This is a genomic window from Chryseobacterium nepalense, assembly GCF_023195755.1.
Taxonomy (GTDB): domain Bacteria; phylum Bacteroidota; class Bacteroidia; order Flavobacteriales; family Weeksellaceae; genus Chryseobacterium; species Chryseobacterium nepalense.
The window spans coordinates 1,845,489-1,903,159 of the sequence record NZ_CP096203.1 but is presented as its reverse complement, the minus strand read 5'-3'; the positions used below and the strand labels follow the sequence as shown (position 1 = coordinate 1,903,159).

General features: G+C 36.1%; 50 protein-coding genes and 1 tRNA gene (1 of these 51 only partly in view). 21 read left to right on the top strand and 30 right to left on the bottom strand.

Annotation, left to right across the window (positions count from 1 at the left end):
• Positions 1 to 117 precede the first annotated feature (117 nt).
• Both M0D58_RS08180 and M0D58_RS08175 read right to left on the bottom strand, forming a co-directional pair.
• Entirely contained in the window at positions 118 to 633 is a 516-nt protein-coding gene (locus tag M0D58_RS08180) for a hypothetical protein (protein WP_248394869.1), read from the bottom strand.
• An 85-nt stretch (positions 634 to 718) separates the two neighbouring features.
• Positions 719 to 2,992: a TonB-dependent siderophore receptor gene (locus M0D58_RS08175; protein WP_248394868.1), complete on the bottom strand. Its 2,274-nt coding sequence runs from the start codon at positions 2,990 to 2,992 to the stop codon at positions 719 to 721.
• 164 nt (positions 2,993 to 3,156) lie between these two features.
• Here M0D58_RS08175 and M0D58_RS08170 point away from each other — a divergent pair, with 164 nt between their 5' ends.
• Entirely contained in the window at positions 3,157 to 4,212 is a 1,056-nt protein-coding gene (locus tag M0D58_RS08170; RefSeq protein ID WP_248394866.1) for a Gfo/Idh/MocA family oxidoreductase, read from the top strand.
• Positions 4,213 to 4,290: 78 nt separating this feature from the next.
• Here the strand turns inward: M0D58_RS08170 and M0D58_RS08165 are convergent, their stop codons facing one another.
• Positions 4,291 to 6,189 (bottom strand): ABC-F family ATP-binding cassette domain-containing protein, encoded by a 1,899-nt coding sequence (locus M0D58_RS08165; RefSeq protein WP_248394864.1) that lies wholly within the window; start codon positions 6,187 to 6,189, stop codon positions 4,291 to 4,293.
• Positions 6,190 to 6,455: 266 nt separating this feature from the next.
• On the opposite strand from M0D58_RS08165, the gene M0D58_RS08160 reads away from it, so the two are divergent.
• The gene (locus M0D58_RS08160; RefSeq protein WP_345892715.1) at positions 6,456 to 6,971 is read left to right on the top strand and encodes a DUF1761 domain-containing protein; all 516 of its coding nucleotides are present in this window, start codon (positions 6,456 to 6,458) and stop codon (positions 6,969 to 6,971) included.
• Positions 6,972 to 7,096: 125 nt separating this feature from the next.
• Positions 7,097 to 8,146, top strand: a complete 1,050-nt coding sequence (locus tag M0D58_RS08155; RefSeq protein WP_248394863.1) for a peptidogalycan biosysnthesis protein — start codon at positions 7,097 to 7,099, stop codon at positions 8,144 to 8,146.
• Between the two features lie 101 nt (positions 8,147 to 8,247).
• On the opposite strand, the gene M0D58_RS08150 is transcribed toward M0D58_RS08155, so the two are convergent.
• Entirely contained in the window at positions 8,248 to 9,111 is an 864-nt protein-coding gene (locus M0D58_RS08150) for a glycoside hydrolase family 25 protein (RefSeq protein WP_248394861.1), read from the bottom strand.
• 66 nt (positions 9,112 to 9,177) lie between these two features.
• Between M0D58_RS08150 and M0D58_RS08145 the strand changes: the two genes are divergently transcribed.
• The 5 genes from M0D58_RS08145 to deoC all read left to right on the top strand — a co-directional run bounded on the left by M0D58_RS08145 (position 9,178) and on the right by deoC (position 13,670).
• Positions 9,178 to 10,440 carry an NAD(P)/FAD-dependent oxidoreductase gene (locus M0D58_RS08145; protein WP_248394860.1) on the top strand — a complete coding sequence of 421 codons (1,263 nt, stop codon included), beginning with the start codon at positions 9,178 to 9,180 and terminating at the stop codon, positions 10,438 to 10,440.
• The gene (gene trmD / locus M0D58_RS08140; RefSeq protein WP_248394858.1) at positions 10,437 to 11,108 is read left to right on the top strand and encodes a tRNA (guanosine(37)-N1)-methyltransferase TrmD; all 672 of its coding nucleotides are present in this window, start codon (positions 10,437 to 10,439) and stop codon (positions 11,106 to 11,108) included. Before M0D58_RS08145 ends, trmD begins: the two co-directional genes overlap by 4 nt.
• A 377-nt stretch (positions 11,109 to 11,485) precedes the next feature.
• Positions 11,486 to 12,418 (top strand): endonuclease/exonuclease/phosphatase family protein, encoded by a 933-nt coding sequence (locus tag M0D58_RS08135; protein ID WP_248394856.1) that lies wholly within the window; start codon positions 11,486 to 11,488, stop codon positions 12,416 to 12,418.
• Positions 12,419 to 12,450: 32 nt separating this feature from the next.
• Positions 12,451 to 12,921, top strand: a complete 471-nt coding sequence (locus tag M0D58_RS08130; protein WP_029295841.1) for an Lrp/AsnC ligand binding domain-containing protein — start codon at positions 12,451 to 12,453, stop codon at positions 12,919 to 12,921.
• A 2-nt stretch (positions 12,922 to 12,923) separates the two neighbouring features.
• Entirely contained in the window at positions 12,924 to 13,670 is a 747-nt protein-coding gene (gene deoC / locus M0D58_RS08125) for a deoxyribose-phosphate aldolase (protein ID WP_248394966.1), read from the top strand.
• Positions 13,671 to 13,727: 57 nt separating this feature from the next.
• On the opposite strand, the gene dusB is transcribed toward deoC, so the two are convergent.
• Both dusB and M0D58_RS08115 read right to left on the bottom strand, forming a co-directional pair.
• Positions 13,728 to 14,726: a tRNA dihydrouridine synthase DusB gene (dusB, locus tag M0D58_RS08120; protein ID WP_248394854.1), complete on the bottom strand. Its 999-nt coding sequence runs from the start codon at positions 14,724 to 14,726 to the stop codon at positions 13,728 to 13,730.
• A 108-nt stretch (positions 14,727 to 14,834) separates the two neighbouring features.
• Positions 14,835 to 18,047: a hypothetical protein gene (locus M0D58_RS08115; protein ID WP_248394852.1), complete on the bottom strand. Its 3,213-nt coding sequence runs from the start codon at positions 18,045 to 18,047 to the stop codon at positions 14,835 to 14,837.
• 186 nt (positions 18,048 to 18,233) lie between these two features.
• On the opposite strand from M0D58_RS08115, the gene M0D58_RS08110 reads away from it, so the two are divergent.
• Positions 18,234 to 19,067, top strand: coding sequence for a lamin tail domain-containing protein (locus M0D58_RS08110; RefSeq protein WP_248394839.1), 834 nt, complete (start codon positions 18,234 to 18,236; stop codon positions 19,065 to 19,067).
• 158 nt (positions 19,068 to 19,225) lie between these two features.
• Positions 19,226 to 20,083: a lamin tail domain-containing protein gene (locus tag M0D58_RS08105; RefSeq protein WP_248394837.1), complete on the top strand. Its 858-nt coding sequence runs from the start codon at positions 19,226 to 19,228 to the stop codon at positions 20,081 to 20,083.
• Positions 20,084 to 20,150: 67 nt separating this feature from the next.
• Here M0D58_RS08105 and M0D58_RS08100 read toward each other — a convergent pair whose 3' ends face one another.
• The 9 genes from M0D58_RS08100 to M0D58_RS08060 all read right to left on the bottom strand — a co-directional run bounded on the left by M0D58_RS08100 (position 20,151) and on the right by M0D58_RS08060 (position 30,222).
• Positions 20,151 to 22,967, bottom strand: a complete 2,817-nt coding sequence (locus M0D58_RS08100; protein WP_248394836.1) for a gluzincin family metallopeptidase — start codon at positions 22,965 to 22,967, stop codon at positions 20,151 to 20,153.
• 58 nt (positions 22,968 to 23,025) lie between these two features.
• On the bottom strand, positions 23,026 to 24,405 hold the full coding sequence (pyrF, locus tag M0D58_RS08095) for an orotidine-5'-phosphate decarboxylase (protein WP_248394835.1): 1,380 nt from the start codon (positions 24,403 to 24,405) through the stop codon (positions 23,026 to 23,028).
• A gap of 152 nt (positions 24,406 to 24,557) precedes the next feature.
• A complete protein-coding gene (locus M0D58_RS08090; protein WP_248394834.1) occupies positions 24,558 to 24,905 on the bottom strand; it encodes a YkvA family protein in 348 nt (115 codons plus the stop codon).
• 81 nt (positions 24,906 to 24,986) lie between these two features.
• Positions 24,987 to 25,526 carry a TlpA family protein disulfide reductase gene (locus M0D58_RS08085; RefSeq protein ID WP_248394832.1) on the bottom strand — a complete coding sequence of 180 codons (540 nt, stop codon included), beginning with the start codon at positions 25,524 to 25,526 and terminating at the stop codon, positions 24,987 to 24,989.
• A gap of 18 nt (positions 25,527 to 25,544) precedes the next feature.
• Entirely contained in the window at positions 25,545 to 26,297 is a 753-nt protein-coding gene (locus M0D58_RS08080) for a hypothetical protein (RefSeq protein WP_248394831.1), read from the bottom strand.
• Position 26,298: 1 nt separating this feature from the next.
• Complete coding sequence (locus M0D58_RS08075) at positions 26,299 to 26,862, bottom strand: thioredoxin family protein (RefSeq protein ID WP_248394829.1); 564 nt, start codon at positions 26,860 to 26,862, stop codon at positions 26,299 to 26,301.
• A gap of 14 nt (positions 26,863 to 26,876) precedes the next feature.
• A complete protein-coding gene (gene aroC, locus M0D58_RS08070; RefSeq protein WP_248394828.1) occupies positions 26,877 to 27,947 on the bottom strand; it encodes a chorismate synthase in 1,071 nt (356 codons plus the stop codon).
• 41 nt (positions 27,948 to 27,988) lie between these two features.
• Positions 27,989 to 29,623, bottom strand: a complete 1,635-nt coding sequence (locus M0D58_RS08065) for an LIC_10190 family membrane protein (RefSeq protein ID WP_248394827.1) — start codon at positions 29,621 to 29,623, stop codon at positions 27,989 to 27,991.
• A 59-nt stretch (positions 29,624 to 29,682) separates the two neighbouring features.
• Positions 29,683 to 30,222, bottom strand: a complete 540-nt coding sequence (locus M0D58_RS08060; protein WP_248394826.1) for a YMGG-like glycine zipper-containing protein — start codon at positions 30,220 to 30,222, stop codon at positions 29,683 to 29,685.
• Between the two features lie 233 nt (positions 30,223 to 30,455).
• Here M0D58_RS08060 and M0D58_RS08055 point away from each other — a divergent pair, with 233 nt between their 5' ends.
• The 3 genes from M0D58_RS08055 (at position 30,456) to M0D58_RS08045 (ending at position 35,555) form a co-directional block, all read left to right on the top strand.
• On the top strand, positions 30,456 to 30,899 hold the full coding sequence (locus tag M0D58_RS08055) for a hypothetical protein (RefSeq protein ID WP_248394825.1): 444 nt from the start codon (positions 30,456 to 30,458) through the stop codon (positions 30,897 to 30,899).
• 135 nt (positions 30,900 to 31,034) lie between these two features.
• Positions 31,035 to 31,325: a hypothetical protein gene (locus M0D58_RS08050; protein ID WP_248394823.1), complete on the top strand. Its 291-nt coding sequence runs from the start codon at positions 31,035 to 31,037 to the stop codon at positions 31,323 to 31,325.
• Between the two features lie 453 nt (positions 31,326 to 31,778).
• Positions 31,779 to 35,555, top strand: a complete 3,777-nt coding sequence (locus tag M0D58_RS08045; protein ID WP_248394821.1) for a fibronectin type III domain-containing protein — start codon at positions 31,779 to 31,781, stop codon at positions 35,553 to 35,555.
• A 336-nt stretch (positions 35,556 to 35,891) separates the two neighbouring features.
• Here M0D58_RS08045 and M0D58_RS08040 read toward each other — a convergent pair whose 3' ends face one another.
• Positions 35,892 to 36,068, bottom strand: coding sequence for a hypothetical protein (locus M0D58_RS08040; RefSeq protein ID WP_248394819.1), 177 nt, complete (start codon positions 36,066 to 36,068; stop codon positions 35,892 to 35,894).
• A 510-nt stretch (positions 36,069 to 36,578) separates the two neighbouring features.
• Between M0D58_RS08040 and M0D58_RS08035 the strand changes: the two genes are divergently transcribed.
• On the top strand, positions 36,579 to 36,857 hold the full coding sequence (locus M0D58_RS08035) for a hypothetical protein (protein ID WP_248394817.1): 279 nt from the start codon (positions 36,579 to 36,581) through the stop codon (positions 36,855 to 36,857).
• Between the two features lie 513 nt (positions 36,858 to 37,370).
• On the opposite strand, the gene M0D58_RS08030 is transcribed toward M0D58_RS08035, so the two are convergent.
• Positions 37,371 to 38,318 (bottom strand): hypothetical protein, encoded by a 948-nt coding sequence (locus tag M0D58_RS08030; protein WP_248394815.1) that lies wholly within the window; start codon positions 38,316 to 38,318, stop codon positions 37,371 to 37,373.
• 376 nt (positions 38,319 to 38,694) lie between these two features.
• Here M0D58_RS08030 and M0D58_RS08025 point away from each other — a divergent pair, with 376 nt between their 5' ends.
• Positions 38,695 to 39,099 (top strand): hypothetical protein, encoded by a 405-nt coding sequence (locus M0D58_RS08025; protein WP_248394813.1) that lies wholly within the window; start codon positions 38,695 to 38,697, stop codon positions 39,097 to 39,099.
• Positions 39,100 to 39,159: 60 nt separating this feature from the next.
• Positions 39,160 to 39,621 (top strand): hypothetical protein, encoded by a 462-nt coding sequence (locus M0D58_RS08020; protein WP_248394811.1) that lies wholly within the window; start codon positions 39,160 to 39,162, stop codon positions 39,619 to 39,621.
• A 163-nt stretch (positions 39,622 to 39,784) separates the two neighbouring features.
• Here the strand turns inward: M0D58_RS08020 and M0D58_RS08015 are convergent.
• From M0D58_RS08015 to folB, 4 genes are all read right to left on the bottom strand, one after another.
• Positions 39,785 to 39,855: transfer RNA gene (locus M0D58_RS08015), tRNA-Cys, on the bottom strand.
• 60 nt (positions 39,856 to 39,915) lie between these two features.
• Entirely contained in the window at positions 39,916 to 40,422 is a 507-nt protein-coding gene (locus M0D58_RS08010) for an RDD family protein (protein WP_248394809.1), read from the bottom strand.
• A gap of 13 nt (positions 40,423 to 40,435) precedes the next feature.
• Entirely contained in the window at positions 40,436 to 41,800 is a 1,365-nt protein-coding gene (locus M0D58_RS08005; RefSeq protein ID WP_248394807.1) for a DUF4403 family protein, read from the bottom strand.
• 35 nt (positions 41,801 to 41,835) lie between these two features.
• Positions 41,836 to 42,204 (bottom strand): dihydroneopterin aldolase, encoded by a 369-nt coding sequence (gene folB / locus M0D58_RS08000; protein WP_248394806.1) that lies wholly within the window; start codon positions 42,202 to 42,204, stop codon positions 41,836 to 41,838.
• A 221-nt stretch (positions 42,205 to 42,425) separates the two neighbouring features.
• Here folB and M0D58_RS07995 point away from each other — a divergent pair, with 221 nt between their 5' ends.
• Positions 42,426 to 42,617: a bacteriocin-like protein gene (locus M0D58_RS07995; protein WP_248394804.1), complete on the top strand. Its 192-nt coding sequence runs from the start codon at positions 42,426 to 42,428 to the stop codon at positions 42,615 to 42,617.
• A gap of 62 nt (positions 42,618 to 42,679) precedes the next feature.
• On the opposite strand, the gene nadA is transcribed toward M0D58_RS07995, so the two are convergent.
• The 4 genes from nadA to M0D58_RS07975 all read right to left on the bottom strand — a co-directional run bounded on the left by nadA (position 42,680) and on the right by M0D58_RS07975 (position 45,508).
• A complete protein-coding gene (gene nadA, locus M0D58_RS07990; RefSeq protein WP_248394803.1) occupies positions 42,680 to 43,699 on the bottom strand; it encodes a quinolinate synthase NadA in 1,020 nt (339 codons plus the stop codon).
• Between the two features lie 119 nt (positions 43,700 to 43,818).
• Complete coding sequence (gene gmk, locus M0D58_RS07985; protein ID WP_248394802.1) at positions 43,819 to 44,385, bottom strand: guanylate kinase; 567 nt, start codon at positions 44,383 to 44,385, stop codon at positions 43,819 to 43,821.
• 97 nt (positions 44,386 to 44,482) lie between these two features.
• A complete protein-coding gene (locus M0D58_RS07980; RefSeq protein WP_248394801.1) occupies positions 44,483 to 45,340 on the bottom strand; it encodes a YicC/YloC family endoribonuclease in 858 nt (285 codons plus the stop codon).
• A 30-nt stretch (positions 45,341 to 45,370) separates the two neighbouring features.
• A complete protein-coding gene (locus tag M0D58_RS07975; protein ID WP_248394800.1) occupies positions 45,371 to 45,508 on the bottom strand; it encodes a hypothetical protein in 138 nt (45 codons plus the stop codon).
• Between the two features lie 17 nt (positions 45,509 to 45,525).
• On the opposite strand from M0D58_RS07975, the gene miaA reads away from it, so the two are divergent.
• Complete coding sequence (miaA, locus tag M0D58_RS07970) at positions 45,526 to 46,446, top strand: tRNA (adenosine(37)-N6)-dimethylallyltransferase MiaA (protein WP_248394799.1); 921 nt, start codon at positions 45,526 to 45,528, stop codon at positions 46,444 to 46,446.
• Between the two features lie 196 nt (positions 46,447 to 46,642).
• On the opposite strand, the gene M0D58_RS07965 is transcribed toward miaA, so the two are convergent.
• The 4 genes from M0D58_RS07965 to M0D58_RS07950 form a co-directional block, all read right to left on the bottom strand.
• Positions 46,643 to 48,055 (bottom strand): efflux transporter outer membrane subunit, encoded by a 1,413-nt coding sequence (locus M0D58_RS07965; RefSeq protein ID WP_248394798.1) that lies wholly within the window; start codon positions 48,053 to 48,055, stop codon positions 46,643 to 46,645.
• A gap of 267 nt (positions 48,056 to 48,322) precedes the next feature.
• Positions 48,323 to 51,505 (bottom strand): efflux RND transporter permease subunit, encoded by a 3,183-nt coding sequence (locus tag M0D58_RS07960; protein WP_248394797.1) that lies wholly within the window; start codon positions 51,503 to 51,505, stop codon positions 48,323 to 48,325.
• 230 nt (positions 51,506 to 51,735) lie between these two features.
• Positions 51,736 to 52,896 carry an efflux RND transporter periplasmic adaptor subunit gene (locus M0D58_RS07955; RefSeq protein WP_248394795.1) on the bottom strand — a complete coding sequence of 387 codons (1,161 nt, stop codon included), beginning with the start codon at positions 52,894 to 52,896 and terminating at the stop codon, positions 51,736 to 51,738.
• Between the two features lie 329 nt (positions 52,897 to 53,225).
• A complete protein-coding gene (locus tag M0D58_RS07950) occupies positions 53,226 to 53,822 on the bottom strand; it encodes a TetR/AcrR family transcriptional regulator (RefSeq protein ID WP_248394793.1) in 597 nt (198 codons plus the stop codon).
• A 300-nt stretch (positions 53,823 to 54,122) separates the two neighbouring features.
• Between M0D58_RS07950 and M0D58_RS07945 the strand changes: the two genes are divergently transcribed.
• Positions 54,123 to 54,677: a thioredoxin family protein gene (locus M0D58_RS07945; protein WP_248394791.1), complete on the top strand. Its 555-nt coding sequence runs from the start codon at positions 54,123 to 54,125 to the stop codon at positions 54,675 to 54,677.
• 90 nt (positions 54,678 to 54,767) lie between these two features.
• On the opposite strand, the gene M0D58_RS07940 is transcribed toward M0D58_RS07945, so the two are convergent.
• The gene (locus tag M0D58_RS07940) at positions 54,768 to 55,391 is read right to left on the bottom strand and encodes a response regulator transcription factor (protein ID WP_248394789.1); all 624 of its coding nucleotides are present in this window, start codon (positions 55,389 to 55,391) and stop codon (positions 54,768 to 54,770) included.
• A gap of 660 nt (positions 55,392 to 56,051) precedes the next feature.
• On the opposite strand from M0D58_RS07940, the gene M0D58_RS07935 reads away from it, so the two are divergent.
• Both M0D58_RS07935 and M0D58_RS07930 read left to right on the top strand, forming a co-directional pair.
• Complete coding sequence (locus M0D58_RS07935) at positions 56,052 to 56,678, top strand: hypothetical protein (protein WP_248394787.1); 627 nt, start codon at positions 56,052 to 56,054, stop codon at positions 56,676 to 56,678.
• Positions 56,679 to 56,777: 99 nt separating this feature from the next.
• Positions 56,778 to 57,671: the 5' end (the start) of a beta strand repeat-containing protein gene (locus M0D58_RS07930; protein WP_248394785.1), read on the top strand. Its footprint extends 9,435 nt past the window's final position; the window shows 894 of its 10,329 coding nt (coding positions 1–894); it begins with the start codon at positions 56,778 to 56,780; its stop codon lies off the right edge, out of view.

The following is a 57,671-nucleotide window of genomic DNA, read 5'->3' as shown; positions in this document are numbered from 1 at the left end:
ATCATTTGTGCTTTCTGAAAAACAATAAATGTGCCAACTAATCAATGTTTGGTGAATTTGAAGGCTTTGATTAAAATTTTAAAAAAAATAAAAGTATGGTATGTAATTTTTACTAAATTATAATAGCAACAATAATATTGATACCACAAGTCCTGCTGCCGTAAAAATCATTCCGCGTTTGAAAGCTTTTGTTTTTGGATTAAACATCCAGAAACTCGAAATCACAAAAAAGAATAACGAAATTCCAAAGAAAGTATTTAATGGAGACAGCGTATCTTTCGACTGAGCTTTGTGAAGTTTTGTCATTTTATCAAGAACAAATGGAAGTTCCTTTTTTGAGTATTTTGCCTGCCCCGTTGCCGCATCATAAGTACCCTGTTTAAATGTCAGAACAGTTCCTTCCTTTTTTTCAACTTCGAAATTTTTTATTTTCAGCTCTTTGCCGAGCGCTTTTTCATCAAGATTTTTTTCAATTACCTTATCGTACTTTTTTTCTTTTTTAAGAAGATCGGTATCTCTGTACACCAGCAAAACACCACTTACCGCATATACTGCCATGATACCGGCAAGGAAATAGCCCAGGTAACGGTGGGTAATTCTCATGAAACTTCTTGTGTCCTTAATCTTATCCATATTATAGTTTTTGTTTTAAATTTCAAAGTGGAAACTGCAATTAAAGGCAATTCCCACTTTCTATGAAAAAATTAATATTAGTCTTTTAAAGCTTATAGGTTAATGTAAAGTAGTAATTTCTTGGTGTAATCGGATTGACCGAGTAATTTTCATGAACATTATAATTCACTACATCAAACAGGTTGCCGACTCTTCCCTGGATCATGAACTTCTTCCATTCGTAGCCTACGGATAATGAAACCGTTGTATAGTCTTTTAGATCAAACATTCTGCTTACATTATTCCTGCTTGTATTTGTAGATTTTGTATCATTCCATCCTGCGATTCTGTCACCTATATAATAAACGCCGGCTCCGACTTTTAATCCTTTTGCATACTTGGTGAATTTATAAAAGACAGAAGCATTCGCTGTTGTAGCAGGTGTTCTTACTAATCTCTGATTTTCAACATATCCTTTTTCCGGAGTATCAATATAAACAGAATTATTATAAGAGAATCCTCCGATTATTGATATATTTTCTGTAGGATTTCCGGTGATGTCCAATTCCACACCGCGGCTTCTCATTTTTCCGGCAAACTCTTTCAGGTTAGTGTCTGTAGCATTTACCGGTGCTCCGTTTGCTCCGGCAAACCAGTAGGTCTGGTAATAATTATTGTACATAATTTGATAAGCAGTCAGATTAACCCCTAAAGCATTATTCCAGAAATTCTTTTTTACCCCTACTTCGTACTGATCAACAGTGGTGGGTTTTATGCTTTGTCTTGATAAACTGTTCAGTTGGTTCTGAATTTGTGTAACGGGCTGATTGGTATTAACGGTACCAAACTGATCTGAAGTATATCCTGAATTTGAAACAAATGAATTAGTATACGTCGCAAAAACGGAAAGATTTTCATTAGGTGCATAAACCAAACCTACTTTTGGAGAAAATGCATTGTCTGATGTTGATGAATTTGCCACTTCAAATTTTTCATCGGTTGTAAAGCGTGTTGTAATCGTTGGCATATTTTCAACATAAGACCATCTTAATCCCGCAATAACTTTAAATTGTTTGGTCAGGCTGATGAAATCCTGTGCATATAAACCAATTCTTCTTGTATTGATTCTGTTTTTTGTATTAAGAGCTGAGGCAGGCATGTCAATACTTCCCCATGTAGACGGATCGTCTAAAAATAAAATATTTACAGGAGCGGTTACATTATAAGTATAAGCGTCAGCCTGGCTGTAATCTGCATCTGAACCGATTAATACTTTATGGTTGATTTTTCCGGTATTGAATTCTCCGTTGATATTCACCTGTGCAGAAGTATAATTCTGCTCATTGTATGTTTTACCGAAAGGCCTTTTCCATGATAGTCTGTCAGGATCTACCGTTTTATCGTATATCCACTGTACTCTTTCTGATGAAAAATAATCTTTTGTATAATTCTGATAAGCTGCAGTAGCATTCAAAGACCATCTTTCATTGAATTGATGGTTGAAAGTGACGTTAGTTGATACCTGTTCCACATTTTGATATTGCCAGTCTGTTCCGAAAAAGACATTTCTGGAAACAGCGTCGTTTAATCTGTAGCTTTGGTCTTTATTGGTAATAGACCCGATTCCGAAGTCCGGGGTAAAATCATTTTTAAGGTAGTCGGCTTCAACAATTAATTGTGATCTGTCACTTAAATTGAATAAAAATGACGGATTGAAATAATATTTTTCGGACTGAACAACGTCTCTGAAACTTTCTGCATATTCATAAGTCCCGTTTACCCTGAAGGCTATATTTTTAGAAAGTGGTCCATAAATATCAACTAAAGGTTTGTAAGAGTTCCAGCTTCCTGCATTCATCCCCACACTTCCTCCGAAATTGAATTTGGGTTTTTTTGTAATCATGTTAATCACGCCGCCTGCAGCTGTATTTCCGTATAGCATAGCGTTGGCTCCTTTAAGAGCTTCAACTCTTTCCAGGCCGCTCACTTCAGGAAAAACACCGCTGTTTATTCTGGAACCGTTTTTGAAAATATTATCATTTCCTAATATAAAACCACGTCCACCGAAACTATCCTGGGAATTTCCTCTTGATGATGTAATGTAAATACCATTAACGTTTTGAAGTACATCGCTGAGCTGTTTTGCCTGCTGTTGCTCAATAATTTCATGGGTTACAATAGCAATGGGTTGCGGGGTTTCCATTATCGTCAGATTAGATTTCGTGGATAATGGTCTTGCCTTGTTGGGATTTCCTGTTTTATGAAGATTGACATCCTCAATATTCTGGATCCTAACGGTATCAGCTTCAGTGTTTTTCATTTGTGCATTTAAGGATACGGCTGTGAATAATATCCCTAAAGTTACTAGCTGCTTTTTCATTATAGTTTATGCTATTTAGATTGAATTTAAATAATTGCAAAAGTATATTATTATTTAGAATTAATAAAAATTAAGAGGTGATTTTTATCATTTTTTTAAGAAATGTGTTTGGTTATTTCTTAAATAAATTGAATGTTTATGAATAACTTTGGTAAAAAATAATTATGCAATTGGTAAAAACGGGACTCTGCGCCTTCGGAATGAGCGGAAAAATATTTCATGCACCTTTTTTAAAAGAACATCCGGGATTTTTCTTGTCGGCTATTGTAGAAAGGAGCAAGGAGGAATCTAAAGAAAAATACACTGAAGCAACCATTTATCGTTCCGTAGAGGAGATGCTGCAGAATGCGGATATTGAATTGGTTGTGGTAAACACACCGGTTCAGACTCATTTTGAATATGTAAAAATGGCTTTGGAAGCCGGTAAAAATGTAATTGTTGAAAAGCCTTTTACGGTGAATGTTGCTGAAGCCGAGGAGCTGGTAAAACTTGCCGAAGAGAAAAGTCTGTTCCTGAGCGTTTATCAGAACAGAAGATTTGACCGGGATTATCTCCAGGTTCAGAAAATCATGAATGAAGGGAAATTAGGAGATATTAAAGAAGCGGAAATACGTTTCGACAGGTTTCGCACAGAGCCCAGCGGAAAAGCGCATAAAGAAAACCCTGAGGCTACAGGTTCCGGATCGCTGCATGACCTCGGGTCACATTTGATAGATCAGGCAACTCAGTATTTTGGTCTCCCTGAAAAATTGTTCGCTGATGTATTTTCAATGAAAGGAAAAGATTTTGCCAATGATTATTTTGAAATTGTTCTGTATTATCAGAATAATCTGAGAGTAAGACTGAAATCTTCGGTATTTACTAAAGAGGCGCATTATGCATATGCCATTCACGGAGAAAAAGGAAGCTTTCTTCAGGAAAGAACGGATAATCAGGAAAATGAGCTGGCAGCCGGAGCTATTCCTGAATACGGTAAAGAGTGGACAAAACCTCTCAAAGAAGCAGACGGAATTCTGAATTTTTTAAATGAAAATAAGGAAACTGAAAGAATGCTTACTTCCAGCGAGCCGGGAAATTATATGAATTATTACCAGCAGATTTATGAGTTCATCGTTTTCGGATATGCATTGCCTTCTCCGGCAGAAGAAATCATTAAAAATATGAAAATTATCGATGCTGCACTGGAGAGCTCAGATGCTCAAAAAGTAGTTTACATGTAATTATAGATTGTAGTGTTTTAGAGTGATAGTGTTATCTGCAAAAACTTTTACTCTAAAACGCTCTCACTCTCAAACTTATTATCCTTCTCCCAGAATCTCCTGAAGTTCAAGCCACCTCATTTCATGGTTTTCCAGTTTTTCAGAGATATTCTCGAGATCTGCGGAAAGTTTTGATATTTTCTCATAATCAGATTCATTATTAAGCTGATCGAGAATTTTTTTCCGTTGATCTTCCAGTTCGGGCATTTCTTTTTCAATAGTCTCAAGTTCGCGCTGCTCTTTGAAGGAAAGCTTTTTCTTTTTGGTTGTATTTAAAGAATCTGTTGGTGTGTTTGCTTTGGAAGATTCCGGCTGTTTTTGTGCTACCGTTTTTTCCGTAGATTCTTCCTTACTCATTGCCTCTCTGTATTCAGAAAAATTCCCAACAAAATCTTTAATTTTTCCTTCTCCTTCAAATGCCAGAATATGGTCTACAATCCGGTCCATAAAATACCTGTCGTGCGAGACAATAATGAGTGAACCCTGAAACTGCTGCAGGAAGTTTTCCAGAACTGTTAAGGTTGGGAGGTCAAGATCGTTTGTAGGTTCATCAAAAATCAGGAAATTAGGGTTTTGATATAAAATATACATCAGGTGAAGTCTTCTTTTTTCACCGCCTGAAAGCTTTGATATCGGAGAATACTGCGTTTGATCATCAAATAAAAACAATCTTAAAAACTGCGATGCCGAAAGGCTTTTTCCATTAGCAAGAGGATAATATTCAGCAACTTCTTTGATGAAATCAATCACTCTTTCATCTTCTTTATAAACGAGTCCTTTCTGTGAAAAATATCCGAAATGAATCGTTTCTCCGGTCTCAATTTCACCATGATCTGCTTTTTCAAATCCCTGGATAATATTTAAAAGAGTAGATTTTCCGGCTCCGTTCTTTCCTACAATACCTACTTTTTCGCCTCTCTGAAACTGATAGCTGAAATCTTTTAACAAAACTTTACTTCCGAAGCTTTTGTCAATATGTTTAAGTTCGAGAATTTTATTACCAAGCCTTTTCATTTCAAAATCAAGTTCGAGACCTTGTTTTCTGGTATCTGTTTTGGCTACTTTTTCTGTTTCGTAAAAGGAGTCAATTCTGGATTTGGATTTTGTGGTCCTGGCTTTCGGCTGGCGGCGCATCCACTCCAGTTCCTTTCGGTAAAGATTATTGGCTTTGTCGATGGTTGCATTCAGGTTGTCTTCCCGGATCATTTTATTTTCCAGATAAGTAGCATAAGAACCGTTGTGGAAATACAGGTTTTTATCTTCCATTTCCCAGATGATATCGCAGACGCTATCCAGGAAATACCTGTCGTGGGTTACAAGGAGTAGGGTGATTTTAGCTTTATTAAGGTAGTTTTCCAGCCATTCTACCATTTCCACATCGAGGTGGTTGGTAGGTTCATCCATAATTAGTAAAGTATGGCGATGTTCTGCTCTTGTTTCCGTTAGAAGTTTTGCGAGAGCGACACGTTTGATCTGTCCTCCGGAAAGCGTTCCCATTTTTGCTTCAAGATCGGTGATTTTAAGCTGGGAAAGAATCTGCTTCATCTCGTTTTCCAGATCCCATGCTTTATGAGTTTCCATCCCGGCCAGTGCTTTTTCAATGAAATCATGATCAGTGGAATGAAGCGATTTATGATAATTTTTTAATGCTAAAATAGGCTCGGAATCCAGTGTCATCATGAATTCATCTATTGTAAGATCCGGATTGAAATCAATTTCCTGATCAAATAATACCACCTGAATATCTTTATTGATCATCACTGTTCCGCTGTCTGCAATCTCTTTTCCCATTAAAATTTTCAACAGGGTAGATTTTCCGCTTCCGTTTTTGGCAACAATGGCAATTTTGTCGCCTTCATTGATGTGAAAGGAAATATTTTCAAACAAAACTTTGATACCGTAAGATTTTGTGAGGTTTTCTGCAGAAACGTAATTCATGATGGTTTAATAATGCTAAAAATTGAGCTGCAAAAGTACAAAAATTAAAGGCATAAAACTTTTGCTTGTTCCTGATATAATTTTTTACTAACGGTAAAACCTTATGAAATTTAAATTAATAAATGAATTTATTTTTTTATGTTATTTTCTATTAAATAAGATTTTATTTGTAATATATTTATATTATTGAAGTTTTTTTTATTCTAAATGTATTTTGAATTGATTTTTATTGTAAATTCATAATTCTAACTATAAAAATATAAACAATGGTGCAAATCAACTTTTGGGCAGTATTAGCAGCCTCAATTATTCCTCTTCTTACAGGTTTTATATGGTATCATCCTAAAGTCTTCGGAACTGTTTGGATGAAAGAAGCCGGTTTATCTCAGGAAAAAATGAAAGGACAAATGGTAGGTGTATTTGTCTTTACGATTATTTTATCATTATTTATAGCCTATTTTCTTCATTTTGTAATCATTCATCAGTTTGGTGCTTTAGGAATGATTGGTGGTGATGAGATGAATGCCAACGAATCGTATCACGCATTTATGAAAGATTACGGGATGGCATACAGGTCTTTTGGTCACGGAGCGTTGCACTCTTTTATGACAGGTTTTCTTTTCGTTTTCCCTGTTATTGCCATTAATGCAATGTTTGAAAGGAAATCATGGAAGTATACGATGATCAATACGGGATACTGGACGCTTACGATTACCATTATGGGCGGTATTATCTGCGGATGGTATGCTGTTGATGGCTTTCATTGGGTAACACAAAAATAATTACAAAAGATTAAATTATAAGGCTACTTTTGCGTAGCCTTTTTATGTCATATCATTTAAAAATATACCATTCAGATAAGGATTTTCCGGAATGTTGGTCTTCAACGGTCGGAAATCACAATGTCATGCTTTCGCAGGAATATTTTTGTGCGCTTCATGCTTCTTTGCCTTCTAATATGGAGTGCTTTATGGTGGGTTTTTTTAATCAAAACGAACTGGTGGGAGGTGCTTTGTTTCAATACATCGATTTTATTGGATTTAGAAAGTCTTTAAAGAATGATTCCGGATGGAATATTAAAAGTCTGTTCACAGGCTTATTTATTAAAGATGTAATGATTCTCGGAAATAATATGCTGACTGGCCAGAACGGATTTTATTTTGATTTTTCAAAAATCCCGGTAAGAGATATTTTGATAGTTTTACATAAAGCGATTGGTGTCATGCAGTCTGAGATCAGGAAAACGTCTTTAATTATTTTTAAAGATTATCAGAACTCTCTTGCAGAACGGTTTAAAGGAAAAGAGTATGATCCATATTTCCGGTTTTCCGTACAGCCTAATATGAAACTGAAAATAAAGGAACATTGGGAAACATTTGATGATTATCTCAATGGCTTTTCAAAAAAATACAGGTCACGAGTAAGAGCAGCAAAAAAGAAACTGCAGGGTATAGAAAAGCGTGAGCTGGATTTGGATTCAATAAATAAATACCGGAACGAAATGAACAAGCTGTATCATAATGTAGTTGATAATGCTGCATTCAATACATTCTTCCTGGCCGAAAACCATTTTGGGAAAATGAAGGAAAATCTTGACGAAAAATTTAGAATCTTCGGCTATTTTTCAGAAAGCGAACTTGTTGGGTTTTATACTTTGCTGATCAATAATAATGATGTTGATACTTACTTTTTAGGCTATCATAAAGAACTTCAGAAAGAAAAGCAGGTCTACCTCAATATGCTTTTGGATATGGTTGAATTCGGAATTACTCATCAGTTTGAAAGAATTATTTTTGGCAGAACAGCTTTAGAAATAAAATCAACCATCGGAGCTGAACCCACTGAAATTTTTGGTCTGATTAAACATAATAATTTCATAATTAATCCTTTCATGAAAATTCTTTTTCCTGCTATTTCTCCAAAAACGGAATGGGTTCAAAGGAAGCCATTTAAATAATTTAAACAAAGCACTGCTATTTTAAGATACCCGTAATGTTTTTATAAGTGAGAAAATTTCAGGCTGTATAAGTGAGATTATCTTAGAAAATTTGAATAAAATTAATCCAGGGTAAGTCTTTTCAAAGACCACGAACTTCCGTTGTATATATCAAGATCTACTTTGGTGTTGATTCCGTGAACGATCCCGTTTTCTGTAAACTGCCAGAAATCCCATTCCCAATCAGGTGATGGGGCAGGAACGTCATTATAATTAGCCAGCCATAGCGGATAGTCATCAAATTCGCCTTTAAGAAAATCTTTGTAATAATGATAATAGGTGTAAATAATAGGTTTTTTTCCGTAGGCTTCCTCTACAATCCTGCACCATACTTTAAGATCTTCAATCAGTTTTTCGTTGGTTTTACGCTTCGGAATCTTTTCTATATCAAGAATGGGAGGCAGGTCGCCGCTTTCCAGTTTTACATTTTCAAGAAAATTGTTGGCTTGTCTTACAGGATCTTCATCTGCTCTGTAAAAATGATAAGCACCCCGGATAAGTTCCTGCTTTTTTGCCATTTCCCAGAAATCATCAAAATGTTTATCCGCATTGCGGTTTCCCATGGTGGCGCGCATCACGACAAATTCCAGTGGAATGGTTCTGTTCCCGATGCTCAGACTATCCCAGTTAATATCTTCTTTATTTTGGTAGTGGGATATGTCAAAACCGTACGTTTTATCAAGGTTATCTGAAATGATTTTCTGTATTCTTACTGTTTCAGATTCTGTATTATGAAGCTTCCGGTGCACGAATTTATTAAAGTAAATAGCATAATAATAGCTTACGGTCTTTTTTAGATAAAATCCTGTTCCTACAAGTGCAATCAGAAGAATTGCCAATAGTACTTTGCGTCGGAAAAAATAGTTCTTCCTACGGGTTGCATGAACCTTTTTGGCGGTTTTTTTGCTGTACTTTTTCTGTGGCATAAAGTTTTGCAAAACTAACTTTTTTCGCTGCGAAATGCTAAAATAAAATCAGTAAATTTGTGTACTATGGAAACACGCGAAAAGATCATCATTATAGGAGGAGGTTTTGCGGGGCTGCAACTTGCGAAAACATTAAATAACAAAAACAAAAAAGTACTTGTTGTAGACCGGGTAAACCATCATATGTTTCAGCCTCTTTTCTATCAGGTAGCGTGCGGAAGAATTGAGCCATCCAATATTTCTTTTCCGTTCAGGAAAATTTTTCAACGTTCCAGGAATACACAGTTCCGGCTTACGGAAGTTAAAGAAATTGATACTGCCAACAATAAAGTAATCACAGAGGAAGCGGAATTCAGCTATGATAAACTCATAATTGCCACAGGTTGTAAAACCAATTTTTTCGGGAATAAAGATTTGGAAAGTAAAGCTTTCGGAATGAAAAATACACAGGAGGCCATCAGCATCAGAAATCATGTTTTGATGACATTTGAAAAACTGATCCTGGAAAAAAGCCGCAGTGATGATGGAAACTGGAATATTGTCATTGTAGGAAGCGGTCCCACCGGTGTGGAACTGGCAGGTGCTTTTGCCGAAATGAAAAAAGAAATTCTTCCTAGAGATTATCCGTATATGAACTTTGCCCATCTTGAGATTATTCTCGTAAGTTCTACGGAAAAACCACTTGCAGTGATGAGTGCTGAAGCACAGAATAAGTCTGAAGAATATTTAAAAGATCTCGGCGTAACATTTTTAAGTCAGGAATATGTTACCGATTATGATGGTGATAAAGTGTATATGAAAAGTGGAAAAACAATCCCTTCCAATAATGTAATCTGGGCAGCCGGCGTTACAGGGAATGTTGTTGATGGCTTTCCTCAGGAAAAGCTCATTAAAAACCGATATATTACAGACCGATACAATAAAATAAAAGGCTACGACAACATCTTTGCCATTGGAGATATTGCGTATATGGAAACTCCGAAATATCCTCAGGGGCATCCTCAGGTGGCAAATGTAGCAATTACCCAGGCGAAAAATTTAGGTAAAAATCTTCTCAGAAAAAATACTGCCGACTGGAAAGAATACGAATATGAAGATAAGGGTTCTCTGGCTACCATCGGGAAACACAGAGCAGTTGTAGATTTGCCCTTTGTCAAATTTCAGGGATTTCTGGCGTGGTTTTTCTGGATGTTCTTACATTTAATGTTAATTTTGAGCGTCAGAAATAAGCTTGCCGTATTCTTCAACTGGATGTGGAGTTATTTTAACAAAGATTCTTCCTTACGATTAATAATTTCGCCGAATAAGAAAAACGAAACTTTACAATGAGAATTGATATCATAAGTGTGCTTCCGGAACTGATGGAAAGCCCTTTTAAAACATCTATTTTAAAAAGAGCCATGGATAAAGGACTGGTGGAAGTGCATTTTCATCACCTGAGAGACTGGGCGATTAATAAACACCGACAGATTGATGATGAGCCTTACGGCGGCGGAGCAGGAATGGTAATGATGGTAGAACCGCTGGATAAATGTATTTCCGCATTAAAAGAACAGAGGGAATATGATGAAGTTATTTATCTTACACCAGATGGGGTCACCTTAAACCAGAAAATAGCCAATACACTTTCTATTAAACAGAATCTTATCTTCTTATGTGGTCATTATAAAGGAATTGATCAGCGTGTAAGAGATCTTCATATTACAAAAGAAATTTCCATCGGAGATTATGTACTCACCGGTGGCGAGCTGGCAGCCTGTGTTCTTGCAGATTCTGTAATCCGTCTGCTTCCCGGCGTTTTAAATGATGAGCAAAGTGCTTTAACAGACAGTTTTCAGGATGATCTGCTTTCTCCTCCTATTTATACAAGACCTGAAGTTTATAAAGGTTTGGAAGTTCCAAAAATTCTCCTGAGCGGCAATTTTGCAAAAATCGAAGAATGGCGTCATGATGAAGCGGTAAGAATTACTCAAGAAAAACGCCCCGATTTACTTTAAAAAAGATAAATTATAGAATTTATTACTGTTTAATGATTTTATATTAACAATAAAATGTAATATCGGAATATTTTTTGTTGCTATTTTTATTGTAGTTTAAAAAAATAATCATATTTTACTTTTTAGTTTATTTTATTCTAATTTAATTTAGTTTTGGTTATTTAATTATTAAAAATAATATTTTAAAATAAACGGCAATATTTAAATTTTTAACTTTTGATGGTTTTATGTCTTAAGATTTTTTATTGAATTTTAATTATTTAAATATAAAATTCATGTAAAAAAATTGCGAAATAATTAATGATTTATTAAATAAAATAATAAATTTACATCCTGAAAGTTAAAATGAAAATTTTAATTATTAGAAAAGCGTGTTGATGGAACTTTTTAGTTTTTATAATGTTGAAAATTTATTCCTGCCAGATCCGGAACCAAGGCATAAGCTTGATCCTACAATTTCAGGATTACGGAACTGGAATGAAAGAAAATATAAAAACAAACTCTATAAAATCGCACACGTTTTTCAGCTGATAAAGGATGAAAATGGTACGCTTCCCTTTATTATAGGTCTTTCAGAAGTTTCCGGAAAGCAGGTACTGGAAGATCTCATACAGATGCAGCCGTTCAATTCAGAATATGGTATTGTACATTACAATTCCAGGGATGAAAGAAAAGTTGATGTAGCCATGCTGTATGATAAAAATAAAGTTGAAATAATAGACTCTGAAGCTATTACCTTCTTCTTTGAAAACGAAACCCAAAACATAGAAAACTACGATACAACAAGAGACGTGCTCTATTCAGTATTGAAGTATAAAGAAGAGATTATCAATGTCTTTATCGCCCATCTTCCCTCTAAACGCGAAAAAGATATTAACAGGCCCAAAAGGATTTTTATACTTAATGAAATCCAAAGAAGGATTCTGGATCTCATAAATGCTGATGAAAATGTAATTCTGTGCGGAGATTTCAACGAAAACCCAGATGATGAAAATTTAGTAAAAATTCTCTATGACAATTCCTACGAAAAGGTTTTGGAAAATCCTTTTCAGCAGTTGTTTTCTACAGGAAATTACTCTACTTTTCATTACAAATCCGGGCTGTTATTTGATCAGATCATATTGTCTGAATCTTTTTTTAAAGAAGATCGTATGCTTTCTTTTCAAAATGCAGGAATTTTTAAACCCGTAAAAATCAGCTGCCGGGACAAAAATTTTGAGGGAAGGCCGTTCCGCACTTATGCCGGAACAAGGTATCTCGGCGGTTACAGCGACCATTTTCCGGTCTATGTAACGCTTGGTAAAGTATAAACAAATGTGAAAAACATAAATTTAAGTAGAGAATGAAAAATTCAGACAACACAAGCTATCAATTGGATTCAATTGACAAGGAAATTATTTACATGCTGATGGATAATTCCAAAACATCACTTGCTCATATTTCCAAAGGAGTGGGGATTTCCACAACTGCGGTTCACCAGAGAATTAAAAAACTCGAGCAGGCAGGAGTAATTGAAAATTCAATTTCTTTTCTTAATCCTAAAAAAATAGGATATAAAGTTATTTCGTACATAGGTGTATTCCTCGATAAACCCAGCCATTATCCTGACATGGTTAAAGCTTTAAAGGAAATCAATGAAGTAGTGGAAGCTCACTATACCACAGGGAATTACACCATATTCCTGAAAGTCCTCTGTAAAGATAACGACCACCTGATGCAGATTTTAAGTAAACTTCAGAAACTGAAAGGGGTTACAAGAACGGAAACTTTCATATCTTTGGAGCAGGGTATTTACAGACAACTGAAAGTATAAACATCATGAACATTGCACAATATTTGGATTCAACCTACCTGAAAACTCCTGCGCAGTCAGGGCTTTCGGAAGAAGAAACATTACAGAAAGATAAAGATCTGGCACAGGAGGCTATTGATAACGGAATTTTCGCCGTAATGATCCGTCCGGATTATGTTTCGGAAATCAAAAAGTATATTCTTGAAAGGAATTCAGATGTTGTGGTGGGAACAGTTATCGGTTTTCATGAAGGAACATATTCTGTAGACGAAAAACTTGCAGAAGCTGAAAAAGCGATTGCCGATGGAGCAGATGAGCTGGATTTTGTGATCAATTACAATGCTTATTTAAAAGGAGATTTGGATCTTGTGAAAGATGAGTTCGTAAAATGCACTCAGCTTTGTCTGGAACACCATAAAGCAGCAAAATGGATAATCGAAATTGCAGCTTTAACCGATAAACAGATCGCAGATCTTACCAGAAATATTTCCATTTGGGCAGAAGAGCGTTTTTCTGAAAATGATTGGTCTAAAATTTTCGTAAAGTCTTCAACAGGTTTTTATGAAACCCAAGACGGAAAACCAAATGGTGCAACATTTGAAGGGATAAAAATAATGCTGGAAAATGCCGGAAAATTACCTGTAAAAGCAGCCGGTGGTGTAAGAACTCCGCAAGATGCCGAAAAAATGATCAGCATGGGAGTACAAAGAATCGGAACTTCCTCTGCATTGGCTTTAATTAAAAACCATTCTGTTTCGGAAGGATATTAATTTAAAAATATGACTTAAAATAAAAAACCATCAGCTTAGAGTGATGGTTTTTTTATTTTATGCCTGTTGGGCTAAATATTCAGTATAAAATTCCTGGGTTTCCTTGATTAGCGCATCCATTTCCTCCAAAGTGAATACTTCTAAAAATTTCTTCCTGAAATCTTTAAAATGAGGAACGCCGCGGAAATAATTGCTGTAATGCTGTCTCATTTCCACCAGCCCCAGTCTTTCGCCTTTCCATTCTGCGCTCCATTCCGCATGCTGGCGAACTGCCAGTAAACGGTCTTCAATAGTTGGGGCCGGAAGATGTTCTCCTGTCTTAAAGAAATGTTTAATTTCGTTAAAAATCCAAGGATAACCGATAGCAGCTCTTCCGATCATAATACCGTCGCATGCATATTTTTGTTTGTATTCTAAGGCTTTTTCAGGTGAGTCGATATCACCGTTTCCAAAGATTGGAATCTCAATATTAGGATTTTGTTTGATTCTGGAAATATGTTCCCAGTCTGCTTCGCCTTTGTACATCTGTGCACGTGTTCTTGCGTGGATTGTTAATGCTTTGATGCCTGTTTCCTGAAGACGTTCCGCTACTTCATCGATGTTGATGGAAGTGCTGTCCCAGCCTAAACGGGTTTTAACGGTTACCGGTAAACTGGTGGAACTTACCACAGCTTTTGTAAGACGAACCATTAAATCAATATCTTTTAAAACTCCAGCGCCCGCACCCTTGCAGACAACTTTTTTTACAGGACATCCGAAATTAATGTCAACAAGATCAGGATTTACCGTTTCTACAATTCTTGCTGACATGGCCATTGCTTCTTCATCACCGCCAAAAATCTGGATTCCCACAGGTCGCTCATAGTCGAAAATATCCAGTTTTTTCCGGCTTTTAATTGCATCGCGAATTAACCCTTCTGAAGAAATGAATTCAGAGTACATCAAATCTGCACCATGCATTTTGCATAACCTCCTGAAAGGCGGGTCGCTCACATCCTCCATTGGTGCCAGTAAAAGCGGAAATTCCGGCAGTTCTATGTTGCCAATTTTAATCATGCTGCAAATTTACAAAATTCCGGGCACTTGAAAATAGGATATTATCTATAAGCGTAAATGATGATAATTATAACCAATATCCCTATTAAGCCCTCAAACGGTTTAAACTCAGAAACTCGCCTTAACCTGCATGCTTCCGATATGAATGGTTCTGTCCCCTGAATTTCTTCCTTCATAATTTAAATTAAGCTGAAGAAAAGAATTGATGGCCTGTTGAATAAATACACTCCAGACCTGGTTTTTTCCGGGTTTTAAACCGTCGAGCATCTGATTTCCTACAATGCTGAAATTGTTTCCCGTAAAATCATTGTTAATAAATGAAAAGTTTCCCCGAATGGACGTTTTTCGACGTTCCCACTGTATGGTTCCGGTGATGTCAAATGCTTTCAGAAGCTCCTCTCCATCCACTCTGTCTTTCTGTCGGAAAGCGGAGGAAAGCTCAGCCTGAATAGCATCTGTAAATTTATAAGTCGCTTTCGGTTTGGTTTCAAAATTATTCAGACGGTAATCTCTTGTAGCAAATAATTGTGAAGAATTTCGAATATCATGTACGGAATTTTCCCAGTCGATCCTGAATTCTTTATTAAACCAGTATCCAATATTTAAGAAATGTGAAACTTGCTCACGTTCTTCATTGCTGAAATTGGCATTGATAAGGTTGTCATTTGAGATAAAACGATAGTTTCCGTTCCAGCCGGATTTTTCTGTCGGACTAAACTGTGCAGAAGCAAGTATATTCTGGTTTTTCAGGATCTGGTCTTCATTTTTTTCGAAAGGATTAAGTACCAGAACTTTATCACGTTTGTAAAATGAATTTTGGGAATTCAGTGAAATATTAAAATTCCATCGCTTCAGGAATTTGTTTTCAGAATTAAAAACAACAGAAGGATTCACAAATAGGGCCAGCTGAATTTTATTTTTATTGGAAGGAATATATCGTACAGAATTCGTGTAAATCCTGATGTATTGCGCAAGGTCAGAATATTCTGCAATTTCAAATTCATCAAGCTGCTGAATGCCGTCACCGTTATAATCTGTCCATTTATAAATACCCTGTCCGTCGGTTACTTTAATATATTGGAATTCTCTTTGTGCTTCCTGTCCGTTTCCAAGCTCATAGAAAGCCTGCAGTCTCATCCCGTTTCTGAAGAGCTGTTGGTTGTAAAGAATATTTCCTACCACAAAATCATTGTTTCTGGAAGCATCCGCGTCCTGATTCTGATAGAAAAACTTACGATAGTGAAGAAGCGCGTTCAATGTTGTTTTCTCCGTTTTAATGATTTGGCTTTCAGCCATGAATCCTAAAATATTATTCATGTTCTGAAGCCTGTTGTCGCGCACCGAGTCATTATCTCTCATGTATACTTTAGTGAGCAGTTTTGTGCGGGCACTGTCACCGACTTTTTTCTGTACAAAAATTTCCCTCCAGCTGAAACTTGTGACATCCATAAGCTGAGTGTCATTGTATTTCTTTTCATTATGTTCCATACTTCCTCCAACAGCCCAGCTTCCTTTTTTGCCGGTATATTCTGTTGATGCACCACCTCTTATGAATTTTGTATCCTGGAGTACGGCATTGGTGTTTAGATAAGATAAATTTCCTTTGGTGAAGAATTTTCCGCTGATCCAGCCAAAATCGAGATCATTTTTTATCCCTTTATAAGAATCCTGCTCATCAAGGTAATTAATTCTATAATTGAGCGTAGATTTATTATTCCATTTATTTAAAAAGCTAAAGATGAACCTGTTTTGTGTTCTCCCGCTGAATTCCTGTGCAAGGTTGAAATCTCTTGAGAATTCTACATCATTAATCCTGTCTAAAATATGAAACTGTTTATCAATATATTGATATTCAAAATTCGGAGTTCCTTTCCAGTTGTTTTTGGTAAAAGTTTTATTTCCGAAAATCCGCCACGCATAGCCAATATTCTGGTCAGAGTCTTTAGAAGAAAAAAGATTGATGTCATAGTTGCTTAATGAAATATCTGCTCCAATTTTTCCGTCCTTTAATGCATATTCGGAATTAAAGGAATAGACCTGTGATTTTTCGGGAGAAGGCAGTTTTCTTACGGCACGGTAATCACCCATGTTAGGGCCTACATACTCAAAAACCCTTCCGTTATTGGTGGTTTGTGTTATTTTATAATCACCCAGATTTGCCCCGAAATAAGTAAATGAAACCGTATAAAGAGTCTGTGTGGCATCTGTTGAAAACTGATAATAATTTCCGGAAGAATTCTGAACCAGGCGGTAAAGGATTTTGTTGACATCATATTCGGTGACCACGCCGGAAGGAGCGTACATCAGATTCGGATCGTTTCCTGCATTGGCAAGAATCTGCTGATCTTCCTGAGAAAGATTCAGCGCCAGCGGAGCGTTTTTATTATCATTTTCCATGAACCAGTTAAGTCCGAGCTTTAATTTTTCTCTTTTATGCTCAACTTTCCCGGTGAATAAATATCTTGAATAATTCCTGTTGGTATAATTGTAGGAAATGGTAATAAAATTCTGCTGGAAAATAGGACGGAAACTGGTAAAAGTAACTTCGCCTGTATTATAATTGATAATGTAATCCTGGTTTTCACCACGCTTCATAAGAATACCATCAATAAAAACCTGTTCCGATCCGGAGATCAGGGTGATAAACTGTTCACCGTTTTTTCCCGTCAGTCGGTAAGGTCCCTGGTTTCCTTCAACACCCTGAAAACGTATCCTGTGGAATTCACTTCGTGCCACTCCCATGGAAACATCAACAAATGTTTTATTATCTTTCCCGAATTCCGTCTGGAACTCAATTCCCATACTCCGCCGCTGATATTTTGCAAAATAGTTTTTGGCCTCAACAAGATCAAGATGTCCGGCTCTGAGGATGGATTTATCCTTAATATTAAGCTGCATGTAGATCTTGTCGAATTCTTCAAGGGTCTGGGTATATCCGTCTGCCTGAATTGGCAAATTATGATCGGAAATGCTCGCAAGAATGGTTACATCTTTAGAAAGTCTCCCGGAAATCTGCAGGTCCATTGAACTTTGTACAGACTGTCCCTGGTTGTTCCCGAAAGTAATCCCCCTTATAATAGAACCTTTTGAATTCAGTTCGCCTAAAAATCTTTTTTTGTCATTTCTTGCAAGAACAGCTTCATCCACAATAATTCTGTTGCTGGTTTTCACAAAATCCATGGTGTCTTTGGCAAAAATATCCTGCTCAAATCTTGCAGCCAGAATACTGTCTTGTGTAATGCTGTCCTGTTTGAGGCTATCCTGTGGAAGATTAGGGTTTTTCCATGTGAATATCTGTGCATTTCCAGAGAATATGCCCATAAAAAACAACACGAATATCAGAATATAATTCCGCAAGCCTTTAGAAATAATCGGTAAAAATACTTAAAAATAGTTTATGGAAATGCTTTTAGTATTATTAACAAAAAATTAACCCAATTATTGTCTTATGAAGAAAAATTGGCGTAATTTTGGCGTGTAAATTATTAATAATTAAATCTTAACGTCATGAAAAAAATCTTTACAATTTTGAGTATAGTTTCTGTATCTGCTTTTGCAAATGCACAAATTGTAATTAATGAAATTTATGGAGCAGGTGGTGGAAGCAATTCTGCTATTTTGTACAAGTATGATTTTGTAGAATTAAAAAATATCGGATCTACCTCTGTAACTTTAACGGGTGCGTATTTGCAGTATGCTTCTGCGGCCGGTACTTTCAACGGTGGAAATAGTAATCATGCATTACCTACTATAACATTAGCTCCGGGCCAAACGTATCTTCTTCAGGAAGGAAGTGCAGGGACGGCGGGAACTGATTTGCCGACACCGGATGCAGTAGGAACTATTAATTTATCAGGAACAGCAGGTAAACTTGCTTTAACGACTGATAGCACAGCGCCTACATCTGCAACAAGCTCTAATGTAATTGATTTTTTAGGTTACGGTTCTACCGCTAGTTATTATGAAGGATCTGCTGCTGCGCCAGCACCGTCTAATACAACTTCTATTGCAAGAACTTCAGGGGATACCAATAATAATGGTGCTGATTTTACTGCGGGTACGCCTACTCCTCAAAATTCAAACTCAGGTAGTTTAGCTGTTGCTGATTTATCTAAAACCAAAGGAAACTTCATTAAAAATACTTTTGTGAAAAATGAAGAAATTACATTTGGTGCTCAGGCAAATGATGTAAAAGTTTATAATATGTATGGACAGGTTGTAAAAACAGCATCTGTAAAGGCAAACGAGTCTTTAAGCGTTGCTGAATTACAAAAAGGAAATTATATTGTAACAGGTACGGTAAATAATCAGCCGGTTTCTCAAAAGATTCTGAAAGACTAAAATTAACTTCGTATACCAGATAAAAACCACTTTGTAAAAAGTGGTTTTTTTATTTATATAATTAAAATAAAATGAATTTTTTGTAATAAACGTGGTATATGCTTGATTATTTGGCATTTATTTTGTTGAACTTTAAATCTAACATAAATCACTTAATTATGAAAAAAGCATTTACTTTTATCGGGCTTGTCTCGATGACGGCATTTTCTAATGCACAGATTGTAATTAATGAAGTTTATACTGGAGGAGGCCTTTTAGGGGCAACTTTAACAAATGACTTCATAGAGTTGAAAAACATCGGGAATTCAACAGCAACCTTAACGGGTGCAACCATTCAGTATGGTTCCGCTACAGGAGCATTTACACAATATCACACATTACCTACCATCACCTTACCACCGGGACAAACCTATCTCATCCAGGAAGGCGGTGACGGCGGCGGATTGATCAATCTTATCAACCCGAATCTTGTGGTTAATGTTGTATTGAACTTCGACGGATCTGGTCCGATTGTAGGTGCAGGGCTAGGGATAGGGCTCACCTCCGGAAAAGTAGCGCTGGCAAGTAATGCCACACAGGTAACAGGTCCTACAGCTTCCAATGTTTTAGATTTTGTAGGATATGGAACAGCTAATCAGTATGAAGGAGCAGGAGCAGCACCATCGCCAACCATTCTGAATTCCATTACCAGAGTTTCAGGTGATACCAACAACAATAATGTGGATTTCACCATAGGATTGCCTACTCCACAGGGGGGAACTTTAGCGGTTAATGATATTTCTGCTAACGCTGTACGTCCTAATTTCATCAAAAATACTTTTGTAAAAAACAATGAAATTATTTTTGGTACGGATGTGAAAGATGTAAAAGTATACAATATGATGGGACAAGTCGTAAAAACAGCTTCTGTTAAAGAAAATGGATCATTAAATGTTGATGAGCTGCAAAAAGGAAGTTATATTGTAACAGGTATTGTTAACAACGAACCGGTTTCGCAAAAAATCCTGAAAGATTAATTTATAGAATCTAAAATTCTAATGCCTCAGATTAACTTCTGAGGCAATTTTTTATTACAGGAGTTTATTAATACCAACCTCGTCTGGCTGCATTGATAATAGAACTCAGATTAAGAATTAAAGTATATCGTATGCGCTTCCCATAATCCTTGAATCCCGGTTCAAAGCCTAATGACGACTGTATCGGAAAATAGATTTCAAGAAAATCCGGAATGACACGCACCTTTACACCGCTGTCCCAAATGAACTTGGCAGATTGGTTTTTATTGTCATATACACCTGCATCCGCATAAATGTGGAAAATTTTCCAGACACTGGTATCTACATTTACAGAGGTAATCCATTTGTTGACGGTTCCCGGAATGAAAGATTTGAAACCTCCATCAGCCAGAATGTATTGTTGTGAAAGGATACCTCCGGTTGCGCTTTGCCCCAACAGATTATAGGAGAAAGAGTAATCGGAAACTCTGGAAATTCCGTAGTTGAAAGTATTATTTCTTGTATTGTTTTTAATAAAATATCCTGCAAAAAGTCGGACACTTAGTTTTTGTCTCGGAGCAAATTCCCAGCGGTAAAAGCCTTCTGCGGTTACTTTGTGGAAATCTTCCATCCATTGGGTGTTGATTCCGAGGCTTTTCTCATGAATGCTCTGGCTGTCATTGTATCCGTAACCTACGCTCCAAAGATTGTATTTATCATAATCATTATTGGCAATCATCAGAGGGCTGAGATCTCTCTCAAAATAGTTGTAAGAAATTCCCACGCTTCTGCTTACGGTACTTCTTGGATTTTTTCTGAAGTTAAAATTTGAATAAACGGAACCTTTGCTGTAAGCCAGATCGTAATCATAATGGAAATAAGATCCTGAAACTCCGAAAGTAATGCTTCTGAAAATACTTTCTGCCGGCAGAAAAGAATAGTTAACAGCTCCGGATCCGGTAAGTTTACCTGTTCCCGTACTGTAGGTCGGAGTAAAAGAATATAAAAATTTCTGATCAAAAAAAGACTGATTCTTAAAGTTGAACCCGATCAGGAATTTATCATATGTATTGCTGAAACGAACCCTCGGGCTGATATAGATTTCATTGAATTCAGGATTCGGGATATCTTTGATAAATTTCAGTTTGATTTTTCTCATGTTGGAAAAAAATCCTTTCGCATACAGAAAATTATCCCTGTAATTGGCTTCCGGGAAAATGTAATCATCATTCAGGGTAATTTTGTTGACATTTTCGGCAGGAATAGAAAATGTTTTTGTTTTTTCATTTTCTTCCGTTTCTACCCAATATTCTTTTGTATCGCCATCTTTAGATTCTGTCTGCAGTTTTACCGGAATATTGGCGGGGGTATTTTTATTAATTTTTATATGAAGAGAATCTCCCTCTTTCCGAAACCTTTTAAGCTTAAAATTTACCCTGTTTTTGTGTTGTAAAAAGTCGGACAGATAAGCTGTTCTCTTATCCTGCTCCGCTAATTCTTTTATAAAATCATCTGGATTAACCTGTTTGTCCGTATTCTTTGAAATAAATTTCTGAACAAGACTGTCAAAATTCTCATAGCCCATTTTATCCGCCGAATAATTGAATAAGGTCCCGGTTTCAAAACTGCTGATGGCCATATCATTAAAGTTGCTCAGGACCGTGTATTTCTCATCAATTTTCTGATCAAGATTCTGGGACATGATGTATTGGTAGGTTAGTCCGTACCGTTCAATAAGCTTTACATCCGAAGCATAAAACAGCTTTAATGGTTTGATCCCGAAAATTTTGGTTTCCGGTAAGCTGCCAAGGAGTTTGGTGTCACCATAGAATTTCTTGAGGTATTGAATTTCAAGGTAAGATTTCAATCCGTTTTTAAACCAGTGATCATCCTGTTTATCGGTAATAATGCTTTCCTCCAATACTTTTTTAGCCACAATCCCGAAATAATCTAGATCGGTCTTCTGAGCATCATTAAAAAGCTGAAATCTGAACTTCCAGAATGTAATATCATTATTTCCGAAAAAATCTTCTTTAGCCCTGAATTTATCTGAGATAAAAATTCTTTGAGGAACAGTTCCCGTTCTGTCTTTGATAAATTTCAGGTGAAGCGGCAGATAAAACTCCAGATTTTGTTTTTCTTCCGGTGTTAAATTATATCCGAATTTTATTTCAGTTCTGATATCATCATTGTTGATGATGATTGATGGATATTCATTCTGTGAAATGAGAAATTCTGGATCGGAGTCAAGATACCCCATGAAAGAATTCATCTGAAACTGCTGAAGATTACTTTCGATAAAATAATTAACAGGCAGATCAAAATTAATCTTCCAGTACGTATTGAAACTTACGGATTCTTCGATATCATGATAATCCCTTTTAGAAATATTGTCCGGATCAAAACGATCCGGGACAATAAAGAAATATTTTAATGCTACATTTTTATCTGAAGTTCCGTATCCCGTAAATTTTTTGTCGGGAAGCTGAATTTCATATTGCAGTTTTAATTTTACCTGTTCGCCGGGCTGCAGCACTTTTTTCAGGGGTAAAAAAATATTTTCCTCCGAAATAGCAGTCATTGGAATTTCCTGGTCGGAATCCTGAATTTTCAAATTGAGTAATTTTCCGAGCTCTTTTTTTTCAGCAAAGTGAAGATCAGTATTGCGGTCTTCCAGCTTACGGTAAACCAGTGATGTTCCTCTTTTATTGTACGCGGATACCCAGTTCAAAAGTTTCACTGTATTCAGAGCTGCTTTAGAATTGTTATAATAGACCAGCTCCTGATTTACATGCAGCAGTTTTTTGTCTGAAGACAGTTTTGCTTCAATATAAATACTGTCTTTCTGTGCAGATACCTCTACAACACCCAAAAACAAAAAAAGGCCAATGCAAATATTTCTCAATTAACTGTGATATGGTTCAAATATAACTTATTTTACAGAAAGTCCTCTAATATTTAAATTAACTTTGAGTTAGTTTTTTTTCAAGGGAATTCAGATAGGCTTTCCATCCTTCATTTTTATACAGCATGGCAGCTTCGGCAGGATTTTCAGCTTTGTAAATTCCTCTTCCTACAATGATGAAATCGGTGTGAAGTGTTTTGAATACATGTTCAGGGGTATTGTACTGCTGTCCTTTCCCGTCTCCGGAATCTGCAAGATTTACACCCGGCGTGAAGAGCAGCATTTCTTCCGGAAGCGGGTTTTGGGAAACTCCGCCGATTACATTAGGATGGGATGCTGCAATCTTTAGTGCTTCTTCACGATATGCACTGGTGGTTAAAGCACCTTTTGAAGACATTCCGATGATGGCAACGACACCTACATTTTTAAAACAGTCTAAAGATTCAAACCCTCCGATAACCTGAGATGTTACAAAGTCTGCCCAGTCCGTAATTTTAAATACACCGCTTGTAAACTGCAATTCCTGAGTATTTCCGATGTCTGCAAATTTTCTGTCTTCCATAAGCAGGAAATTATGTTTTGCAGCCAATGCTTTAAGCGGAGTAATTGTTTTTTCATATTCGAAATCAGATATAATGTCGATATGTGTTTTTAAAGCAATCACATGAGGACCTACTTTTTCTGCGAGATCCAATAATCCCTGAGTTGTGGTAACATCAGCAGAAGCGATAAGATTGGATTGTTTGGCAAGTGCAGTTTCCAATAGTTTTTTAGAAACAGAATGCTGTGCGGTGCTGAGTTTCTGTTCGTAGGAAGCTCTTGTTATTTCTTCAAACTGAATGTGATTTCCCTGCAGGAAATCCTGAATTCTTTTCACTTCATCATCTGATAATTCTCCGTTTTCCCAAAGGATAGAACATACTTCCGAAATATTGAAAAGTGTGTGAACTCTGTATCCTCTGCTTTCAAGAAGTTCTTTTCCACCTTGTTCCCTGTCGAGAACAACTACGATATCAGCAACTTTGATGTCTTCCTGCTCAACTTCTGCAATGGTTTCAATCAAAGATTTTCCTGAAGTAATCACATCTTCTACCAAAAGGCAGTTTTGTCCTTTCTGGTAAATTCCTTCAATCAGTTTTTTGGTGCCATAGTTTTTGGCTTCTTTTCTTTTTATAATTAATGGAATATAACTTTCCAGAGACATTGCTGTAGCCATCGGAAGGGCAGCATAAGGAACTCCGCAGATCAGATCAAAATTATCCAGAGGAAGCATGTCCAGTAAATAATTGGCTAAGTTTTTTAGGATTTTCGGATCTGAAGCCAATGGTCTTAAGTCTACATAAAAAGGACTTTCAATACCGCTTTTTAATGTAAATCTTCCGAATTTGATGATGCCAAGTTTATAGCACTCTAAAAAGAATTCTTTTTTACTTTCCATTATTTTTTATTAGATGTTGCAAATTTAAGGAAATGATGTTGAAAGTCAATTGTGAATTTTACTTCGCAGTTGAATTGTGAGGTTTTATCGTTCCATTATGATAAAGCGACTGGATTTTTATTCACAAAAAAACACCCAAAAGGATGTTTTTTTTATTTTACGATTTCGGCATTGATTACTTTCGTACTGTCTTTGCTATATTGTCGTTCGGCTTCCCAAAGAAGGAATTTATCTACTTCTTTAATCAGTTTCGGAATGGTAAGCGATAAAACGGCCAGATCATCCAGCACTCCGATTACGGGAACAGCAACTTCAGGAAGCAGATCAATCGGTGAGATAATGTACAATACCCCTAAAAGCGGAAGAATAATATCAATGGATCTCATCGGGTATTCTCCTTTTCTCCACATCCTCACCATTCTGAAAATGTCGGGGATTTTTTTCACAAAACCTTTGTGATTGATGGCTTCTTTTGCCAGACTTAATTTTGAATATTTCATTTTGTGTTTAATTTTAATAATTCTACAACGGTACTTAATTCACAAATTCTGTACCAATGAAGTCTTATGGAACGTTAAAAATTATTTGATAATATTATCTATAAACTGATGTACAGATTCTGTATTCCAGTCTCTTGACGCATCTTCTTTAATAATGATTCTTCCGTCTTTATCAAGAAGGTAAGTGGTTGGGAACACTTTCGGAAGTATTTTTTCTGAAATGGGACTTTGTGCAATATAAACGGGAACGGTATAATTATTTTCCTTCAGAAATTTTCTTACGGCATCTTCCTGATCATTCATTGCAATAAGCACGAAATCCACATGTTCTTTTCGGGTGTCGTAGAGCTTTTGTATCGAAGGCCATTCTTTTCTGCACGGTGGACACCAGGTTCCCCAGAAATTAAGAAATACAGCTTTGTTTTTAAAAGTTTTGAGATTGGTACTCGGAACATTGATTCCCTGCAGGTCGATATCATAATCTTCTTCCGTCACATGTACTGCATTTTCAATTGTGGCAATAGGAAAAAAAGCATCCTGCAGTTTTTCTTTCACGCCGGGAACGAAAGCGATCACCGCAATGACAGCGATTAATACGATGTAGATTAGATTTTTTTTCATAAATAATTCTCCTGGTATTTATTGTATTCCAATATATTGAAAGTAATTATTATTCAATTGATATATCAAAAACTTATCAGAAACTTTTCCTTCCTTATCAACTAGAGGAATATACAATTTATTTTGTTCAAATTTAATCAATTTTAATGGACGCTCCGGTCTGTTAACCACACTAAAAAAATCAAAATCAATCTGAATTTTATTAAGGGCTGTGGTTTTGGTCCTGAAAATTTTGTTGGAATCAATTAATCTGTTATTACTGATAGTAAATGCCTGAACTCTTTGAGCATTATCTTTTGAAGAAAAAATACCATTGGAAATAACAAGATAGTAAATCTGCTTATTGAGGGTGACTTTTATAATTTCAGAAGTAAAATATGCAGTATCTGCCTGGTCTTTATTAAAAATGGTTTTTGCTTTTCCATTGGAAGAGTACTGAATAATCTGATCAAAACTTTTCATCGTTCCTCCCAATTCTGTGTCCCAACCATAGAATCTTAACTTTTTATCTGCTGACGTAGCGATGAACAATTTTTTCTTCAGGAGTTTAAAGTCATAGGTGAGGGTTTCAGGATTTTCAGCAATGAATTTTTTAAATTCACCGGAAAATTTCAAAGACTCATCTGCTTTGCTATCGTAATCTTCATTTTCGGAATACTTTTTATACTGAGTTAAAAAATATTGCTCTTTATTTTCCAGTTTTGTGTTTTGTGCCCTGAAAGCATTGGGGAAAATAAAAAATGCGATGAGAAAACAGGTGTATTTGAACATTCTACAACAATTCCAAAATTTCCTGAACAGCATCCTTACCCCTGTTTTTGGCATAATAAATCTGAAGGTCATTGTAAAAAAGATCTTTAGGATAAGCTACAGGATCAGCTTTGTATTTCATCAATAACTCTGTTCCGAACTTCGGACGAGGACCCCATGAATTTTTAACCTGAAAATCTTTATCCAGGATAATTACCTTCGGAATGGATTCCGTACCATTCGTTAAAAATTGATTGATTAAACTTTTATCATGGTCTCTCAGGAAAATACGTACTTCATTCCGGCCTTCGAAAAATTTAACCAAAGCCGGAACCGTGGCACTGGCATCACCACACCATACTTCGGAGATGATAAGTATTTTACCTTCAAAATTTTTGGCTTCAAGCTCTTTAAGCTGATTTTCATCCGGAACATACTTCTTTAAGGTTCTGTCGATTCTCTGAAGTCCCAGTTCGTAATATTGTTTATAATCTGCTTCCTGCTGACTGGCAGGGTTTTCTAATCTCTGTCTTCCTGTTTTTACATACTCTTCAAAAGAGATGCCTTGTTCCCAGTAATTTTTCATTACTAATGTATGTATTAAAAATGGTTGATATTTCTTGTTTTATTAATCAGGAACAGATCTGCCAGAACAAAAGCAGCAAGGCTTTCTACCACTGGAACTGCTCTTGGGACCACACATGGATCATGGCGTCCTTTTCCTTCCACGATTACCGGATTTCCGTTTTTATCTATACTTTCCTGTGGTCTCAGAATCGTTGCGACCGGCTTAAAGGCTACACGGAAATAGATGTCCATTCCGTTTGAAATTCCTCCCTGAATTCCTCCTGAAAGATTTGATCTGGTAGTAAAATCTTCGTTAAAAAGATCATTATGATCCTTTCCTGTCATTTTAGCACCGCAGAAACCGCTTCCGTATTCAAATCCCTTGGCAGCATTAATGTTCATCATCGCTTTGGCCAGTTCAGCCTGGAGTTTTGAAAAAACAGGTTCGCCAATTCCTACCGGAACATTTTTGATGACACAGGTAATGGTACCGCCAATCGTATTTCCTTCTTTTTTGATCTCTTTAATTTTTTCGATCATTTTTTCTGCCGTTTCCGGATCGGGACACCGTACCTCATTGCTTTCCGTTTTTGAAAAATCGAGTGCCTGATAAGGTTTTTCACAGAAAATTTCACCTACGGAAGAAACGTAAGCATTGATTTCTATGTCGGATAGCAATTGTTTTGCTAAAGCTCCAGCCACTACCCAGTTCATGGTTTCTCTTGCAGAAGATTTTCCGCCTCCGCGATAATCTCTCAGTCCATACTTTTGATCATACGTAAAATCGGCATGGCTCGGCCGGTAAGATTGTGCAATATGATCATAATCTTTTGATTTCTGATTTTCATTTTCAATAATAAAACCAATGGGAGTTCCTGTTGTTTTTCCGTCAAAAATCCCTGAAAGAAACTGTACGGTATCGCTTTCTTTTCTTTGAGTTACGATAGAAGACTGTCCCGGTTTTCTGCGGCCCAATTCATATTGTATTTTATCAAAATCAACCTGAAGGCCTGCGGGGAAATTATTGATAATTCCGCCATAAGCGGGACCATGACTTTCTCCGAATGTTGTAAGGCTGAGAAGATTACCTAAAGTATTTAACATACTACAAATTTACGGCTTTTTATCCATATTTAAAATGAAGGTTATCTGTTCTGCTGATAGGTTTTTTTTATAGAATAAATTACTTTTTCAGCTTCTGCTTTTTGTTCTGGTGTTAATTTTTTCCAGATAAACCCTTGATGTACATTTTTTTCATCTGCCAATTGGGGGAAAATTCCGGCTTTAATATTACTGTAGATATAACTTTCGGAAATAGCAGGAAGCGGCGTATCAAAATTATAGGGATAATTTTTTGAAACATTAAACTTTAAATTACCGATTTTATATGAATTAAAATTATGGTAATGATAGGTGGAAGGTTTGTACAGTTGTTTCAATTCATATTTGCTCATAAAACTTCCGGGTCTGAAACTCGGAAGATAGGTTTTGAGAATATCGGGTATCATTAAAAAACTAATGATAATAGTGCTTAAAGCAAAAAATACAATAAGAGATTTTTGTCTGTTAAAAAAACTTGCCAAAAGCACAAAGAAAATGACAAAAAAAACATCGATAAAGAACCTGTACTGTGCTGAAAAAAGAAGCACTGCGATGCTTTTAATGATAAGAGATATACAAATTAAGGTAATAGTCCTGTTTTTTTTAATAATGGTAAAGACAATAAATATAAGAATACTCACTATAAAGAGTATATTGATTTTTGACTTGATTCCATCTAAAAGATACCAGTTTTTAATATAGTCTGTGAAAGAAAAATTCCTGATTTCTTCATAAGAATATTGCATATCATAGGTTTTCTGAATGGCAAACCGGGAAGATATTTTGAGAATTTCAGGATTTGGCTGCCAATGTACTTCCAAATTCGGGAAAGCGACAGGGAAAATGGGATATCCGAAGGTATATATATTTTTAATGAAAAAGAGCAGAATGACAGCAAATCCGGGTAGTACACTGTTGAACCTTGATTTAATAATGCAAAATGAATATAAAAATCCCAGAATAGGAAGCCATACCATGGTTGGTTTTATAATGAAAACAAAGGATGAAAAGACAAATAAAGAACTTGCTGAAGTATTTCCCTTCATAATTTCATTTAAAATAATTAAAGAAAATACGATTACCGGTAAATCAGGACTTGGTGATTGGGAAAAAAGCAGCAGGACCGGTATAAAACATAATTGGATCCAGCTCTTTTCTTCAATGATATATAAGATATAAACAATAAGTACTATAGAATTGATTCTTAAAAAAGGATCTGAAAAATGAGAGAACCCTGCCTGAAATATATGCCAGACCGACATTTGCCCTAAAGTAATATCAAGATTTGAAATACCTTTTACCATTCCATATTCAGTAAGCCATCTGATGCTGGGAACATAGTAACCGTAATGGTCCAGAACAAAGGGATAGAAAGATGAGCAAAAGACAATGATTATTGAAGCGGTAACAATTATTATACAATCTTTTTTAGAAAATGCGTGGAACTTTTTATATAAATGGTCCCTGAAAAAAAATAAAAGGCCCATACATATTGCAGAAACTTCCACATAAAAATTTAATGGTATGAAGAATGAAAGTATTGTGAAAATAATACTCAATCCTAAAATTCCTGAAAAAGCATGACCCGCAACTCCTCCTGTGTAAGGTCCTAATACAGAGTGTATTATCTTTCCCCAGCCCATGAGGGTGGGAATTAGAATGATTGTAGAAAGGAACATTAACAGCATAAAAAAGATTGCTTAAAAATAAGCAATCTTTCTATTTATTGTGAAAATAATTAACGAGGCTGTACTCTTCCGCTTTTTCTGTCCTGTGCTCTACCTAAAGTATATCCTGTGGCACCACCAATTACACCACCAATAGCGGCACCGGCACCCGGACTTTTCTTGTTAACAATCGCTCCCAACGCGGCCCCGCCGACAGCACCAATAATGGTACCTTTAGCAGCTTCACTCATCCCTTTTTTCTGAGTTGTACCCTGGGATGCACTTGTTCCGCTATTGGCATAAGATCCACTGCTTGAACTTGAGCTAGGTCTGTCTCTGTAAACCGTATGCGTTTCTCTGATTACCTGAGGCTTCGCGTTTGCAGCGGCTGTTTTTGCTTTTTCAACTTCAGCCACGCTGTCTGCTTTTTTTTGCGTTTCGTAAGCTATCTTTTCTTTTTCAATAGCTAATTTTTGTTTTTCTATTTCCAATTGTCTCATCTGGAACTCCATTTTTTGCTGTTCCAAAGATTTTTCGGCTATCTGATCATCTTTTTTACAGGCTGTCAGTGCAAATACTGATAATAATCCTGTTAACACTATAGTTTTCATAATTCAAATTTTAATAGGTCTCAAAGACCAGCTTTGACAGAATAGTATTTCCAATTATGACGCCAATATTTAGTTAAGTGATGTTAAAATTTTAAAAAAAATATTAAATATATTCTAATATATATGCTAAATATGCATTAATAGGGGATTAATAGACATAACTTTTATTTAATTTTCTCTTGGTGTTGAATTAATATAAAAAGGGTAATTTTATAATTCCAAACTATATTAATATGAAAAATACAACTTTTAAATTGATGCTGTTGCCAATATTACTGGCAATGCTTAACGGATGTTCATCCAATGATGATTTTATGGTTCAGGATAAAAAGGTTCCTGTAAGTAAAAAAGAAATTTCTAAAACTCAGAATTACACCATCCGTTATGGATTGATGTCACAAAATGGGACCAAAACTCTTTCAGGAAGTTATGACGTGGGAAATTTTGTAGCTACCAATACTGCTACCGGTGAGTCTTTCGAAACATATGCAGGTGGAGGTTTTCAGGCATTGCCTAAATATTATGAAGGAATTCCTGCGGGCACTTATACCTTTACAGCCATGCAGGGGCAGGGTGGCTGGGTAGGATATGGCTCTGTTACTGGGATTGTATCATCTGATCAGGTAGATGCTGATGGCTATATCACGATATATATTCCTATTATCTGGGAAGAATAATTTTTTTGTCATCTATAGTGTTACTGAGAAATTTTTATAAAATTCGTATCAATTCACAATATTATGATCTCACTCATATTATTATTTAGGTTTTGTGTATAATTTTGACCAAAATCAGACACCAAAAAATTTTATATGAAAAAAGTAATGCTATTAATGCTAGGAATAAGTCTTTTTGCTGTAAGCTGCAAAAAGCAGGAAACGCAGAATGAAAACAACTCTATGAGTGATTCTGCCGGAACAGGAACAATGACTCCTGATAATACAACAACCGGAACGGCAATGGATACCACGGCAAGTGTTAGAGACAGTGCAATGAACCAGGGAAGCGGAACAGGAAACCAGACTACAAGCCCTAATCAGAACAACGGATCTAACAGAGGAACTCAGAGTTCTTCAGGTACCCGAACTGATTCCGCGAGATAAAAGACACTTTTTTAGACCCCATATACCCTTTTTTAAACTCCTCACGACCCTTGAGGAGTTTTGCTTTTATAAAATTTCAGAATTTATTTAAATAAATAGAATTTAATGCACTGTGATTCGAATCATAAACATTATTTTTTTTCATATTTAACTTTGACTTCAGAATTAAATTAATTGATTCTATAAAAATTTTTTTTCATCATTTGTGTTTTTAGGGTCTCCTGTATGGGGATCCTATTTTTTGAACATATTTATACTTTTCGTAATGATATAATTCTGCTTTATTAATAATAAAAGTATGAATAGATCGTTAAGTGTAAAGTAATATAATATTATTTTTGATAAATTTTAGATGGTCATGTTCGGTATTTTTTATAAAAAACATGCTGTTATATGCTTTATATTATCAAAAAACGAATTAGATTTGCAAGGATTAATATTAAATGATAACTTATGAAGAAAATTTCTACTTTTATAGTACTTCTTCTGTGTTTGTTAAATTTAGGCGCCATACCGGATGCCTATGGACAGGCACCTGCAACATTACCGTATTCACAGGATTTTAACACTGCTAACGATTTCACGCTCCTTAACGGGACTGCGACGAACAAGTGGTTTTACGGTGCTGTGACCGGAAATACAGGCAGTTCTATTTATATCTCTGATAATAATGGGACCGCCAATAACTACAATACCAACTCATCGAGTGTTGTGCATGCTTACAGGGATATTACGATACCTGCGGGATCCTCAATCGCCAATTTTTCATTTGATTGGAAAGGAGAGGGAGAATCCGGTTGGGATTACCTGAGGGTATGGCTGGTTCCGGCTACATTTACACCTACTGTAGGTACCCAGATTACCACCGGAACAGGAAGAGTTCAGGTAGGAGAGTTTAATCAGCAATCTACGTGGCAAACATACAGTAATCCCAGTCTGAATATCACAACTTACGCCGGATCAACCATGAGGCTTGTGTTTGAATGGAGAAATGACGGTATTTTCGGAACTCAGCCGCCAATTGCGGTTGATAATATTAATATTAGCATTCCGACTTGTATTATGCCTTCCGGTATGGCTGTTCCCACCATTGGAACTACCACTGCTACTTTAACATGGAATGCTCCTTCACCTGTGCCCGGATCAGGATATGAATATTACCTGAGCACTACCAACACACCACCTACTGCCGCTACACCGGGAGTTGCCAATGCAGGAACATCAGTGAGTCCAGCAGGATTGACTACTTCCACTACCTATTACTGGTGGGTACGTTCAATTTGTGGTGCCAACGATAAAAGTGTTTGGGTAGCAGGTCCTTCATTCTCTACTACTCAGGTGCCGGCTACGATTCCTTACACACAGAATTTCTCTACAGCAAATGACCTGCAGCTTTCTAACGGAACTCAGGTTAATAAATGGGTATATGGTTCCGCAACAGGAAATCCTGCCAACTCATTATATATTTCCAATACCAATGGAACTACCAATGCTTACAATACAGGATCATCAAGTGTTGTTCATGCATACAGAGATATTATTGTTCCTGCGGGAACAACGGATGCTACGTTAATGTTTGACTGGAAAGGAGATGGAGAATCAAGCTGGGACTATCTGAGAGTTTGGATGGTACCGGTAAGTTTTGTGCCTACTGTCGGAACCCAAATTACCACTGGTGGTGGAAGAATCCAGGTAGGAGGGAATATGAACCAGCAGACAACATGGCAAAATTATTTCAATACGGGACTTAACCTAAGTTCTTTTGCAGGAGGCGTTATGCGTCTTGTGTTTGAATGGAGAAATGACTCTTCAGGCGGAACACAGCCTCCTATTGCTATTGATAATATTAATTTGAGTATTCCTACATGTAAAGTTCCGATAAATGTTCAGGTAACAAGTGTAGGGTCTAATACGGCATCTATAAGCTGGACTGCTCCGTCACCTGCACCTGTAGGAGGATATCAGATTTATCTTACAACAACGAATGTACCTCCGATAGCGTCTACTGCCCCAACTTCAACTTCAGCAACGACTTCGGCAACGCTGACTCCTCTAACGCCAAATACAACCTATTATTTCTGGGTGCGTTCGGTGTGTGCAGGGTCAGACAGAAGCTTCTGGGTTGCGGGACCAAGCTTTACCACAACGCAGATTCCTGCTACACTTCCTTATATACAGCAGTTTACTTCAGGAAGTGATTTGGGATATACCAACGGAACCCAGGTTAACAAGTGGGTTTACGGTTCTGCAACGGGAAATCCGGCAAACTCATTATATATTTCCAATACCAACGGAACAACTAATGCTTACAACACGGGATCATCAAGTGTGGTACATGCATACAGGGATATTGCAATTCCGGCAAATACTACGACTGCTACATTCTCATTTGACTGGAAAGCTGAAGGAGAATCAAGCTGGGATTATCTGAGAGTTTGGCTTGTACCTGCTACGTTCATGCCTACGTCAGGAACGCAGATCACTGCTGGAACAGGAAGAATACAGATTGGAGCGAATTACAATCAGCAGTCGACATGGCAGACTGTTCTTAACCCTGCTTTAAATATTTCAAGTTTTGCAGGGACTACAATGCGTCTTGTTTTTGAATGGAGAAATGACTCATCAGGCGGTACGCAGCCTCCTGTTGCAATTGACAATATTAATGTACGTGTTTGCAGCACAGCAACTCCGGTTGTAACGCTTGGAACCCCTACTCATAATTCGATAGTATTAACATGGCCTCAGGATACCGGTGGAGCAAGTTATATCATTAATTACAGACCGCAGGGAACAGGTGCGCCTTGGCAAACCACAAGTGTTGCGGCAGCTCCTTATCCGCAGCCTACTAATACAACGACATTAAACAACCTTTTATCTGCAACATTATATGAAGTACAGGTAATTGCAGTATGTAACGGTAATCAGGGTACACCTTCCAACAATACATTTACTACGAGATGCGATCCTACACCTCCGAATGTTACCATCAGTAATATTACAACCAATTCGGCTTTAGTTACATGGTCGCCTTTGGCAGTAAGCTCACATTATTTCATACGATACAGAATCGTAGGAAGCGGAAACGGTGGTTGGAGTGCAAATATTCCTTTGCCTGCGGCACCTGCCAATACATTCCCTCTTACAGGATTGAATGTGTATACTTCTTATGAAGTACAGATTGCCAATATGTGTGATAATGAAAATACAATGAATCCATGGTCTAATCCTAAAGTATTTACTACGGAAAGAACATGTGAAATTGCTCCTCCGGGATTGACGATTACGAATCTTACCACAACTACGGCGCAGGTTACCTGGGAACCTTTCCCTGGTGCAACGTATGTACTCAGATATAGAAAAGTGGGTATTCCTAGCTGGACAACCGTAACTTCCAATACCAATACAGTTACATTAACAGGTCTTTTGGAGCTTACCCAGTATGAAATGCAGGTAGCAAATGTTTGTAGCGGAACTGCAGGAAATTATACACTGCTGTATCTCTTCACAACGCCTACAATAGTATATTGCCAGATGACAGCTACAACTTCATCTTCTGAATATATTTCAAAAGTGACAGTAACACCAAACGGAAAACCGGAAATGGTAAACCAGTCTGTAGCTTCCAACTACAGTGATTATACAGGTGTAACTGCAAAATTCATTGAATTGATTCAAGGGTCTTCTGATAATAAAATTACCATTGAAAAAAAGATCTCAGGAAATACTAATGCAGGAGTTGCTGTGTGGATTGACTTCAACAGAAACGGATACTTTGATATTGATGAAAGAGTTTTCGTTTCAGGACCTAATAACGAGCAGACGATCACCGGAACATTCTCTGTCCCTATTGATGCATTCATCAGCCTTACGGATTTTAAATATGTTGTAATGCGTGTCGCTCTTCAAAAAGACGGAATTCCGGTGAATTGTACAACTGTCCCGAATGGTGAAGTGGAAGATTATACTGTAAGAATTACTAAGCCGATTGTACCGAATCCTGTAAACCAGGAAGACATCCTGATTTATCCAAACCCGGTAAAAACGGTATTGAACGTAAAAAATATCAGCGCTAAAGCCAATTATAAAATCTATAATGCTACAGGTCAAATCGTATCAACAGGGATTATCCTGAACAATAAGATTGATGTACATACTTTGATTAATGGAGTTTATGTAATTGATATTGATGACGTAAAGGGTACTGCCCAAAAGAAATTTATTAAGGAATAAAAACTCTTTAAATGATATAGTAAAGCTCTCAGAAATGAGAGCTTTTTTATTATATTTTAACATTTTTTAAATGGTTGTTTAATTTTTGAAATATTATATTGTTTCTAAAATTACATCGTAGCCCTTTTAAATAGGGGGATAACGGAAATTTTGAATTTTAAAGATATTTTAAATGACTGATAAAATTTGTTAATTGATAAAAATAAATTGTCTAAAAGACTTTTTAAAAAAAATACATTTCTTAAATTTGCAGTCACTCATGTTTAATTTGAGTTTTCATGGTTATTAGTTTTTATCCTCGTAGCAATACGGGGATTTTTTATATCCAGATTGTTTCTATGTCATCCTGTGCGGGAAATCACGTTCGGCTTTTACAATATAAGAATATTTTAAACCTGGAATTGCTGCTGTAGTGTTTACAGCTTTCATCAGTAAACGATGATGGGGATTTTCTGAAGTCATCAAGAAATTTTTTACTCTCTTCTGCAATTGCAGGTATAATAAGATAATCATAAAGAGTTTTGGTAAAAGCACTTGAGTTTTTAAGAATCAGTTTTTTGTGTTTTAAAGCTTTAGTAAATGTCATCATATAGGTTTTGCTACAAATGTAATAAAACAAAACCGACGGATTATAAAAACAATAGATTATAATCATCATTTTTAATGAAAATAATGTATACATTTGCATTGATTCTCATGTTTAATTGAGTTTTCATGGTTATTAGTTTTTTAGCCCCTGTTTATTCAGGGGCTTTTTTATTTTTATAGATAAATCATTTTAACCATAAAAATTTATTTTCATTAAAACTTTAACACTTTGTCTGTATTGCTGGCATAGTAGTTGAATACTTAACCGCAACTATTAAAAAATCCTTAAAGGAACTTACAATATTCTCGGAGAAATCTGAGAATATTTTTAAAGAAACACCATCACTTAAATATTAATTTTTTCATTTTAATCCTCTGCCGTGGCTGGGGATTTTTTTTACTTTTTAATGTATATCTTTGCATAAAATTATTTAATTGTCTTATATAATCAAAACAACATCAGAAGGCTTAATATACATCAAGGCATCCAGCATTATTAATGTAAAAAAGCCCAATTCTATTGAAGGAGCAAAAATTCTGGGAAAACCGTTGGTGATTAATGTGAATCATATTGGGTTTCTTAGTTTTAATATGGATGGAAATGTTACCTTTTTTATGGCAAGCGGCTTTGAAATATCGGCCAATATATTGTACGAAGAAGCAGAAGAAGCTTTTAACAGTGCCAAAGCCAATGTAGAAAAAATCATACGCTAACGATTAAGTGATCATTAAAAAATAGCTCCTCTCAGGAGCTATTTCTGTTTATTATAATTTTTATCAAGCCAAAAACCGACTTCATTAATTTATCGTATATAAGTTTGTAAATAAACGAACAGCTTAAAAAATATTCAGATTAAAATATAGCTCATCAATTTGAGTTTTTCATGGTTATTAGTTTTTAGTCCCCGGATCATTCCGGGGTTTTTTATGAAATTTTTTATCAATTGGTTTTGAATATCGGAAGGGATAAGAACCCAAAAAACGTCTCTATTCCGGATCATGCAGTACTAATTGAAGATTTTCCTACAATCATTACGCGTGTATAAGATTTTTTTTAGTTATCATGCTATAGTTTCTATGCACATATATGAAGATTTTATACATTACGCATGTATAGAAATAATCAGGTCATCATAAGAAAGCTTTCCAATAGATTAATTCGCCGAAGAAAAGCAAAAACAGATTTATTCTTCATAAATAAACATCAAATAATTAATTGCGATGTTTTTAAGGTAGTGTTTTAAATTTGACAACTTCCGTAGCATAATCGAATTCTTCCCCCGATCTTATTACTTGGAAATCCCTTCCAAGAAGCTGTGATATAACATCTTCTTTACTAACGAAAGTACGCATTATAAAATCATAATATTTTACCATATCAGTATCCTGATATTGAAATATATTAATAATAAGTTGGCCATCTTCAAAAAATCTAAACATTTTGTTGTTAGGTAAATCTAGAATTTTTTCAATGTGTAATATTTTATTTTTTTTAGTAGCTTCATAAAATTCCAATGAAGTATCATTTAGCTGCTTTTTAAGCTCTTCCAATTCTTTTAAATTTTTTCTGTCATTACTTATTATTTTATTATTTAGAATCTTTATTTCATCACTTAACAAAGCTGACTGTTCACGGAAAGATTTTGATTCATTAATGTTTTTAATTTGTTCTTCATTTAGTTTTGCTTTTAATTCTTCTATGGTAGTTTGTAACTCATCAACATACTGATTGTGCTCAACGCCCTCCCGTGCTTCCATTATTTTTTTCTGAGCATCATTTATTTTGATTGCTATATCTCCTTGCCTTTCAATTTGATCGGTAATTTGTATTTTCTTATAATCTGCTCGTTTTTTAAATGCTTTTTTTATAAAAAGTTCATTATACTGATTAAAATACGGAAGAAAAAAAAGGTATGTAACCATTGCTAACAGTGGGTAAACAAGTGTATGACAATAGTCGCTAAAATATTTATTTACGTATAATATCTTAAATTCGATAGAGCCTGTAGAAAATATAAAAAATAATATTGATCTCCAATTTATAACTATCCAAGGTATTGTAAATGCTGCAATTGTGGGATTTTTGAATCTTTCTAAAACAACATTTGTTGCTTCATTCACTATTGAAGTTACGGTAGATGACGCTTTACTTAGTTCTTCTTTTAATTCTTCCATGGTTTTATGTTTAATTTTCGAATATACAAAATATCTCAATCCATTATTACTTCAATTGATTTTCTTACTGGACAGTTAGGCCAATAGGTAATATAGTTATTATAAGTAAATTGAACTTTTTAGCCTAAAATAAAACCGTATCTTTAAAATAAAAAACCATGATCAGAGCAGTAACAGCAGATCATATACTTTTTGATGAGTGTATTGATATTTTTAGACCAGATAAAGAAGATCCAAGATATTCAAAGAGTTGTATGGTATAATACTGTCTCCATTTGAAATAAAATTTGAGTGGGATTTAGGGAACTACACTTTATATCCCTCACAGATTACCTGGATGCCCGGGTCTTATAGAGCTTATGTAAGCGTTGTAAAGATGAAACAAGTTTCAGAAATTTATAGTGATTTATTGCCTCATGCACTTTGCGCTATACTATCGATCACTACTTCTCATCCATTCAAATCCCCTAGAAGTCATCCTGTACCGTTCTATACATCATTTCCTAAATTAGAAGAAAGAGCATTAGTCACTTATGGCTTAACTTATCCCGTCCTCTCTGCGGGACCTGGGACGCTACGAATAGAGATGGATGAAAGAGAAGAATTGTCATTAGCAAGTAATATTCGTGAAATCATTTCTTTACTGAAGACAATTAAATATGATGTATATCGAAAATTTATGCAAAATGCAAGATTAGTACAACTTTCATTAATTAATAAACGGGAAGATTTTGGATTATCTTATCAGTTGCTAGTATCCTCTATTGAATCAGTTGCGTAAATTGCGATTAAACGGGATAAGGTTAAACAAAAGCACCCAAAAGAGTCAGTATGGTCAGAAATGAGTAAGGAGAATGCTGAATTTGCTGAACTTTTTACGGAATTTAAAGCTGCAAGAGGTTCAAATGCTTATCTCATTGAGCGCTATGTTGAATTTATAAAAAGATATGCTCCGTATTTAGAATGGGATGAGTATTTAATAAAAAATAGCGCGATTCAAAGGGAGCAAGATAAAGAGTCTGAAAGATTTTTCGGTGGAAATTTCCCATCAGATTTTAGTGAAAAAAAATTGGAGGAACTTTTACGAAAAACATATAAACATCGATCAGAATATGTTCATCAAGGAAAGCAGCCACCACACACAGATCCCCAATCTAGTTTTTCTAACTTTTTTGAGATTGAAACAAGTTTCTATGATTTTGAAACTAAGGAGTTTATTGATGATGTAATTCTAAATTATAATATATTGTTGGCAGTTACTAAAAACAGCATTATAAATTGGTTAGTTTCCAAACGTGAATAAAATATAAGTTTTGATTTTTTGTGGACCACTTTTAGCTTTTGACTGCTTTCTTATCTCAAAATAATTGATTTCCAACGGTTATCTGTACGCTAAATAAAAACACTTGTTAAGTATATTATCGGGAAACTATAACAAAAAACCTCTCTAATTATAGAGAGGTTTGAGGTACCTAGCGGATTCGAACCGCTGTAGATGGTGTTGCAGACCACTGCCTAGCCGCTCGGCCAAAGTACCATGTCTTTACCATTTTTAGGTGTGCAAATATAACAAAATATCTGATTCAACAAAAATTTTTCAGGCGATTTCTTTCACTCCGATGGTTTCAATTTCTCTTTTCATCTGGGTTTCAGCCGTATATTTTTTTATATCAATCACGCGGGTATCGCTCCAGCTGTCGTGCCAGCCGTTTTCGCCCAGAAAAGATAAGGCATCAAAAGGGACTATTCTTGAAAATGTGCGACCCAATATTTGCATAAATGTCGGTTTTTCTCCATCGATGCTAATAACTTTTGTTCCGGTAATATATTTTGCAGGCGTTCTTCCCAGGTAATATTCCATCAGACAATAATAAGCAAATATGTAGGTAAGATAAATGAGTATAAAGACAAAGTCCATACTTGTATTTTCTTCTTCAAAACTTTCATCTATATTCTCATTAAAAAGAGTGGCATTTAATATACCAAAGATAAAAATTGCCCCATAAAAAATGACCTGGATAAAGATCCTGTCCAGTATATACTCTGCAAATCTTTGCCATTTTGTAGCTCTGTTATTGTCTACTACGCGTAAATATTTTCTCATGTTAGTTATTAGTTTAAATTCCGTTTACTATAAGTTTTAAATTTGCTTTCGTATCAATTACGGCGGTAATTCCAAAAGGATTCATCAGAATGTTTCCGGGTTTTAAAGTAAACACCTTTCCGGACATTTTGAGCCCTTTATAATATTCTTTGTTAAAGGCTTCTTCAATACTTTTCCTAGAAGTGTTTTCAAGATCCTGAGTCGGAATACCATATTCTTCTTCAATCATTTTTACGATTCTTCCCCGGAACAGCAGAGTGGCCGTTTTCTGTAATATATTGGATGTTTTGAGCCTGAATTTGGTTTCAGACAGCACAATCTTCTTTTTGCTCTCATCATATACCGGAACTCCCGAAATATAGGCTGTTCCGTTAACGTATCCTTCTGTTTCCGCCTCTACCATTACGCGGTTGTCTTCACCATATACTTTTATATCCTTAATCTTTACCGAAGAACCTCTTACATCATATTCTTTATTCAGGAACATATTCCGTGCAATGGCCGTTGCTTCCGTAAAAGGAACATTTGCTGTGGTCTGAAGCAGAAACTGGTCTTCCAGCGAAGCAACAAAGCCAAAATCCGGAGCTGATTTTACAAGCTCTGAAGATTCGGGTTTACGGCCGGTATAAGTTTCCGAATATATATCTATTCCCAGACTTGTATTGATTTGATTGGCGTAAAACTGCAATGGTGTAATATGAACATTAATCGGTGTAATTTTCAGCCAGGTATTGTATTCTTCAGAAACCTGAAAGGGATTTGCAAAAACATTGAAGGCCATAACGGCATAATTCTGAAAGTTCAGCTGTCCGGCCATTTGCTGGTCAATCGTTGTGCAGAATTTCTTTTGTTGTTCCACAAGGCTTTTTTCTACCAGCGACGTGATAGGGATTTCGATTTTTCCAAAATCCAGCACGGGTTTTGTCACCCATCTGAATCCGTTAGGATGGGTTTGTGTAAGAATTGTCCAGTTATTTTTTAAACTGATGGAAGTATTGAAAGACATCACCGTTTCAAAAGTTGTGCTTTGGTAAGTATACAATCCGAGGGTTCCAATTCCTTTTTCTGCCCATATTTTTAAGGGGACCTCAATCAGAATGTTTTGGTTGGTACCCCCAACAAGACGTATCGGGCGTGTTTTCCATACTTTCACTTTAAACTGGTCGTTATTGTTGTCAGTATAAGAATCATCCTGGTAGATGAGATCTTTTACAGAAGCATTGATGATGTTGCTGATCTGAGATAGGGGAATGATTACCGGCATGGTAATGCTGGATTTTAGCTTCGGGAAATTGTAAACAGGCACCTGATTATCTGAACCAGTCTGACCGCAAACGGTAATAAAAGCTAAAAGAAATAATATTTTTATGAATTTCAATTCTTTGTATAATTTTAAACGAAAATAATAATTTTTTAATTATCGGGTTTAAAACTTTTTTCCAGTTCGATGCTTGCCCCCTTCATTTCACCTTTCATCGGCGGTGCGGTTTTGGTGATTTTCAGTCGGATATAGGAAATTTCCGGGAATTTTCCATGAATCTTTGAAATAATTCTTCCGGCTACATGTTCCAGCAATTTAGATTTGATTTTCATTTCGTTATGAATAATTTCATTAACATCTGCATAACTGATCGTATCTTCTAGATTGTCTGATTCTGCCGCTTTCCACAGATCTGTGTGGATTTCTGTATTCAGAATATAATAAGTTCCGATGATGTTTTCTTCCGGTAAAACACCGTGGTAGGCATAAATTTTTACATCTTCAAGATATATTTTGCTCATCTTTTTTTAAGCAAAAATCGTTTTAATTCTTCAGAATTCCAGTGTATTTTCATATTTTTTGTCTTATTTAATTATTTTAAAACACAAATTCCAGTGTAGCATCACCTTTCGGTTTATTACTATTCAGATCTAATAACAAATGTTTGTGTTAATTATTTTCAATATGTTATCATTTCTCAAAAATAATATTAAATTTATAAAATTAACTAAATCAATTTATTATGAAAAATTTTAAAAAATTAAGCAGACGAAATTTAGAACAGATTAATGGAGGAGCGGGTCCTAAAAGCTGTAATGAATGCCCTCAAGGTTCCAATTTTACTTGTGATGAATACTGGGCACTTTCAGAGTTTTGCAGAAACTGTGTTCTTATCAATTCTGAATGTTATGTTCCTGGTCCGAATGATCTTTAAATAGTGAAATTCGATGAGAATAAAAATGCCCCAATAAGTCTTACTTTTTGGGGCCCTTTGTTTTATTTTATACTTTTAGAAAGATCAAGCATCGCTTCAATAGGCTTTAATGCTTTCAATCTTAATTCTTCGTCAATAATGATTTCCGGAAGCTCATATTTCATGCACAGATAGAGTTTTTCCATGGTATTTCTTTTCATGTAAAAACATTCCGAACAATTGCAGGTTTCATCGAAAACCAGTGCCGGAATCAGTTCTTTGTGAGGTGCACGTTTTTTCATTTCATGAAGGATGCCTTCTTCCGTAGCAATAATAAATTTCTGGCAGTCGTCCTGTTCTACATAATTAAGCAGTGCGGAAGTGGAACCGATAAAATGAGCCAGTTTTAAAACCGCTTCTTCACTTTCCGGGTGGGCAATAAGCTTGGCATCGGGATTTTCCGCCAGCTGTTTCGCAATTCTTTCCATAGAGAAAGCTTCGTGTACGATACAGCTTCCATCCCAGAGAATCATATCACGGCCGGTTTTCTGAGATAAGTATCTTCCCAGATTTTTATCCGGAGCGAAAATAATCGGACGGTCTTTCGGTAGTGCTTCAATTACCGTTTCCGCGTTTGAGCTTGTCACGATAATATCACTTTCAGCCTTTGTTTCCGCATTACAGTTGATATAAGTTGCTACCAACGCATTTGGATGCTGCTCACGCATTTTTCGCAGTCCTTCTCCGGAACATCCGTCTGCTAAAGAACATCCCGCCATCGTGTCCGGAAGAACAACTTTTTTTGTAGGATTAAGAATTTTTGCAGCTTCGGCCATAAAATGTACTCCGCAGAAAACAATCATATCTGCATTGGTGTCTTTTGCCTGTCTTGCCAATTGAAGTGAATCGCCAAGAAAATCAGCAATATCCTGAATTTCTCCGGGCTGGTAATAATGTGCTAAAATCACTGCATTTTTCTCTTCTTTTAACGCAAGAATGGCTTTTACAAGCTCTTCTCCCTGAGGAATGGCAATATCTTTTATATCCAAAAATCCTCTTACGGGAATTGCAGATTTAGCTTTTTCTAATGTTTCGGTACTCATATTTACCTCAATGTTTTAGAATTAGAAATTAGAAGTAAGAAATTAGAAATCAGAATTTGAAAATGTTTGAAGTGTATGAGCCATCAAACTTCCGTCATCCAACTTCAGGCTTCCATCCTTTAACTTCCAATAAAATTTTTTATTAAACTTTCTATTTCTCTTTTTGCTTCGTCAAGATCATTATTGATCACGATTTTATCAAACTCTTTTGCATAAGACATTTCTTCTTCAGCTTTTGCCACGCGGGTTCTGATGGTGTCCGCATCGTCCGTATTTCTTGAAATCAATCTTCGCTCCAGTTCATCAATGGAAGGCGGTTCGATAAAAATCGACAATGCCTGCTCTCCAAAATATTTTTTAAGGGAAATCCCGCCTTTTACATCAACGTCAAAAATCACCACTTTCCCATGATTCCATATTTTTTCAACTTCGGATTTTAAGGTTCCGTAGTATTTGTCGGTATACACTTCTTCAAATTCTACAAATGCATCTTCCGCAATTTTTTGCCTGAATTCATCAGGCGTTAAAAAATGATAATCCACCGCATGAACTTCGCTTCCTCTCGGCTGCCTTGTTGTGCAGGAAATGGAAAACTGCAGTTCTTTAAATATTTCCAGTGAATGTTTTACCAGTGTCGTTTTTCCGCTTCCCGAGGGCGCTGAAAATATGATAACTTTATTGTTCAAAGTTTTTAGTTTAAAGTTTAAAGTTTCGTTCGTAATTCAAAGCATGTGTTTTATATCAAAGCTTACAACCTTGAATTTTAAACATTAAACCCTGAATTTAAAGTACATTTAACGTTTGTTCTTTGATTTTTTCCAGATCATCCTTCATCATCACTACCAGCTTCTGAATTTCAGAATGATTGGCTTTTGAACCTAATGTATTGATCTCACGGCCTATTTCCTGAGAAATGAATCCCAGTTTTTTACCGTTAAAATCTTCATTGTCCATTACTTCTTTATAGTATTTAAGATGTTGGGAAAGCCGTACCTTCTCTTCGGAAATATCCAGCTTTTCCGTGAAATAAGCCATTTCCTGATAGAATCTGGTTTCATCTATATTTTCGAATTCTTTTAAAGATTTCTGATAACGCTCTTTTACAGCAGAGATTCGTTCTTCTTCAAAAGGAATAACTTCGGAAAGGCTCTTTTCAATATTCTGTATGTTTCTTTCCAGCTCTTCATGCAGGATTTTACCTTCCGTTTTTCTGAATTCTCCAAACCGGTCGACCGCAGCATGTACAATTTTAGCCAATGCTTCCCATTCTCCTTCCGAAAGTTCATCGGGCCTTGAAGTGATGGCATCCGGTAATCGTACTGCCATTTTCAGATATTCGAAATCGGGGCCGTCTGAAGCGATGTTGCGAAGTTCGCTGATGTAAGAATCAATTAAATTTTTATTAATTTTCACATCCGTAGATTCTTCAAGATTCTCAAGGTTAATGTAGCAATCCACTTTTCCACGGATAATCCTGTCGTTGAGAATTTTTCTGATCTCAAATTCTTTTTCTTTATAGCGTAAAGGGATTTTAATATTCAAATCAAAGCTTTTGCTGTTCAGTGACTTAATATCTATGGTAATCTTTTTGCCTTCAAAAACACCTTCGGCTCTACCGAAGCCGGTCATTGATAAAATCATAGTTTTTTATTGTTGTACAAAGATAAACATTTAAGTGTATAGTTTAGCTAAAGTAGTAAGGATGGAAGTTAGATGCAGGAAGCGGGAAGATTGTCTTGGATATAAATGACCTCCAATTTTAACTTCCATCTTCAGGCCTCCATCTTCCAGCCAATTAAGTAAACTCATTTTCGTAAATTAGCTTCGTGAAAAATAAAACTTTAATTTCTGTTGTAGGCCCCACCGGAATTGGAAAAACGAGACTCGCAATTGATCTGGCGAAACATTTCAACACGGAAATTATATCCTGTGATTCCCGACAGTTTTTTAAGGAAATGAAGATTGGCACTGCTTCACCGTCAGAAGAAGAACTGGCGGAAGCACCTCATCATTTTATCGGTAATCTTTCGGTGGAAGAATATTATTCGATCGGGCAATATGAGGAAGATGCTTTAAAAAAACTCAATGAACTTTTTGAAAAATACGATACGGTCATTTTGGTTGGCGGCAGCATGATGTATGAAAAAGCAGTTATTGAAGGCTTAAATGATCTTCCGGAAGCCGATGAAGAAAATCAGAAAAAATTACAGGAAATTCTGGATAATAACGGAATTGAAAAACTTCAGGAAATGTTGAAACAACTCGATCCTGAATATTTTTCCGTGGTAGATATTCACAATCACAGAAGGCTTTTACGGGCAATTGACGTTATTTGGCAGACCAATAAAAAATATTCTGAACAAATTGCTGTTTCACAGGATTCCAGAGATTTTAATACGATTCGAATCGGAATTGAAGCGCCAAGAGAAGAATTGTACGATAGAATCAACAGGAGAGTGGATATTATGATGGAGAAAGGGTTATTGGAAGAAGCAAAAAGTTTAGAAAAATTTAAATATATGACGGCTTTAAATACGGTTGGTTACGCTGAATTATTCAAATATTTTGATGGCGAATGGGATCTGGATTTTGCCGTTTCAGAAATCAAGAAAAACAGTCGAAGATACGCAAAACGCCAATTGACCTGGTATCGGAAAGCGGATGATATTCATTATTTGCCGTTGGGATATTCTCAGGAGAATTTTAATGAGGTGATTGGGTATATTAATGAGCAGTTTCAACAGTAAATATGTCGCATACTTTGTCATTCCGTAGGAATCTAAGCAACAATTTTTAAATTAATTTCTACAAACACAGTCTAGATTCCACGCTACACTGCGTTTCGCTCTGAATGACAATTCGGATGTTAAAATACTCTTCAAATAAAAACAAAAAATGCAGCCCCGAAAGACCGCATTCCATTAACAATATAATTTAAATTTACTACTTCCAGCCGCCACCTAACGCACGGTACAAATCTACAATGCTGCTTAATCGTTGTCTTTTTACTGACGCTAAATTAAGTTCTGCCTGCAGAGAATTTCCCTGAGCGGTTATCACTTCTAAATAGTTTGCCATGCCGCCTTTGTAGAGCATTTCGGCACTTTTAATTCCGTTTTTTAACGTTGCCGCCTGTTCGGCTGCCTTTTGTTCCTGAACCTTCAGACTTTCATTAGAAACCAAAGCATCTGAAACTTCACCCACTGCATTCAAAACAGATTGACGGAACGCCAATACATTTTTCTCTCGCTGAATTTTAGCAACATTTAAATCCGTTTTCAATTGTCTTTTCTGGAAAATAGGCTGAGTCAATCCTCCTAAAACAGATCCGAATAATGAAGCCGGAATCTGGAACCAGTTGTCAATTTTAAATGAATTTACGCCTCCGTTGGCGGTGATTTTCAAAGAAGGATACATATTGGCCTGCGCAATTCCGACTATTGAGTTGGATTCTAACAACACCAGTTCCTGCTGACGGACATCCGGACGACGACTCACCATTGCTGCCGGAAGTCCTGCGGAAATTTCCTGTGGTAAAGAGGTTTCGGACATCTCAATCGTTCTGCTGATTGTTCCGGGATTTTCGCCCACCAGAATACTTAATGCATTTTCCTGAATGGCGATATTTTGCTCCAATTGCGTGATCAATAGTTCCGTCGATTGCTTTTGTGCAGTGGCCTGCTGAACTCCCAAAGAGGTCGTGTCACCGCTTTGCCATAACTTTTCTGTAAGAGCAAGGGTATTATTGCTTAATTCTAAGTTCGATTTTGCAATCTGCATTTGTTTATCAAGCATTAATAAATTATAATATCCCTGAGCTATCGCTGCAACAACTTGTGTCTGAATGGCTTTTGTTGCTTCATACGTCTGCAGGTACTGCATTCGCGAAACTTCCTGTTGGTTTTTTATTTTCCCCCAAATATCGGCTTCCCATGATAAATTGAACGCTGCATTGTAATCTTCAACATAGCTTTTTCCTAAAAATAAGTTTAAGCTTTGCCCATTCATGCTGTTTTTTGAAGGCTTTGAAATCTGTGCAGAAACGCCGAAACCAACGTCAGGATATTGAAGATATTTCGCCTGTTTTAATTTTTCCTGTGAAGAAGCAACCTGCTTCAGAGCGATTTGTAAATCGTAGTTGTTTTTAATTCCTTTTTCAATCAATGTTTGTAACATCGGATCGCTGAAAAACTGTCTCCATTCCAGGTTGGCAACACTTGCGGTATCTGCTGTTGCAGTATATTTGAATGTTTCGGGCAGCTCGAGCTCAGGCTCCGTGTATGCCAGTTTGGACACACAGGAGACCGAAGCTAAAGCCAGTCCAAAAGTGATGATGATATTTTTTATTCTTTTCATAGTTTTTAAACTTTTAATTGAATGCAAAACTTTGAGAAATTGTTTTGTTATAAATTTTTTCAACGCAAAGAAATATTTAATGTGGAAATATTTGAGTGAGCAAAGTTTAATCAATTTAAATTTGATTTGAATAAGCGTACTTTAATCTTTAGCTTCATCAGCGACTTGTCGCTTTCTGTACTCTTCAAAATATTTGGTGTTAATAATTAAATCTTTGCGTTTAAAATCTTAGTCTAAATTTTTCTCAAAGCTTTGTTAAGCATATTATTAATGAGTTGTAGCTAAAAGTTCAGCTTCCAGTTTTTGTCTTTGAAGTCTTTTCTTTTTTCTGCTTGGCATTTTTTCATGTAAATACTGGAAGATCACAAACATCACAGGAATAATGAAAATCCCGAATACAACGCCTGTCAACATTCCGCCAACGGTACTGAAGCCGATTGAGTGATTTCCTTTTGCAGAAGCTCCCTGCGTAAATACAAGCGGCAACATTCCGACAATGAATGCGAATGAGGTCATTAAGATCGGTCTTAAACGCAATCTTGACGCTTGTAATGCGGATTCCAGTAAGGATCTTCCTGCATTTCTTCGTTGTACAGCGAACTCTACAATCAGGATTGCATTTTTCGCTAATAATCCGACGAGCATGATCAAACCAACCTGAACGTAAATGTTATTATCAATTCCTGCCAATCCTGTGAAAGCAAATACTCCAAAAATCCCTGTTGGAATCGTTAAAATAACTGCGAAAGGAAGAATATAACTTTCATACTGAGCAGCCAACAGGAAGTATACAAATAAAATACTTAACATAAAGATAAACGCTGTCTGTCCGCTTGTTTTAATTTCCTCACGGGTAATCCCTGTCCATTCGTATCCAAATCCTCTCGGAAGAGATTTTTCTGCCACTTCTTCCACTGCTTTGATGGCGTCTCCGGTACTGTAACCAGGTTTTGGTGTTCCGTTGATGGTCACTGCGTTGAATAAGTTGTTTCTTGTCACCGTTTCAGGGCCGAAAGCTCTTTTTAAAGTCACCAGTGTTTTCACAGGAACCATTTCGCCTGATTTATTTTTAACATAAATTCCTTCCAAAGAATTGGCATCTGTTCTGTAAGGAATATCCGCCTGAGCCATTACCCTGTAGTATTTTCCGAATCTGTTGAAATCTGAAACGAAGCTACTTCCATAGTAAATCTGCATCGTCTGCATTAATTCTGTGATGGAAACTCCAAGCTGATTGGCTTTATCACTATCAACCTCGATCGTGAATTGTGGGTTTCCGGCTGCATAGGTTGTGAAAGCAAAAGCAATTTCCGGACGTTTCATCAACTCTCCGATGAAGGCTTGTGTTGTTGTCCCTAAATTTTCCAAAGAACCGTTGGTTTTATCCTGAAGCATAAATTCAAAACCGGAAACGTTACCAAATCCCTGAACGGTAGGGAAGTTGAAGAAGAATGCGCTGGCATCTTTTACCTGCGAAACTTTCCCTGTCAATGCTGCTGCAATTTGATCAGGATCAGTTACTTCGCCACGCTGGTCGTGATCTTTTAATTTAATGAAACCTGCAGAGTATGGAGAAGCATTGGCATTACTGATGAAGTTCAGACCGTCTGCCACCCAAAGGTGATTTTTAGCTTTTTCACCATTGATAATTTGATCGATTTGTTCGGTTGCTCTGTGGGTTCTGTCCAATGAACTTCCCGGAGGTGTATTCACCGCATATAAAATAAATCCCTGGTCTTCTGTAGGAATAAATCCTGACGGTGCTTTTTTAATTAAGAAAATACTTGCGGCAGTAATTAATACCAATCCTCCTACGGCAACCCATTTATTTTTAATTAAAAATTTAAGGCTGTAAATGTATTTTTTAGTTAAATTATTAAAGCTAACATTAAATGCATTAAAGAATCTTGCACCAAAGCCTGTTTTTTTACCGTGCTCTCCGTGCTCACCCTGAGGATCATTTAGGAACATCGCACATAAAGCAGGACTTAATGTCAATGCATTCACCGCAGAAATCATAATCGCAATAGCTAATGTAAAGGCAAACTGTCTGTAGAAAACTCCCGCAGGACCCTGCATGAAGCCAACCGGAATAAATACAGCACACATCACCAATGTAATGGAAATAATAGCTCCGGAAATTTCACTCATTGAGCTCATTGTTGCGTGCTCAACTGGCATTCCTGTATGTTCCATTTTAGAGTGAACAGCCTCTACCACAACGATGGCATCATCCACCACAATACCGATGGCGAGTACCAATGCGAACAGGGTCAACATATTGATACTGAATCCAAATAGCTGAAGGAAGAAGAACGTACCAATGATCGCTACCGGAACGGCAATCGCAGGAATTAAAGTAGATCTGAAATCCTGAAGGAAAATATACACTACGATAAATACCAGAATAAAGGCAATGACCAACGTTTCAACCACTTGATGAATAGAAGCATCCAAGAAGTCTTTGGAGTTGTACATGATGATTGGTTCAACACCTTTCGGAAGGGTGGTTTTAAACTGATCAACCTGCTTTTCAATTTCAGTTAAGATTTCGTTGGCATTAGATCCAGCGGTCTGCATAATCGCAAAACCTGAAACCGGTTTTCCGTCAACTCTGTTGGCTGCTGTATAAGTATAGGAACCAAATTCTACTCTTGCCACGTCTTTCAGTCTCAGGAAAGATCCGTCGCTGTTGGCTTTGATGGCGATGTTTTCGTAGTCTTCATTTTTGTTTAATTTACCTTTATACTTTAAAATATATTCGTACGTTTCCTTACTTCCCTGTCCAAGACGTCCGGGAGCTGCTTCAAGGTTATGATCCTTCACAGCGTTCAAAACTTCCTGTGGAGAAAGATTGTTGGCTGCTAATCTGTCCGGCTTCAGCCAGAGTCTCATGGAATAATCTCTCGTTCCGAAAACCTGCGCCTGGGCAACACCCGGAATACGCTGGATTTGTGGAATAATATTGATTTTCAAATAGTTTTGTAAGAAAAGCTCGTCGTATTGTTTAGGATCATTACTGGTTAATCCCATAAACATGATCATACTGTTCTGAACTTTCTGTGTGGAAATTCCCGCCTGTACAACCTCTTGCGGAAGTTGACTCATGGCTTTCGATACACGGTTTTGCACGTTTACCGCTGCATTATCGGGATCAGATCCCTGTTTGAAAAATACGCTCAGCGTCATGGTACCGTCATTACTGGAGTTGGAAGTCATGTAGGTCATGTTTTCCACACCGTTTACCGCTTCTTCGATAGGAGTTGCTACCGAACGGGCTACAACTTCCGCATTCGCACCCGGATAAAACGCGGTCACCTGAACACTCGGCGGCGCAATATCCGGAAAGAGGGCGATGGGTAAATTAAAGAGCGACAAAGCACCCAATAATAATAGTATGATGGAAATAACCGTTGAAAGTACCGGTCTTTCTATAAATTGTTTTAACATAAGAAGTTTATTTTTTAATGTTGTTTAAACGATATTTTTACCACAAAAGGCGCAAAAGTATATCTTGGGTTTAAAGATGAATTGCTAATGTTTTAAAGTTCACAAAATGAAAATCAAAGATTTTCTAAAACTCATGTGTTCTTATTATAGCGAATGATTTAAACTTGATGTGACTTATGTGTTTAAAAGCTTTTGTGACTTTTATGGTTAAAAAGGAAAAGTTTAAACTGTTACAAAGGTCTTGCTTTCAATAAACTATCAGAAGAAATAGTTTTTGGCTGAATGGCAACTCCATCTTTCAATACACCGATTCCTGTGAATACGATTTTATCTCCTTTCGATAATCCTTCAGAAATAAAATAGTAGCTTTCTGTTTTTCCGGATATGGTTACCGGTTTTCCCGTAACCTTTTTATCCTTCCCAACTACATAGACGTACGTTTTATCCTGAATTTCGTAAGTGGATTCCTGTGGAATCACCAATGTTTTATCGAATAGCTGTGGCATACGAACTCTGCCTGTATTTCCGGTTCTCAAAACTCCGTTTGGATTCGGGAATACGGCACGAACGCTAATGGCTCCGGTGGTTTTATCGAATTGTCCGTCAACAATGCTCATTCTGCCTTTTTCAGTATAGATGCTGTTATCGGCGATTACCAAATCTACCAGTGGCATGTTTTTCAGTTTTTCATTTAGAGTTGCTCCCGGATATTTATTCTGAAAAGCAATGAAATCCAGTTCGCTTAAAGAAAAGTATGCATAGATTTCGCTGATATCAGACAGTAACGTCAATGGATTGGGATCTGTTCTTGAAATCAGGCTTCCTTTTTTATAAGGAATTCTCCCGATATATCCGCTTACCGGTGCGGTAATGGTTGTAAATCCTACATTGATTTTTGCGCTTCCAACAGAAGCTCTTGCCTGTGAAGCGGCTGCCACTGCGGCGGCATAATTTGCTTTTGCGGTTCTCAGCTGTACCTCGGAAACCACTTTCGCGGAAACAAGAGGTTCAAGGCGGTCGACTTCTACTTTCGCTTTCTGAATGTTGGCATTGGCAACCTGTAAGTTGGCTGTTGCCATATTCATCTGTTCGCCGTAGCTTCTTGAATCTATTTTGAACAGAGGCTGTCCGGCTCTTACATAAGCACCTTCTTCCACATAGATTCTATCTAAATATCCGTCAACCTGAGATCTTATTTCCACATTGTTTTTTCCTTCCAATGCGGTAGGGAATTCCTGGTAAACAGTTGCTGGTGAAGTGATAACGGTATAAACCGGAAGCTGTGGAGGTGGCGGAGCTGCGTTTGATCCTTCTGCTGCTTTGGTACAACTTTGTAAAAGGATAATGCTTGCGATGAGTACAATAATCCTCGTTTTTCCAAATATTTTCATTTTGAGTTTAAATTTTTAATGAAGTGTTAAATAAAATAATAAAGTTTTAATTTAATATCTGTTATATTTCCTAACGGTGTTAATGAACTATTAAAAAAAATATACAGAAATTTAATATTGGCTTTAAGCAGTTGTTTTCATAATGTTTTTAAAAAGATTGATTTAGATTTAACGTGTTACTTTTTCTAACGGTGTTAATTTAAGTGTAAAAAAATCTACAGATAATTCTAATTTTACATGATAGTTTATTTTAAATGTTTCTTTGTGAAAAGTTTATATTAATTCGGTGTTAATATTCCTAACGGTGTTAATTATAAATTCAAAAAAATTTATAATGACTTAATGAAAGCAGAAACAGTTTCATCCAAAGTCGTTTTATTCATCGTTGAAGGAATATCATCATTGCGCATCATCATGATGGAAATCAGTCCATGAACTGCTGAGAATAATGCGTGAGACATATGGCAGGCATTATCAGTATTGGATCCGTTTTTTTTGATGATTGCGTATGTGCATTCGTAAAGCATATCCTGAAACGACGAAAATTCTTCTTTCATCATTCCTTTTCCGCTACACTGCATTCCCAAACCAAACATCAGCTGGTAGTATTCTTTGTTTTTGAATGCAAACTTCCAGTAAGCATCTACAATAGCTTTCAACTGATCTTCAGGATTGTCGTGTTCTCTCTGAGCTTTCAACAGTTCAATGTGTAAACAATGAAAACCATTCAATGAAATTTCATATAAAATAGCTTCTTTATTTTCAAAGTGATCATAAACTACCGGCGCACTGTACTCAATAGCATCGGCAATTTTTCTCATGGAAAGTGAAGCCCAGCCTTCGGTTTTAGCCAAAGAAAAAGCCGCATCCAGAATACTGGCACGTATATTTTCTTTTTCTCTTTGGCGGCGTTCATGTAAGCCCATGATTTTTATATTACTAACAGTGTTAGCAAAACTACAAACTTTTTAACATAACTTCCAAACAAATTTTTAGGTTTAACTTTTGAAAGAAGGTTTTGAAGGACTTTAAAATTTGGCTGGATGCTGGAAGAATGAAGGCTAGAAGTGATATCAGATTGTTAATCTTTTAATTATTGTAAAAATTAATATACTTTATAGCCCAATTCAATCGACTAGAATTTAAAATTTCCAACTTTCCACATCCATCTTCCTTACTAGAATAATCAAGAAAATCTTTTATCTTTGTGAGCAAATAAAAAAGTTATGAATACTCCCTCAAATATGATTGATTTAGGTACAAAAGCACCTTTTTTTGAACTTCCTAATCCTTCAAAAAGCAATGAAATGCAGTCACTGGATGATCTGAAAGGAGAAAAAGGCACCTTAGTGATCTTTATGTGCAATCATTGTCCGTTTGTACTTCATGTTATTGACAAGTTAAATGAACTGTACGAAGATTATAATGAAAGAGGAATTGAATTTATAGCCATCAACTCCAATGATGTCGAAAAATATCCTGCAGATTCTCCTGAAAAAATGATTGAATTCCAGATTGAAAGAAAATTTGATTTTCCTTATCTGTATGACGAAAGCCAGGCAATTGCAAAGGCCTATGATGCCGCATGTACTCCGGATTTCTTTTTCTTCGATGAAAAGCTGGATCTTATTTACAGAGGGCAGATGGATGATTCCAGACCGGGTAATAATAAAGATGTAACTGGTGAAGATCTTATTATTGCCTTTGAAAATCTTTTGGCGGGAGAGCCTCAGGAAGAGATTCAGAGACCAAGCATGGGCTGCAATATCAAATGGAAATAATTAAATTATAACCTGATTTTAGATGATTTTTCAGTAAAACAATTACTTAAGACCATTTAAAATTAGGTTGTAATCATTTTCAGCATTTCATTACGATGAGTATTTTCTGTTTATTTCTAAAATATCAATAAGATTGTTGGTTCCCAGTTTTTGAAAAATCCTTCTTTTATAGGTACTTATTGTGGCAACATGAATCTTCAGCTCATTGGCAATTTCCAGATTACCATATCCTTTAATTAATAAATTATACACCGTTTTCTCTCTCTCAGAAAGATTTTCCAGTGGATTGCTTTTGCTGGAAACTGAGTGATGAATCAGTGCATCCATAATTTCTTTTGAATAATATTTACCTGTATTTAAAATCTCTAAAACTGCCCGAGCAATTTCGTCTTCGTAAGAAAGTTTGTTCAGATAGCCATCTGCACCTTCCAGAATAAAGGGGACCACCTCAGCAGTATTGTGTGTTGAAAAAATAAGAATTTTTATATTTGGAAACTTGCATTTAATTTCGGCAATTATCTTTTTTTGGTTTCCTTGTAAACCAGGATCCAGAATGAGAAGCGCATAATCATTTTTATCAGCTAACTTTTCGAAAACCTCATCATAATTTAGAGCATATTCAAGGTCGATATTTTTTAAATATTTTTTAAGGATCATTTTAATGCCTGTCATCACGACGAAATAATCATCGGCAATAAGTATTTTTTTATTCATATCATTTGTATTTATAAGGCTGATGTGTTTTTTATAAGCTTTTTTTTATTTGTGTTTTGTTTAGGATGTTTATATATCTATGCCATCCTGTGCGTTAATTGTTTTGGTTTAAATATAAAAAATATTATTTATTTAATCATAATAGATCTCTATTTAAAGTAGTACTCATAACAATATCGTTTCCGATGCTCTTTTTTTAATACCATATATAAAGGCCTAATGGTGATGTATGTTTTGTAATTTAAATATTACAAATATATCATTATTTTATTACGCTAAAATGGATTGTTAATCAATATGTTGAACGTAAATTTGTAGAAGTAAAACAAACGTGATTATTAGAGTTATTTTCTACAAATGAAATTCTTGGATTGCTATCCGAATTCATAAGTCTAAAAAATAAAATTAGAGAAAATTGATCTAAGTTGTTTTGTAATTAATAAAGAAGGACATAAAGATTATAAATTTTTTTAAAAAAGGGATTTGCCGGTTTGAAAAATGTTATAACTGTGCAAAATATCCCAATATTAGAGATATTATAAATAAGTCTAACAAATGTGATAAAAATGTTTTTCCGATGGAAAAGCATGAAAGATAAAACACAAACGCTGAATTTTATAAGTTATGGATAACCATAGCCGAAGCAATTCATAAAGCAATATGATGAAAATAAAACTATTTGTTCCCAAAGCAGTAGCTTTCCGACATTACGGAAAGCTGCTTTTGGCATGTTATATTTTTGTCGTTTGTTTTTTTAAATCACAATCTTTTTCTGAAAGCAATGCTGTACACATTTCAGGTGGAGCTTCAGTATTTTATTTGGAAACTAAAAGCGAAACAGCTTCAGAATACAATGCACAGCTAGAGATAAGCAATAATGGTTCGTCAAATCAGCCGCTTAACAAACTAGAAGACTCTTTTAAAAATAGCAAAAAGGGGAAGTTGAAATTGAAAGTCTCTTTTGGAAAAAGAAAAAAAAGACTCAATCAAGACCTTAGGGATAAAAAGAGCAATATGTATGCGTATCCGCATATGTCCGGTTCAAAAGGCAAATATGCTGAAGGTGCTTTGGGAAATTATTTCTGGATGGGTACCTTAAATGACAGCCAATGGTTCAGGTTTATACTGGCATTGTGTGTTATTTGTTTTTGTGCTGCTCTTCTGTTTGTTGCGAAGGTATTGTTTTCTTTTTTTTACAGTAGTTTCTCTTTAAACAAAATTTCCATATTATTTTGTAGCCGTCCTCCTCCTTTTATAGTTATTAAAAATGAACACAAATTCTTGTGACATTTTGGGGATCTTAATGTCCGCAGATTCATAATTCATATGAGCTATGGATTTCCCGTAAAATTTCGCAAGGTTTTTTTAACTATTAAAAAATTTCGTATGAAAATATTTATTAATTATGAGCCGCCTCAAAAAGGTGCGGTTCTGATAAAAGCGTTCCTGTCCAGGGCGGTAGCTTTAGTGCTGCTGCTCACGGTAAGCTTTATATATGCGCAAAGTCCCGGTGGGGTTACCGGAGCAAGATTGTGGTATAGAGCTGATGCAGGAATCACACAATCGGGAGGATTTATAACACAATGGAATAATCAGGCTAATCCTGGGAATTATAACCTTGTACAGAATGGTGCTGCAGGTACAATACCTTCATATAATTCCACAAGTAACCTGATCAACTTTAATCCTTCTGCACGTTTCGATGGATCGAATGACAGGTTATCTGTTAGTGTGCCACTTTCAGAAGTAGCCTCAGGAAGCAATCCTTATGCTTCTTCTCATTATATTGTTTATAGAGGTCTATCCACCACTAGTGGTGCTTTGTATTCTAGTGCAATAAATGCTCCTTCAACGTGGAATATAGCTGCAGTGACGGCTGGACAAATGTATATAACAAATAGAAGCATACCAACTTCAGCAGTGGCTGTAAATGAGACAAGACTTCAGGAGTTTGATGGAGCTTCTAATGGTGCCACTTCATATTTAAATGGATCACTAATTTCATCTGCTATATCTGCAGTAACTGTAGGAACTTCTGGAGGAAGTCCCTTTTTTTCTGTAGGAGTAGATCCAGGAGGTAGTGCTTATTCTAACGCTGATATAGCGGAAGTGATTGTTTTTAATACTGCACAACCTGCTAATAGGCAACGGATTGAAAGTTATTTAGGCTTAAAATACGGTATTACATTGGGATCACCCGCGAGTGTAGTCAATTATACTGCATCTGATGGAACTACAATCTTTTGGACAGGAAATGCTACCTACCAAAATAATATCGCC

Coding starts and splice junctions, on each gene's coding strand:
- M0D58_RS08180 (WP_248394869.1), bottom strand. CDS start 633: ATGGATAAGATTAAGGACACAAGAAGTTTCATGAGAATTACCCACCGT.
- M0D58_RS08175 (WP_248394868.1), bottom strand. CDS start 2,992: ATGAAAAAGCAGCTAGTAACTTTAGGGATATTATTCACAGCCGTATCC.
- M0D58_RS08170 (WP_248394866.1), top strand. CDS start 3,157: ATGCAATTGGTAAAAACGGGACTCTGCGCCTTCGGAATGAGCGGAAAA.
- M0D58_RS08165 (WP_248394864.1), bottom strand. CDS start 6,189: ATGAATTACGTTTCTGCAGAAAACCTCACAAAATCTTACGGTATCAAA.
- M0D58_RS08160 (WP_345892715.1), top strand. CDS start 6,456: ATGGTGCAAATCAACTTTTGGGCAGTATTAGCAGCCTCAATTATTCCT.
- M0D58_RS08155 (WP_248394863.1), top strand. CDS start 7,097: ATGCTTTCGCAGGAATATTTTTGTGCGCTTCATGCTTCTTTGCCTTCT.
- M0D58_RS08150 (WP_248394861.1), bottom strand. CDS start 9,111: ATGCCACAGAAAAAGTACAGCAAAAAAACCGCCAAAAAGGTTCATGCA.
- M0D58_RS08145 (WP_248394860.1), top strand. CDS start 9,178: ATGGAAACACGCGAAAAGATCATCATTATAGGAGGAGGTTTTGCGGGG.
- trmD (WP_248394858.1), top strand. CDS start 10,437: ATGAGAATTGATATCATAAGTGTGCTTCCGGAACTGATGGAAAGCCCT.
- M0D58_RS08135 (WP_248394856.1), top strand. CDS start 11,486: ATGGAACTTTTTAGTTTTTATAATGTTGAAAATTTATTCCTGCCAGAT.
- M0D58_RS08130 (WP_029295841.1), top strand. CDS start 12,451: ATGAAAAATTCAGACAACACAAGCTATCAATTGGATTCAATTGACAAG.
- dusB (WP_248394854.1), bottom strand. CDS start 14,726: ATGATTAAAATTGGCAACATAGAACTGCCGGAATTTCCGCTTTTACTG.
- M0D58_RS08115 (WP_248394852.1), bottom strand. CDS start 18,047: ATGGGCATATTCTCTGGAAATGCACAGATATTCACATGGAAAAACCCT.
- M0D58_RS08110 (WP_248394839.1), top strand. CDS start 18,234: ATGAAAAAAATCTTTACAATTTTGAGTATAGTTTCTGTATCTGCTTTT.
- M0D58_RS08105 (WP_248394837.1), top strand. CDS start 19,226: ATGAAAAAAGCATTTACTTTTATCGGGCTTGTCTCGATGACGGCATTT.
- pyrF (WP_248394835.1), bottom strand. CDS start 24,405: ATGGAAAGTAAAAAAGAATTCTTTTTAGAGTGCTATAAACTTGGCATC.
- M0D58_RS08090 (WP_248394834.1), bottom strand. CDS start 24,905: ATGAAATATTCAAAATTAAGTCTGGCAAAAGAAGCCATCAATCACAAA.
- M0D58_RS08085 (WP_248394832.1), bottom strand. CDS start 25,526: ATGAAAAAAAATCTAATCTACATCGTATTAATCGCTGTCATTGCGGTG.
- M0D58_RS08080 (WP_248394831.1), bottom strand. CDS start 26,297: ATGTTCAAATACACCTGTTTTCTCATCGCATTTTTTATTTTCCCCAAT.
- M0D58_RS08075 (WP_248394829.1), bottom strand. CDS start 26,862: ATGAAAAATTACTGGGAACAAGGCATCTCTTTTGAAGAGTATGTAAAA.
- aroC (WP_248394828.1), bottom strand. CDS start 27,947: ATGTTAAATACTTTAGGTAATCTTCTCAGCCTTACAACATTCGGAGAA.
- M0D58_RS08065 (WP_248394827.1), bottom strand. CDS start 29,623: ATGTTCCTTTCTACAATCATTCTAATTCCCACCCTCATGGGCTGGGGA.
- M0D58_RS08060 (WP_248394826.1), bottom strand. CDS start 30,222: ATGAAAACTATAGTGTTAACAGGATTATTATCAGTATTTGCACTGACA.
- M0D58_RS08055 (WP_248394825.1), top strand. CDS start 30,456: ATGAAAAATACAACTTTTAAATTGATGCTGTTGCCAATATTACTGGCA.
- M0D58_RS08050 (WP_248394823.1), top strand. CDS start 31,035: ATGAAAAAAGTAATGCTATTAATGCTAGGAATAAGTCTTTTTGCTGTA.
- M0D58_RS08045 (WP_248394821.1), top strand. CDS start 31,779: ATGAAGAAAATTTCTACTTTTATAGTACTTCTTCTGTGTTTGTTAAAT.
- M0D58_RS08040 (WP_248394819.1), bottom strand. CDS start 36,068: ATGATTATCTTATTATACCTGCAATTGCAGAAGAGAGTAAAAAATTTC.
- M0D58_RS08030 (WP_248394815.1), bottom strand. CDS start 38,318: ATGGAAGAATTAAAAGAAGAACTAAGTAAAGCGTCATCTACCGTAACT.
- M0D58_RS08025 (WP_248394813.1), top strand. CDS start 38,695: ATGAAACAAGTTTCAGAAATTTATAGTGATTTATTGCCTCATGCACTT.
- M0D58_RS08020 (WP_248394811.1), top strand. CDS start 39,160: ATGAGTAAGGAGAATGCTGAATTTGCTGAACTTTTTACGGAATTTAAA.
- M0D58_RS08010 (WP_248394809.1), bottom strand. CDS start 40,422: ATGAGAAAATATTTACGCGTAGTAGACAATAACAGAGCTACAAAATGG.
- folB (WP_248394806.1), bottom strand. CDS start 42,204: ATGAGCAAAATATATCTTGAAGATGTAAAAATTTATGCCTACCACGGT.
- M0D58_RS07995 (WP_248394804.1), top strand. CDS start 42,426: ATGAAAAATTTTAAAAAATTAAGCAGACGAAATTTAGAACAGATTAAT.
- nadA (WP_248394803.1), bottom strand. CDS start 43,699: ATGAGTACCGAAACATTAGAAAAAGCTAAATCTGCAATTCCCGTAAGA.
- M0D58_RS07980 (WP_248394801.1), bottom strand. CDS start 45,340: ATGATTTTATCAATGACCGGCTTCGGTAGAGCCGAAGGTGTTTTTGAA.
- M0D58_RS07975 (WP_248394800.1), bottom strand. CDS start 45,508: ATGAGTTTACTTAATTGGCTGGAAGATGGAGGCCTGAAGATGGAAGTT.
- M0D58_RS07965 (WP_248394798.1), bottom strand. CDS start 48,055: ATGAAAAGAATAAAAAATATCATCATCACTTTTGGACTGGCTTTAGCT.
- M0D58_RS07960 (WP_248394797.1), bottom strand. CDS start 51,505: ATGTTAAAACAATTTATAGAAAGACCGGTACTTTCAACGGTTATTTCC.
- M0D58_RS07955 (WP_248394795.1), bottom strand. CDS start 52,896: ATGAAAATATTTGGAAAAACGAGGATTATTGTACTCATCGCAAGCATT.
- M0D58_RS07950 (WP_248394793.1), bottom strand. CDS start 53,822: ATGGGCTTACATGAACGCCGCCAAAGAGAAAAAGAAAATATACGTGCC.
- M0D58_RS07945 (WP_248394791.1), top strand. CDS start 54,123: ATGAATACTCCCTCAAATATGATTGATTTAGGTACAAAAGCACCTTTT.
- M0D58_RS07940 (WP_248394789.1), bottom strand. CDS start 55,391: ATGAATAAAAAAATACTTATTGCCGATGATTATTTCGTCGTGATGACA.
- M0D58_RS07935 (WP_248394787.1), top strand. CDS start 56,052: ATGATGAAAATAAAACTATTTGTTCCCAAAGCAGTAGCTTTCCGACAT.